Genomic DNA, 55971 nt, shown 5'->3' with positions numbered 1-55971 from the left:
GGTGATCGCCCGCATCGTCGACGGCAGCCGCTTCGACGAGTTCAAGGCGCTCTACGGCACGACCCTGGTCTGCGGCTTCGCCCGCATCTGGGGCTATCCAGTCGCGATCCTCGCCAACAACGGCGTGCTGTTCTCGGAAAGCGCATTGAAGGGCGCCCACTTCATCGAGTTGGCCTGCAAGCGGAAGATCCCGTTGGTGTTCCTGCAGAACATCTCGGGCTTCATGGTCGGCGGAAAGTACGAGGCCGGCGGCATCGCCAAGGACGGCGCCAAGCTGGTCACCGCCGTCGCCTCGGCCGAGGTCCCGAAGTTCACCGTCCTGATCGGCGGCTCGTTCGGCGCCGGCAACTACGGCATGTGCGGCCGGGCCTATTCCCCGCGCTTTCTCTGGACGTGGCCCAACAGCCGCATCAGCGTGATGGGCGGCGAACAGGCGGCCAGCGTCCTGGCCACCGTCCACCGCGACGCCGACAAGTGGACGAAGGACGAGGAGGAGGCCTTCAAGGCCCCGGTCCGCCAGCGTTACGAAGACGAGGGCAACCCCTACTACGCCACCGCCCGCCTGTGGGACGACGGCGTCATCGACCCGGCCCAGACCCGCGACGTCCTGGGCCTCTCCATCTCCGCGTCCCTGAACGCCCCCATCCCCGAGACGCGCTTCGGCGTGTTCCGGATGTGAGGCGCGAAATGGCGAGCCTCGTGGCGCGTCAGCGCCCTCAACTCCACCACGGACCATCACAGACCATCACGGACCAGGGGCCGGCGTTGTCCGTGTTGGTCCGTGATGGTCTGCGGTTCCAAAATGACTGCGCCTGCGGCGCGTGGGGCGTCTGATGTTCAAGTCCGTTCTGGTCGCCAACAGGGGCGAGATCGCCCGGCGCGTCTTCGCCACGGCCCGCCGGCTCGGGATCGAGACCGTGGCCGTCTATTCCGAGGCGGACACCCAGGCCGCACACGTCCGCGACGCCGACCGGGCGGTGCTGATCGGGCCGGCCGCGGCGCGCGAGAGCTACCTCGTCGGCGAGCGGATCATCGAGGCCGCCAGGGCCGCCGGCGCCGAGGCCATCCATCCCGGCTACGGTTTCCTCTCCGAGAACGCCGACTTCGCCGAGGCGGTGACCGCCGCCGGACTGGCCTGGATCGGCCCGCCGCCATCGGCCATCCGCGCCATGGGCCTGAAGGACGCCGCCAAGGACCTGATGCAGAAGGCCGGCGTGCCCGTGACGCCCGGCTACCTCGGCGAGGACCAGTCGGCGAAGCGGCTGAAGGCGGAAGCCGAGGCCATCGGCTTCCCCGTGCTGATCAAGGCCGTGGCGGGCGGGGGTGGCAAGGGCATGCGCCTGGTCGAGAGCGCCGAGACATTCGACGCCGCCCTCGCCTCGTGCCAGCGCGAGGCCGCGGCCAGCTTCGGCGACGACCGGGTGCTGCTGGAAACCTATGTCACCCGCCCGCGCCACATCGAGGTGCAGGTGTTCGGCGACAGCCATGGCGACGTCGTCCACCTCTTCGAGCGCGACTGCTCGCTGCAACGCCGACACCAGAAGGTGATCGAGGAGGCGCCAGCGCCCGGCATGTCCGAAGAGGCCCGCGCCGCCGTGACGGCCGCCGCGGTCAAAGCCGCCCAGGCCGTGGGCTACGTCGGCGCCGGCACCGTCGAGTTCATCGCCGACGCCAGCCAGGGCCTCAAGGGCGACCGCATCTGGTTCATGGAGATGAACACCCGGCTGCAGGTGGAGCATCCCGTCACCGAGATGGTCACCGGCCTGGACCTCGTGGAGTGGCAGTTCCGCGTCGCCGCCGGCGAGCCGCTGCCGCTCAAGCAGGACGAAATACGCCTCAACGGCCACGCGGTCGAGGCGCGCCTCTACGCCGAGAACCCGGCCACCGGCTTCCTGCCGTCGATCGGCCGGCTGGACAGCTTCAGCCTGCCCACCGGCGTGCGCGTCGACGCTGGCGTTGAGGAGGGCGACGCCGTGACCCCCTTCTACGACCCGATGATCGCCAAGCTGATCTCGCATGCCCCGACCCGGGACCAGGCCGTGGCCGAACTGGCCGAGGCCTGCGCCGAGGTCGAGGTCCATCCGCTGAAGACCAACGCCGGCTTCCTGGTCCGCTGCCTGGAGAGCCCCGACTTCATCGTCGGCAGTGTCGACACCGGGTTGATCGGCCGCGAGCTCGAGACCCTGGCGACGCCCGCGGAGCCGTCGCCTGAGGCCCTGGCCACCGCCGGCTGGGCCTTCCGGGAGATGGTCGAGCGGGAGATCGAGGGCCAGGCCGCCACGCCCTGGGTGGCGCTGACCGGCTTCCGCCTGAACGGCCCCGCGGCCGCGACCACCCGGCTCTTCGTCGACGGCCGCGCCATCGAGGTCGAGATGGGCGACCAGCCCTCGCGTTCGGTCCACGTGCTGGGCGACGAGGAGGTGGTGGTGTTCGAGGGCGGCGAATCCTTCGTGTTCCGCGACCACCCGCCTGCCGCCGACGCCGACGGCGCCGCCGGCGACGGCCAGGTCCGCGCGCCGATGCCCGGCAAGGTCACCCAGGTCCTGGTGAAGGTCGGCGATAGGGTGGCCAAGGGCCAGGCCCTGCTGACCCTGGAAGCCATGAAGATGGAGCACACCCTCACGGCGGCGTTCGACGGGGTGGTGGCCGAGCTCAGCGCCGAGCTTGGCGCGCAGGTGAGTGAGGGAACCCTGCTCGCGCGATTGGCGGAGGCCTGAGGCGGGCGTAAGCTCGCCCCATGTCCGAGACCCTTGCCAGCGACCCGCTCGCCGACGCGCTGATCGAGGCGCTGGGGCCCGAGGCCGTCTTCACCGGCGAGGCCGCGCTTGAAAAGGCGCAGGGCGCCTGGATGCGGCTTGGCTCGCCGCGCGCGGTGGTCTTTCCCCGGAGCACCGAGGAGGTCTCGGCGGTCCTCAAGGTGGCGCACCGCCTGGGCGTCCCGGTCGTGCCCTGGGGCGGCAAGACCGGCCTGGCGGGCGGCGCCACCGCCGACGCCGCAATCGCGCTGAGCCTCGAGAAGATGAACCGGATCGAGGAGATCGACGTCGCCTCCGCGACCATGACCGTCGAGGCCGGCTGCATCCTGCAGGTCGCCTGCGAGGCCGCGGAGGCGCAGGGCCTGCTGCTGCCCCTCGACCTCGGCGCGCGGGGCTCGGCGACGATCGGCGGCAACATCTCCACCAACGCCGGCGGCAACCGGGTGGTCCGCTACGGCATGATGCGCGACATGGTGCTGGGGCTGGAGGCGGTGCTCGCGGACGGGACCATCGTCTCGTCCATGAACCGGCTGATGAAGAACAACACCGGCTACGACCTGAAGCAGCTGTTCATCGGCGCCGAAGGCACGCTGGGGGTCATCACCCGTGCGGTGCTGCGCCTGCGCAGCGCACCGCTCAGCCAGAACACCGCCTACGTCGCCACCGAGGATTTCGACTCCATCCCCCGCCTGCTGCGAATGCTGGAGAGCGCCCTCGGCGGCGGCCTTTCGGCGTTCGAGGTGATGTGGCCGGCCTTCTACACGCTCGTGACCACGCCGCCGGCTAACGGCACGCCGCCGCTGCCGCACGGCCATCCCTACTATGTGCTGGTGGAAGCCCTGGGCGGCGACGAGGCGGCCGACGCCGAACGGTTCGAGCGGGTGCTGGGGAAGGCCCTGGAGGACGGCCTGATCGTCGACGCCGTCATCGCCAAGAGCCAGGCCGAGCGGGCGAAGATGTGGGCCTTGCGCGACGACGTGGGCCAGGTGAACCGCAAGGGGCCGGCGATCACCTTCGACGTCTCCCTGCGGATCGCCGACATGCCCGCCTATGTGGCCGAGATCGACGGCAAGCTGCGGGCCCGTTGGCCGGACGTGGACAACTACGTCTTCGGCCACCTCGGCGACGGCAATCTCCACGTCCTCGTCTGGACGGGCGAGACGGGGCCTGAGGTGAAGAAGGCCGTCGAGGCGATTGTCTACGGCCCGCTGGAGGCGATCGGCGGCTCGGTCAGCGCCGAGCACGGCATCGGCCTGCACAAGAAGGCGTACCTCCCGCTGTCCCGCAGCGAGGCCGAGATCGCGCTGATGCGGACGCTCAAGCGTGCACTGGACCCGAAGGGCATCCTCAACCCCGGGAAGATCCTGGACGTCGCCTGAGCGCCGGCCTCACGCAGGGCCGGCGACCACCTTGGCGTCGTGCAGGCGCGCGATCTCACCGCCCGACATCCCGAGCACCTCGGCCAGAACCTCGTCGGTGTGCTGGCCCAGGCGCGGTGCGGGAGCCACCGGCCGACGCACGTCCTGCGGGATGGTGCCCATGGCGCCGGGGGCCGGATACGACAGGCCGCTGGGGTGCTTCACGGTCTCGAACAGCGGGTTGTCCTTGAAGAGCCGCGTGTCGTTCAGCGCCGCGTCGAGCGTCTGGTAGCTGCCCCAGGTGACGCCGCCCGCGTCGAACGCCGGGGTCAGCTCGGCCGCCGTCTTGGCCGCGAAAGCGCGCTCGAACAGCGGATAGAGCCGCTCGCGGTGCGTGAACCGCAGGCCCTCGTCCTTGACGAACGAGACGCCCAGTTCGGCCTCCACGGCCGCCACGCCGGCGCCGATGCCCAGCACGTCCAGCGCCTTCTCCCACTGCTTGGGCGTGATGCAGAGCAACATCAGCTTCACGCCGTCCTTGGTCGTGAAGTCGCGGCCGAAGGCGCCGAAGACGTCGTTGCCCATCCGAGGCCGTTGGTGGCCGGTGAGCATGGTTTCGGCGGTGAAGCCCAGGTTGGCCATGGTCGCCGCGCCGATGTCGCTGAGCGGGGCGCGGATCTCGCGCCCGCCCTGGCCGCGCATCCGGGCGATCAGCGCCGACACCAGCGAGAAGGCGCAGTAGGCGCCGGTCAACAGGTCCCAGGCCGCCAGCACATGGTTCACCGGCCGCTCGTCGCCGACCGGGCCCGTCATCAGCGGCAGGCCCAGCGCCGAATTGATCGTGTAGTCCATGCCCTGGGAGCCGTCGGCCCACCCCATCACGCGGACGCAGATCAGGTCGTCGCGCAGCGCCTTCAGCTTGTCGTACGAGAGGAAGCCGTCGACCGGGAAGTTCGTGACGAAGAGGCCACCGTCCTCGCCGGGCGCCGCCGCCAGCCGCTGGGCGATCTCGCGCCCCTCGGGCCGGCCCAGGTCGAGGGCGACCGACTTCTTGGCCTTGTTCAGCCCCTCCCAGTAGAGGCTCATGCCATTCTCGGCGAGCGGCCACCGGCGGAAGTCCGGGCCGCCGCCGATGTTGTCGAACCGGATCACCTCGGCCCCGAACTGGGCGAGGTAGAGGCCGCATGTGGGCGCAGCCACGAAGGCCGAGCCTTCCACGACCCGCAGGCCCTTCAACAGATCGTACATGGGTCCTCCAACCGGCTCGGATGGCGCCTCATCGCAGGCTTACGCTCCGTCCGCCAAGGTCAGCGGACGAGAGCGGTCACCTCCGCCACCTCGTCAGCCGTCAGCACCCAGCTCGCCGTGGCGGCGTTGGCCCGAACCTGATCCGGCGTGGTGGCGCCCGCGATCACCGACGAGACGACGCGGTGGCCCAGCAGCCAGGCGAAGGCGAGGTCCAGGATCGTGTGGCCGCGCTCCCGCGCCCAGGCGTCCAGGGCCTCGACCCTGTCGAAGTTGGCGTCGTTCATGGCCGCCTGCCCCCGCGCGCCCCAGGCGGCGAGGCGGGAGTCGTTCGGCGGCGGCTCGCCCCGGCGGTACTTGCCCGACAGCAGGCCCGAAGCCAGCGGGAAGAACGGCAGGAAGCCGAGACCGAAGTGCTCGCAGGCCGGCAGGATCTCGCGCTCCACGTCGCGCTCCAGCAGCGAGTAAAGATTCTGCGCCGAGACGAACCGGCTCTGCCCCGCGGCGGTCCAGTCGGCATCGGCGATCTGCCAGCCCTCGTAGTTCGAGCAGCCGATGTAGCGGACCTTGCCCTGGGTCACGAGGTCGTCGAGGGCGCGCAGGGTCTCATCGACCGGCGTGTCCGGGTCTGGGCGGTGGTGCTGGTAGAGGTCGATGTAGTCGGTGCCCAGCCGGCGCAGGCTGTCCTCGACCGCCTGCATGATCCAGCGGCGGGAGCCGCCGCTCCGCTTCGGATCCTCCTGGACGCGCATGCCGAACTTGGTGGCCAGCACCACCTCGTGCCGACGCTTGCCCAGGGCCTTGCCGAGGAACACCTCCGACTGCGTTCCCCCATAGATGTCGGCAGTGTCGAACAGCGTGACGCCCGCATCGATGGCCGCGTTTACCACGGCGTCGGTCTGGCCCGCGTCGATCCGCATGCCGAAGTTGTTGCAGCCCAGGCCAACGACACTGACCTTCAGGCCCGAATTCCCCAGCCTGCGCACCTTCATCCGGCGATCTCCCACTTTGTGTTCTTGAGGCGGAAGCCTAACCGCACGACCTCGCGCCATGCCAGCACGTAACCGCGATCTTCAGAAAGGTTGGCGCGGCGTTCACCTCGTTCGTTCGGGATATCTCAAGCCGGCCATCGTTAACGTCGCCCGATAACAAGAGAACTGTTGGTCGGGTGACACCATGCGGCTCGTTACTATCGTCAGCCTGGCGGCCTCAGCCGTCCTCGGTCTCGGAGCGCTCTTCGTCGCCAAGATCGCGCTGCCGAACGCCGCCTCGGCGAAGGCCCCAGCGACGATCGAGGCCCAGGGCGAACCTCTCGTCGTGGCCTCCCGCGCCATCAAGTACGGCGAGAAGCTGAACGCCGGCATGCTGAAGGTGATCAAGGTTCCGAAGAGCGCGGTGCCGGCAGGCGCCTTCACGACCGTTCCGCAGGCCCTGGCCGCGGACGAGGGCGCGCCGCCCGTGGCGCTGACCCCGATCGCCCAGCACGAAGCCCTGCTGCCGACCAAGATCTCTGGTCCCGGCGCTCGCCCGACCGTCGCCGCCGAGATCGCAGAGGGCATGCGCGCCTACACCCTGAAGGTCGACGATGCGAGCGGCGTGGGCGGCCACGCCCTGCCGGGCGACCGTGTGGACGTGGTGCTCATGCGCGACCTCACGCCCGACGGGCCGCAGCGGAACTTCATCTCCTATGTCGTCGTCCAGAACGCGCGCGTGCTGGGTGTCGACCTCAACGCCGACCCCACGTCCGAGAAGCCGTCCAGCCCCAACACCGCCACCCTGGAGGTATCGGTGGAGGACGCTCAGAAGCTCTCGGTGGCCACGACCCTGGGCCAGGTCTCGCTCGCCCTTCGCCGGAACGGCCAGGCCGACATCGCCTCGGCCCCGCCGGTGCGGACGGGGGATTTCCTGTCCGGTGGCGGCGCTGCACGAGGCGGCCCGCGCGCCGTCTCGCGCGGCCCCGCCGCCAGCTCCGGCATCCTGATCATCGAGGGCGAATCCGTGAAGCGGGAACGTGCCTCCAGGGCCGCGAAGGTCACCGTTTCAAGCAAGCCCGCCGCGGACGCCGCGTGAGGCCCGTGCAAAGCATCTCCAGGCCCAGACCCATGACCATCATGTCCCGCACCCTGGTGAGCGCGCTCCTGTGCGCGTCCGTCGTCACCGCAGGCTTCGCGACCGCCGCTCCGGCGACGGCCCAGACCCTCGCCAGCGAACAGGCCCTTCGCCGGACCATCTACGTGCCGCGCGACAAGTCACTGTCGTACCGCCTTGGTCAGCAGGCCTCAAAGATCGTCGTCGCCCAGCCCGAGATCGCCAAGGTGACGGCCACCTCGGACTCCAGCTTCTACGTACAGGGGATCGAGTTCGGCTCCACAAACCTGCTGGTCTACGGCGCGGGCGGGCGGCTCCAGGAAGTGATCGACATCCGCGTGGGTTTCGACGCCGCCAGCCTGCAGCACGATCTCTCCAACGCCTATCCGGGCGAACCCATCGTCGTGCGGAACCTCGGGGAATCCCTGATGCTGAGCGGCGAGGTCTCCAACAGCGGGGTGCAGCGCCGCGCCGAGGAGATCGCCCAGCGCTATGCCCCCGACTCGGTGATCTCCCGCCTGTCGGTCCGCGACGCCCAGCAGGTCGTTCTGGAGGTGCGCGTTCTCGAGGCCACCCGCTCGGCGCTCCAGGACGTCGGGTTCTCCGCGATCATCGCGAACAACTCGTTCAGTTTCGCCACCGGTAACGGCCTCATCGGCGCCAGCCCGCCGAGCGGCCTGCTCCAGCTCTTCGGCGGCTCCGGCAACACGGCCATCGACACGGCCCTGGGCGCGCTGGAGGAAAAGGGCGTGATCCGCACCCTGGCGCGGCCGAACCTCGTGGCCATTTCCGGCCAGAAGGCCAACTTCCATGCCGGCGGCGAGTATCCCTATCCGGTGCCCCAGCGCGATGGCCTGGTCAGCCTGGAGTTCCGTAAGTACGGCGTCGAACTCATCTTCACGCCACTGGTGCTGGACAACGGCATGATCCGCCTGGAGGTGGAGCCGAAGGTCAGCCAGCTCGATTTCACCAACTCGCTGCGGGTCTCGGGTTTCACCGTTCCGGGCCTCATCATCCGCCAGACGAAAACGACGGTGGAGCTGCGGGGCGGCGAGTCGCTGTCGGTGGGCGGTCTGTTCCAGCGCGACTACTCCAACGCCCTCCGCCAGATCCCCGGCGCCGGCAGCGTGCCGATCCTGGGCGCCCTCTTCCGGTCCAGCCGCTGGAAGCAGGCGGAAACCGAACTGATCGTCGTCGTCACGCCGCGGTTCACGACGCCGGACGACAAGGTCAAGGCCGCGGCGACGGTATCGCCGCCGGGCAAGGAACCCTCGGCCGCCGCCCTGATCTTCAACGGCCAGTCGCTCGACCGCCCCCTGACCCGCGAGGATGGACGCTGATGGCCAGCTCTGAAGTTCTCCGCGGCCGCCGCATCCTGGCCCTCGGCGCGGACCTCGCGCCCCTGACCGACGGGCCGCTCGCCGGCGCGATCGTGCAACCCGGCTCGATCGACCAGCTCGGCGGACTCGCGCCCGGGGCGACCGATCTCGTCGTGATCGACGCCGACGCCTGGGACGCCTCAGCGCTGGCGGTCGCCGTCAAGGCGCTGTCGTCGCTGAAGGCCTGCCCGCCAGTGCTTCTGGTGGGAGAAACGCTCCCCGCTGGCCTCGTCAGGAACGTCCTGCGCCTTCCGGCCACGGACATCCTCGAGGCGCCTTACTCGCCCGAACAGCTGGCCGCCGCCCTGCTCACCCTGCTCGCCGAGGCGCAGCCTGCGCCAGCACAGGCCAGCGGTGATTCCCGCTGCTGGGGCGTCACCGGCGCCGTCGGCGGATCGGGCGCGACCACCATCGCCATCGAGATCGCCCACGCCCTGGCCGTCCGCTCCGGCAAGGACCGCGCGGTCTGCTTCGTGGACCTGAACCTCGCCGACGGCGCGGCCGCCGCCTACCTGGGCGCCCAGCCGACCGCCCGGCTCGCCGACCTCGGCCAGGCGGCCGATCGTATCGACGCGGCCATGCTGAACGCCTTCGTCACCCCGGTTTCCAAGGGGCTCGACCTGATCGCCGGCGTGCGCGATCCCACGGCGTTCGACGCCGTCAGCCGCGAAGCCGTCCTGCGGATGCTCGAGGTCGCCTGCGAGAGCTACGACTGGGTGATCCTCGACATTCCGCGGCATCGCCGGTCCTGGACGCTGGAAGCTCTGGCCGGCTGCGACGAGGTGCTTGTCATCTCCGAGCTCACCGTCCCCGCCCTCCTGGCCGCCCGCTCGCATGCCGACGAGATCGAGGACGCCCTGGGCGCCAGCCTCCGCCCGCGGATCGTGCTGAACCGGCTCGCCAGCCGGATGTTCGGCCCGGCGCCCTCGATGACCGAGGCCGAGAAGGCCCTGCAACGCAAGGCCGAGGCTGGCGTCAGCTCCGATTGGGAGGCCGCCGCAGCGTCGGCGAACCTGGGCGGCCCCATCGCCCAGCACCGTCCAAAGTCCAAGATCGTCAAGGACGTGCAAACCCTGGTCGAGCGGCTCGCCGCCCAGCCGGCGCGCCGAGACGCCCCGCCGAAGGCCGCCTGATGGCCCGGTTCAGTCTCGCGCGTTCGGCTCCCGCCCCGGCCCCGCAGCCAGCGCCTCAGCCCCAGGCCGCCGCACCCGCGCCTGCCGCCCCCGCACCGAAACCCGAGCCCAAGGCCAAGGGACCGCCGCGGGACGCGAACCTCGACCTGCGCCTGCGGCTCCACGCGCGGCTGATCGACGAACTCGACCTCTCCAAGCTCGACAAGCTGGAAGAGAGTGAGCTGCGCCGTCAGGTCCTGGGCCAGGTGACCCAGTTCGCCCAGGCCGAGCGCATGGCGCTCAACACCAAGGAGCTCGCCGAGCTCGGCGCCTCGATCTACGACGAAATGGTCGGCCTCGGCCCCATTGAGCCTCTCCTCAAGGACGAGTCGATCAACGACATCCTGATCAACGGCCCGTTCCAGGTCTATGTGGAGCGCCGCGGCGAACTCGAGCTGACGCCAATCCGTTTCCGCGACAACGACCACCTGCTGCGGATCGTCCAGCGGATCGTCGCCGGCGTCGGCCGCCGGATCGACGAGAGCCAGCCCATGGTCGACGCCCGCCTGCCGGACGGCAGCCGGGTGAACGCCGCGATCCCGCCGATCGCCATCGACGGCTGCTCGGTCTCCATCCGCAAGTTCTCCAAGAAGCCGCTGACGCTGGAGAAGCTGGTCGAGTTCGGCGCCATGACCCAGTCGATGGCCGATTTCCTGTGGGGCGCCTCTCGCGCCCGGGTGTCGACGGTGATCTCGGGCGGCACGGGCTCGGGCAAGACGACCCTTCTCAACGCGCTCTCCTCCGCCATCAGCGAGGGCGAGCGCCTGATCACCATCGAGGACGCCGCCGAGCTGCAGCTCCAGCAGCCCCACGTGGTGCGGATGGAGACCCGCCCGCCGAACATCGAGGGCAAGGGCGAAATCCGCCAGCGGGAGCTGGTGAAAAACGCCCTGCGGATGCGTCCCGACCGCGTGATCCTGGGCGAGGTCCGTTCGGAAGAAGCCTTCGACATGCTGCAGGCCATGAACACGGGCCACGAAGGCTCCATGGCCACCATCCACTCCAACAATCCGCGCGAAGCCATCAGCCGTCTGGAGCAGATGGTCGCCATGGGCGGCATGAACATCGGCCCTGAAGCGGTGCGCTACCAGATCGCGGCCGCCGTGGGCCTGGTCGTGCAGGTCAACCGCCTGTCTGACGGCAAGCGCAAGGTCACCCACGTGACCGAGATCGTCGGGATGGAAGGCAATGTCGTGCAGATGCAGGACATCTTCCTGTTCAACCGCACCCACACCGATCCCGACGGCACGGTGCACGGCGAGCATCGCGCGACGGGCCTTCGCCCGCGCTGCCTCGACGAGATGCTGCGGCGGGGCATCCCCTACGACACCTCCAACTTCGATCCGAACAAGGTGCTCTGACCATGGAGATCGACGCCAAGCTGATCGTCATGGTGATGATCGGGGCCGCCGTCTTCGCCGGCGTGCAGGGCCTGGTGGGCGTCTTGTCGGTCGCGACCCAGAAGCGGCAGGTAAATCGCCGCCTGAAGGTGGGCGAGAAGGTGGAAGGCATCTCCGCCCTGGTCGTCGAGCTGCGCAAACAGCGGGGGCTCACGGCCGCTGGCGGACGGTCGGAAAGGCTGCGCTGGCTGTCGGACATGATCGTGGCCTCAGGGCTGCCCTACGATCAGAGAAAGTGGCTCACCTACATCGGACTCGCCGCGGCGATCGGTGCGGTGGGCGTCTTCTTCCTCCTGAAGAATCCCCTCGGCCTTCTCGGCGGCGCCGTGCTGGGCGGCGTGATCGTTCCGCTGGGCGTGCTGAAGTGGAAGGCCAAGCAGCGCGCCACCGCGCTCGGCTTCCAGCTTCCCCAGGCGCTGGACATCATCGTCCGATCGCTGGAGGCCGGGCACCCGGTGCCGGCCGCGGTGGCCCTGGTGGGGCGTGAGATGTCCGACCCTATCGGCACCGAGTTCGGCATGTCGGCCGACGAGATCGCCTATGGCGCCACCCTGGAGCAGGCGGTCGAGCGCATGGCCGAACGCTGCCAGCATCCCGACGTGGACCTTTTCGCCGCTACGGTCCGCCTACAGGAGCGAACGGGCGGCAACCTGACGGGCCTGCTGAAGCTCAACGCCAACACCGTCCGCGAGCGGCACAAGATGCGGCTGAAGATCAAGGCCGCCTCGTCCGAGGGGCGCGCCTCGGCCATGATCCTGACCGCAGCGCCGTTCCTGGCGATCGGCATGATCGTGCTGATCTCTCCCAAATTCTACGGCGACGTCATCGACGAGCCGATGGTGAAGTACGGCCTTGCCGGCCTCGGCTTCTGGATTTTCCTCGGCAACATGATCATGCGGCGCATGATCGACATGCGGCTCTGACGCCATGCCCATCGAGACCATCATCTACATCGCGGGACTCGTCCTGACGCTCGGCGCCCTCGGAGGCCTTGCCTGGCTGGCCGTCGGCGAGCTACGCGTCCGCGCGCTGCGGCGCAGCCGCCTGGCCGGGGCCGGGATGGCGGGCGGTATCGGCGGGCGCTCCCCGGGCCTGGTCGACAAGCCGGGTGGGGCGCTGACCGACCAGGTGCTGTCCGCCGTGCGGCGGCTTGGCCAGCAGAGCGCCGTACGGGACCCGGCCAAGGTCTCTCTGCTTCGATCGCGGTTGATGCAGGCCGGCTTCTACAACCGCGAGGCGCCCGTCATCTTCCTGGGCGTCAAGGCCGCCGCCCTCGCTACGGCGACGTTGGCGATCATCCTCATCCTGCCGATGATGATCGGGCAGAAGGGCGGCAACCTCGGCGCGCTGGCGCTTGCGGTAGGCGTCTCGCTGGCCGCCCTCTACGGCCCCGACGTGGTGCTCAAGAACCGCAAGACCACTCGCGAGCGCGAGTACGCCGAAGGCTTTCCTGACCTCCTCGACCTGCTGGTTGCTTCGGTCGAGGCGGGCCTGTCGCTCGACGCCGCCGTCACGCGCGTCACCGAGGAGCTGGAGCGTCGCTACCCGAACCTGACGGTCCATCTGCGCTTCCTGGTGCTCGAGCTTCGCGCCGGCCGCGCGCGGAAAGACGCGTGGTCCGCCTTCGCCGACCGCCTGGGGATCGACGACGCCCGCGCCCTGGCCACGATGCTCCGCCAGGCGGAGGAAATGGGCACCAGCCTCGGGGAGACGCTCTCGGTCTTCTCCACGGACATGCGCGCCAAGCGGATGCTCCGCGCCGAGGAAAAGGCTCTGGGACTCTCGGCCAAGCTGACCGTGCCCCTGATCCTGTTCATCTTCCCCGCGCTGCTGGGCGCGCTGATGTTGCCCGCCGCCGCCCGCCTGGTGAAGGTGTTCGCCAACGGTACGCCGGGCGGGTGATCGCCGGCTTGCGCGCCGCCCCGTTCCGGCTCCACAAGGAAACGTCGACGTCGGGGGGCAGGAGAGCGATCGCATGACGGAAGGCGCGCCCGAGAGCGGCGAACTGGCGCGACCGAATCCGCTCGCCCTCGATCTGCAGCTCTGCTTCTCGCTCTATACCGCATCCAATCTGATGACCCGGCTGTACCGGCCGCTGCTGCAGCCACTCGGCCTGACCTATCTCCAGTACCTGGCGATGCTGGTCCTCTGGGAACAGTCGCCGCAGACGGTTGGCGATCTGGGCCATCGGCTCGGGCTCGACTCGGGCACCCTGACCCCGCTCTTCAAACGGATGGAGCAGGCCGGCTTGATCAGCCGCACCCGCGATCCGGCCGACGAGCGACGGGTGATCGTCGCCCTCACGGACGCTGGGCTCGCCTTGAAGGCCAGGGCGGCAGAGGTCCCAGGCGCAATCTTCTGCCAGCTGCCCGGCCCACTGGAAGATCTCGTGGATCTCAAGGCCGCCGTTGACCGCCTGGTCGGCGCGCTCCGGGCGGACATCCGCGACGGCTAGATGCCGGCGTACCACTGGTACCCGCGGTCCTCCCAGTAGCCGCCGCGGCCACGGCCCAGACCCTCGAAGCTGTCGATGAGCTCGATGCGCATGACGTACTTGGCCATCTTGTAGCCGAGCTGCCGCTCGAGCCTCAGTCGGATCGGGGCGCCGTGCGCCACCGGCAGGGGCGCGTCGTTCATGTCGTAGGCGAGGATCGTCTGCGGGTGATAAGCGTCCACCAGATCGATGGTCTCGTAGTAGTCGCCCGAGCCGTCCAGGGTCAGCTCCAGGGTGTCGGCGCAGAAGAAGGCGACGTAGCGCGCCTCCCGCTTCACCTTCGCCCGGTCGAGCAACGGCCCCAGCCTCGCCCCGCGCCACTTGGCGATACAGCTCCACCCTTCCACGCAGTCATGGCGGGTGATCTGGGTCCGGGTCGGCGCCGCCCGCAGATCCGCCAGAGAGAGCGACAGCGGCCGCTCGACCAGGCCCCCGATGTCGAGCCGCCAGTCCTGGAATCCGGTCGTGACGAGCGCCTGATACTCGTCGCTGTCCGGGGCCGTCGTGCCGTTCGGGCGGAAGTCCCGGGAGATGGCCTGGGGCGGATACTCCCGGGCCAAGGCCATGCGGTCGACGAGCAGCCGTTGGGCCCTGCGGGTCACGCCTTCGCCCACCGCCAGGGCGCGGTTCACCTGGGGCGAGGCGCTGATGCGCTCGCATCCGGCCAGACCGACGCCCAGCGCCCCGGTGGCCGCACCGCCGATGAGGCCCCGGCGGTTCAGGTCGTCCCGGCGCATCATGCCGACTCCTGCTTCTTCTCGATGCGATACCAGCCGGTGATGATCGCGCGCAGCTCGCGAACGGGTCCCGCGGCCAGCACCATGGCGAGATGGACCACCACGAAGCCGACCAGCGCCAGCATGGTGAGGAAGTGGACGGTGCGCGCCGACTGGCGGCCGCCGAACATGTCGCCAAGCCAGGGCGCAGCGGCATGGACTGTCGGCGACATGGCGAGGCCGGACGCCAGCATGATCGGAAGCGCGCCGGCGATGACGCCGAGGTAGGCCAACTTCTGCAGCCCGTTGTAGTGGCGCGCGGCCTCGCCGTGGGGAAACCGCAGGCGCAGATGCTCGACGATCGACCGTCCCAGGCCGCCCAGGTCCTCCCTGGTCGGAAGAAGCTGCGCACGCAATCGACCGCTGAGCATCCCGTGCGTAAGATAGACGGCCCCGTTCGCCACGAGCAGCCAGGCGAATGCGAAATGCCAGGCGCGCCCCGCGCCCAGGTCCGCGTAAGGCGGCAGAGTGAGCCAGGCCGGCATCGCGCGCGCCTCCCACGATCCGTCAGCCCCCCGCGAGGCGCCGAGGACGCCCGTGGTATCGAAGCTGCCCCCCAGCGCCTGAAGCCGGCCCGTCATCGTCCCATCGGCGTTCAGGTCCGAGCGGATGGCCGCCACCGGGCTCTCGAAGTGCGAGGTTTCCCCCCAGTACAGGGCGGGATGGGCGTTGAAGATCTGCAACCCGCTGGTCAGCAGGACCAGCAGGCACGCCGCGTTCAGGACGTGGGCGATGCGCACGACCCAGGGGTGGCGGTAGACTTCCAGCGCCCCCGCCCTTCGCCGTTCGGGCAAACCCGCCATCGGATCACATCGGGGGCTTGGAGCCGTTCACGCCCACGGCGACGCTGCCCGCGATCTGGCCGCCGGCCGGCTTCGGAAAGGCGACCAGGAAGACCGGCACGCCCTTCCGGACGAGGCCGCGCTCTCCGTTGTTGATCTGCACGACCGGGACCTTGGCGGGCACCACGATGCGCCGCGTGCCGGTCGAATAGCTGACCTGCAGTTCGCGTCCCTTGGCGCCGGCGGTCACCTTGCCGACCGTGCCGTTGGTCATCATCGAGCCCTTGCGGAGGTTCCAGGCGTAGTGGCCCTCGCCCACCTTCACGCCCGGGGGGAAGACGTGAACCTCCAGGGACCGTCCGGACCCATCCTCCTGCGGCATCTCGGCGGTGCCGATGAAGCTGCCCTCCCGGATCTCGGTCACGGCGATCGGCTTCGTCACCTGGACGGTCCAGTCCGGAGTGAGGTCCACGGCGCGTGGACCTGCCTTCGTCTTCACGACGATCTTGCGGGCGTCGATGCTGGTCACCGTCCCGCGGATCGGCTCGGGGGCCGGGGCGGCGGGCGGGGCCGCCTGTGCGGTGGTGGCGACAAACGTCGCGGCAAGCGCGATGGCGAAGACCTTCATGGCGGCTGAGCTCCTGTTCGCGAGCTAGATCGCGCAAAATTCTATTGTGCGCAATCTAATTGAGGCGCGAAACGCATGGCATCGACTGCCCCGGCGAGCCTCAGGCCTAGAGCCGGAAATATTCCTTGAGCAGGTCGTCTGGCCTGGGCTGGAAGGCTAGGTCCGAACCTCCAGCCCGGAAGGCGATCTTTCCCTCCGGCACCGTCTTGTTCACGGCGCTGACGCCCTGACTGAGCACCGCGTCGTTCCCGATCACCGAGCGGCCGATCACAGCCGTGTTGGGATAGAGGACCACCCGGTCGCCGATGACCGGGATCTGGTCCTTGTGCCGGCCCACCGTCGAGTTCTGGTAGAGCACCAGGTAGTTGCCGTAGGTGGCCTTGGCCAGGACGATCCCCACCGAGTGGCCGATGTAGAACACCGGCGGCATCTGGATCTCGTAGAACAGGTCGATGCCGTTGAAGGCCTTGTTCATCAGGAACAGGCGCGTGGCCGCCGCCGTGTCGCCCGAGCGGGCATAGATCGTGTTCGAGAGGTAGTAGAGGAAGATGCAGTGCTGCGAGGACTGCAGCACGTTGAACTGGTCGGGCCGCCAGGGCGCGCAGGCGTTGATGCAGACGTGCATCCGCTCCAGCGCCTCGTCGAGGTGGGCGTCGACGGCCTTGCGGAACGCGTCCTCGCGCCCATCGGGCACAATGTGCGCGCACTGGGCGGTGAGGTAGGCGACGAGGCTGTCGCGGGTGTGGTCCAGCAGCTTCACCGGGTCAGCCCCTCCAGATACACACGCACCACATCCTTCACCGGCCGGGCCCGGACGCCAAGCGCGGCCAGCCGCTCGACGCTGGCGTTCGGCGGCGGCGGCGGGTCGGCGGTCCCGGTGAAGCGGACGCTCCAGCCGGCGGCCTCGAAGACGCGCGCTATGTCGGCATTGGTGACCAGCTCGCCGCTGGCCACGTTGTAGGCCTGCGACCGTCCGTCGGCGATCGCGACTAGGGCCGTGACGGTGTCGTCGAGGTGGATGTAGTCGCGGGCGATGTTCGGGCTGGACTCCAGGGTCAGCTCGCGGCCGCCGCGCGCCGCGATCAGCCACTCCGACAGGAACCCCGGCGCGCTGTCGCTCCAATCGAAGACGTTGGAGAGCCGCGCCACCGCGCCGCGTCCGCCCGTGCGCGCCAGGGTCAGGTTCTCGCCGAGGGCCTTGGATAGGTCATAGACCCGTCGAGGATCCGCGGGATCGAACACCAGCGGCTCGGCCTCGTGGGCCTCGGCTTTCCGCTGCCCGTCGTAGAGCCGCGTTGAAGAGCAATAGACCAGCCGCTCGAAGCGCCCAGCGCGGATCACCTCGCTGACCAGGCTGGCGTGCGCCTCCACGGTGTCGAACGGCCGGCGGTCATAGTCGGCGGTGAGGCCCGCGCAGTAGAAGACCACGCCCAGATCCCGGGTCAGAAGCTCGGGATCCCCCTTGGCTGGCGCCCAGACGTCCCAGCCGGTCTCGCGCAGACGCGCCGCAAGGCGGGCGCCGACGAAGCCGGCAGCGCCGACGACGGTGGCCTTGCGCCCCAAGCCTCAGAGCCCCCCGACGGGATGATGCAGCTTCGGATCCTTGTGGCGAAGGTACTTGGGGCTGACGTCCCGGACGATGCTGTATCCGGGGCCGTCGAACACCGAAGGGTCCTTCACCGCCACCATGTTGAAGCCGTGCGGCGGCCCTTCGAGGTAGACGGCGTCCACCGGGATCAGCTCCACCGGCCTGCCCGCGAGATCGTAGTTCGAGTTGAAGTCGCGCAGGGCGAAGACGGTGTAGCCGCGGTCGGTCAGCAGCTTCACGATCTCGGTATTCTCAAGCCCGTTCGACCAGTCGACGTAGTGCCGATGCACTTCGAACAGGATCGCCGGCGCTTCGCCCTTCGGCGCCGATAGGAACGCCTCCGCACCCTTCAGAGCCCCCAGCTCGGCGCCCTCGATGTCGAGAACGATGAGGTCCAGGCGATCCACCCCCGCGGCCTTCAGATAGTCGGCGATCGTCACGGTCTTGAACGTGTCGTCGCCCGCTTCCGCCACCTCGGCGTTGGCGAAGCTGTCATAGCCGACCAGCTTCAGGTTCGTGGTGGAGTCGTGCCACAGCCCCTCCGGCCGCGGCTTGATGTTGGAGAGGCCGTTCAGCTCGGCGTTCCGCATCAGCATGCCGCGCTGCTGGGTGTTCGGCTCGAAGGCATGCACGACGCCGCCGTCGCCGGCGATCGCCCGCGCGATCAGGACGGCATGATCGCCGAAATAGGCGCCGCCGATGACGACGTTCTTCGCCCCCTTGGCGAGGTCCACCAGGATGCGGCTGGTCTGCGGCTCCCAGGCGTGGTCCGGCGCCTCGGGCGTCGACATCACGAAGTCGCGGGCGATCTTCGAGCGGTACAGGAACTCGAAGGTTACGCCGGTGGAGAGGGTCTTGCGGACCACCTGGTCGTCGTCGAACAGCGCGTCGACAAGCGGGCCCGTCAGGTCCTCCCGGACGTCCACGCCCGGCGCCTGGATCTGTCCCTCGAAGGAGACCAACTGACGGATGAACGCTGTCCGCCAGTCGTCCTTGCCACCGATACGCGAGAGCGCTTCGAGCGCCTTGTCCTGAGCCATGAAATCGAAGTCCGTCTGATTGGCCGGCATCTCTAGCAGAGAATGCCGGGGGGCCTCAGCCCCGGTAGTCGGGATAGCCCGCGTCACGGGGCGAGATGAGTTGCGGCGGCTCCGGCCAGGCGATGCCGAACGCCGGATCATCCCACCGCACGCCCGCATCGTGACCCGGACGGTAGCCGGGAGAAATCTGGTAGAGCACGTCGGTATCGGCCTCCAGGGTAAGGAAGCCGTGAGCCACGCCCTCGGGGATGTAGAGCGCCAGCAGGTTGTCGGCGCTCAGTTCCTCGGCGACCCACTGCCGGTGGGTGGGGCTCCCCGGCCGCAGATCCACCGCCACGTCGAAGATCCGGCCACGAGTCACCCGCACCAGCTTGGCTTCGGCGTGCGGCGCGGCCTGGTAGTGCATGCCACGCAGCGTCCCGACATGCGGATTGCACGAGATGCTGGTCTGGACCGGCGCGAAGGGAATGCCCGCCGCCGCGAACTCGTCCGGGCAGTGCAGCCTCGCAAACGCGCCACGCTCATCCTTGTGCGGTTCCGCGGCGACGCGAAACACGCCCGCGATCTTGGTCCTCTGGAAACGCATCAGCTCACCACCCTCGTCTCGGGCGAAGCCACCACGAAACGGCCGCCCCAGTCGGCGATATAGGCAAGCTGGGTCATGATCTCATCCTTCAGGTTCCAGGGCAGGATGAGGACGTAGTCGGGACGGGTCTCGGCCACCTTGTCGGGCGCGAAGACCGGGATATGGCTGCCGGGCAGGTAGCGGCCCTGCTTGGCCGGGTTGGCGTCGTAGGCGCAGACGATGTCGGCGGACGTCGTCCCGCAGTAGTTGAGGAAGGTGTTGCCCTTCGCCGCCGCCCCGTAGGCGGCGATCACCTTGGCCTCGTCCTTCGCCTCGGAGAGGAAGGCGCGGAAGCTGTCGCGCACGGCCTGCACCCGGGCCGTGAACCCGTCGTAGGTCATGGGATTGTGCAAGCCCGCGAGCTCCTCCTCGTGGCGCAGGGCGCGGAGCGCTTCGGTCTCATCATGTCCCGCCGCGCGATGGCAGCAGAAGAGCCGCAGCGAGCCGCCGTGGGTCGGCAGCTTCTCCACGTCGAACACGCGCAGGCCGTGGGCGGCCAGCACCTGCTCCACGCTCAGCAGCGACAGATAGGAATAGTGCTCGTGATAGATCGTATCGAACTGCACGAGCTGGATCAGGTTGAGAAGGTGCGGAAACTCGAAGGTCAGCACGCCTTCGGGCTTCAGCACATGGCGGAAGCCGCCGACGAAGGCGTTCAGGTCCGGCACATGGGCCAGCACGTTGTTGGCGGCCATCAGGTCGGCCCGATCACCCCGTTCGGCCAGCGCCTGGCCCGTCTCGGCGTTGAAGAACACCACGTCGGTCCGGACGCCCTTGGCGCGCGCGGCTTCGGCGGTGTTCGCGGTCGGCTCGATTCCCAGGACCGGCACGCCCCGCGCCAGGAAGTGCTGCAGAAGATAGCCGTCGTTGCTGGCCACCTCGACCACGAGCGAATCCGGGCCAAGGCCGAACCGCTCGATCATCGCATCTGCATAGCGCTTCGCGTGCGCCACCCAACCCGGCGAGAAGGAGGAGAAATAGGCGTACTCGGCGTCGAAGATCGCCTCGGCGGGGACCTCGTGGTCGGCCTGGACCAGGAAGCACTGGTCGCAGACGCGGGTGTGCAGCGGAAACACCGGCTCGTTCCCGGCGGCCAGCTGCTCCGGCGTCAGATAGCTGTTGGCCAGGGGCTGCAGCCCCAGGTCCAGGAAGGTGCGCGACAGCGGCGCGCGGCAGAAGCGGCAGTGGGGCGTCGAACTCATGGGCGCGCTTCGTAGCCTTCGATCTGCTCCAGGCACAAGGCGAGCGCGTCCTCGCCGGCGGCCTGGCGGCGGTACCAGTCCATGGTCAGGCCCACTGCCTCCGGCGCTTCGATGCGGCTTTCGAAGCCGAGCGCGGACTTGGCGAGACCGGCGTCGATGGCCAACGACTTCGCCTCCAGGGAGTTCGGGTCCGGCTCATGGCGCCACGGTTGGCCGCCGAGCGCCTCGACGCCGAGCGTGGCCAGTTCACCGACGGTGACCTCGGCGCCGCCGGGCTTCGGACCGAAATTGAGCGCGCGAGGGGCGTCGGGCCGGGTCGCCAGAGCCTCGAGATGGGCGAAGTAGCCGGCCAGGCAGTCAAGCACATGCTGCCAGGGCCGCGTGGCCTCGGGATGACGCAGGACAACGCTCTCGCCCGCGCGGACCGCACGCACGATGTCGGCCACCAGCCGGTCGCGGGAGAAGTCTCCGCCCCCTATGACGTTGCCGCCCCGCGACGTGCCGACCGGGACGGACGGGAAGAAGCTCCTGGCGAAGCTCTGCACCACGATCTCCGTGGCCGCCTTCGACGCCGAATACGGATCCTTGCCGCCCAGGTTGTCGCCCTCGGTGAAAGCGCGACCGCTGTCGTTGTTGGCGTAGACCTTGTCCGAGGTGATCGCGAGCACGGCCATCAGCGCCGGCTGGCGGCGCAGCGCCTGCAGCAGGTGGGCCGCGCCCATGACGTTGGTGGCGAAGGTCCCGATCGGATCCTCCACCGAGGTCCGGACGATCGGCTGCGCGGCCATGTGCAGGACGAGGTCGAACGCCGTGTCTCCCAGCGCCGCGTCCAGGGCCGCAGGATCGCGCAGGTCCACGAAATTCGACCGCGTGCGGTCGGCCACCTTCGCCAGGTCGAACAGCGCCGGCGTCTGGTCGGGCGCGAGCGCGACGCCTGTGACCTCGGCGTCCATGCGGGTCAGCCAGATTGCGGCCCATGAGCCCTTGAAGCCGGTGTGGCCGGTCAGCAGGACGCGCTTGCCGGCCCAGAAGCCGGGGTTCACCGCCGCCACGGCGCCTCGCCCGAGGCCCACAGCCCTTCCAGGATGTTCTTGTCGCGCAGGGTGTCCATGGCGGCCCAGAAGCCGTCGTGACGGTAGGCCATGAGCTCGCCATCGGCGGCGAGGCTCTCCAGCGGCTCACGCTCCCAGATCGTCGGATCGCCGTCGATCCGACCGATGACCGAGGGGTTCAGCACGAAGAAGCCCCCGTTGATCAGGCCTTGGTCGCCCGGCGGCTTCTCGACGAACCGGTCCACCCGACCGTCGTTGATCTCCAGCGCCCCGAACCGCCCCGGCGGCGCGACGGCGGTGATCGTCGCCTCCTTGCCGTGGGCCTTGTGGAAGTCGAGCAGCGCGCCGAGGTCGACATCGGAGACCCCGTCGCCATAGGTCATGAAGAACGGCTCGTTCGAATCGAGGTGCCCCGCCACCCGCTTCAGGCGCCCGCCGGTCATGGTGGCCTCGCCCGTCTCGACGAGGGTCACGCGCCACGGCTCATGGTTGCGGGCGTGGTACTCGATCTCGCCCTTCGCCAGGTCGACCGTGAAGTCCGCGTTGTGCAGCACGTAGTTGGCGAAATACTCCTTCACCACATAGCCGCGGTAGCCCAGGCAGACGACGAAGTCGTTGAATCCATAGTGCGAATACAGCCGCATGATGTGCCAGAGGATCGGCCGCCCACCGACCTCGATCATGGGCTTGGGCTTGAACTGGCTCTCCTCCGAGATGCGCGTGCCGAGGCCGCCCGCCAGGATCACTGTCTTCATTCGAAAACCTTCTCGGCGCGGGTCGCCCGCGCGTTGCGTCGTCTTAGCCGTTCGCCCGCTGATTCCGAAGCCTTGCGCGATGCGGCGCGGCGCGGGATGGGAAGCCATGGCCACCCCGCCCCGCGTCACCTTCCTCATCGCCGGCGTCCAGAAGGGCGGCACCACGGCCCTGTTCGACTATCTCCAGGACTATCCCGACCTGGCCCTGCCCGGGACGAAGGAACTGCACTTCTTCGATGACGAGGGCCAGGATTGGACGTGTCCGGACTATGACGTCTACCACGCCGCCTTCCCCGAGGTGGCGGGACGGCCGTGCGGTGAAGCTACGCCCATCTACACCTACTGGCCGAACAGCCTGGAGCGCATCCAGGCGTACAACCCCGCCATGAAGCTCATCGTCGTGCTGCGCGATCCTGTGCAGCGCGCGTGGTCGCACTGGCGGATGGAGTACGCCCGCGGCGTCGAGACCCGGCCCTTCGCCTGGTGCATCCGGGAGGGGCGCCAGCGCCTGTTCGAGGCCGACCCTTGGGGCCACCATCGCGAGTTCAGCTACGTCGAGCGCGGCTTCTACGGCGAGCAGATGGAACGCCTCTTGGGTCTGTTCGCGCGGGACCAGGTGCTGGTGCTCCGCTCGGACGAGCTGCGAGCAGATCCGGCGCCGGCCCTGGCGGGGGTTCGGGACTTCCTCGGCCTGCCGCCGGCCCCTCCGCCGCCCTCGCGCGAGGTGCATGTCGGACGCGAGATGGACTATCCCTCCGACCTCACGGCCGCCGACATCGATCACCTGCGGCGGATCTATGCCCACGACGCCGAGCGGCTCAAGGCGCTGACCGGTGTCTGCTTCACTTGAGGCCACAGTTTCGTCCCTGAACGCCGGGAGTCTGCCGCCCATGAAGGTCCCCCTCCTCGCCATTCCGGCGTTCCTGCTGGCCACGGCCCTGACCCCGGTCGCCGGCGCTCAGGTCCCGCCGCCTAGCCTCGGCCTGCCCATCGCCTGCGAGCCGGGCCGGACCTGCGAGGTGCAGCACCACATGGATCGCGACCCGGGCCCCGGCGCCCGGGACTATCGGTGCGGGTCCAAGACCTATGACGGCCACACCGGTCTCGACATCCGCGTGCCCGACATGGCGGCCCAGAGGCGCGGCGTCGCCGTGCTGGCGGCGGCGGCCGGGAAGGTGCTCCGCACGCGTGACGGCGTGCTCGACCGCGTCGTTGGCCAGGGCGGGCTCGACCCGAAGGATCCCCAGGGCTGCGGCAACGCGGTGGTGATCGACCATGGCGGGGGCTGGCTCACCAGCTACTGCCACATGGCGCAGGGCAGCGTGACGGTGAAGCCGGGCGACCCGGTGGCCGCCGGCCAGCCCCTGGGCAAGGTCGGACTCTCTGGCCTGACCGAGTTTCCCCACGTGCACGTGGAGGTGCGGCGAGGCGGCAAGGTCGTGGACCCCTTCGCGCCCGACATGAGCAACCCGGCCGCCTGCAGCGCCCAGGCCGGCCTGTGGAACGCCGCGACGGCCGCCAAGCTCGCCTACAAGGCCGGCGCGATCCTCAACGCCGGCTTTGCCGAGGCGCAGCCGACGATGGTCGACGTGGAGAACGGCGCCGTGAAGCCGTTCAGCGCCGCCTCGCCCTGGCTGATCGTCTACGTGCGCGCGATCACGCTCCTGCCAGGCGACGAGACGGAGCTGGTGCTGAAGGGCGCGGACGGGACCGTGCTGGCCCAGGTACGCCGGCCGCCCCTCGCCCGCTGGCGCGCGCAGGATCTACAGCTCGTCGGCAAGCGGCGGCCCCCGACCGGCTGGGCGCGAGGGACCTATACCGCGGACTACCGCGTCTGGCGTGATGGCAAGGTCGCGCTGAGCCGACGCCTGGAGGTGCGGCTCTGAGTTTTCAGGGACAATCGGAGATGAACGAGACGTGATCCCGGCCCGGCTTTCCGGCGACGCTTGATTGGGCTAGGGTCCCTTTGTCAGCCTAGCTCTCCAAGGCTGTGTCGCATTGGCCGGGCGGTGGATCGCCATACTCCACCGTTCGGCTTTTGCGTTTCCGGGCAATCGATGGCCCTCCCGAGGATCGCTCAGGCAGTCGCTGTGATGGTCAGGACGTCGTGCCGGGCCATCCAGATCAGCGCCCGTTCCATATAGTTCCGACGCGCCGCGGGCAGCAGTTCGAGCAGCCGGGCGACGGGTGTCGGGCCGTTCTCGAGCACGTGGGTGAACACCTGGTGCAGCTCCGGGCCCGTGGGGCGATTGAAGCGGCCGTACATCGCGAGCGGGCCATTCAGGCGGGCCTGCGCCCACGCCCAGTCCACGCCTGGGATCGGGCAGACCAGGTCGGATGGCTGCAGGTGACGCGTCGGGTAGCCGGCGAAGAGGGTGTAGGGATCGGGCCGCAGGGGATTGTCCTTGGGCGACGGGTCGGGCGCCGCCGCACGGCGGCGGGCGTTCTGCTCGGCCCAGAGCGCCTGGTACTGGGGGATGATCGCCGCCCAGTCGAAGACCGACCGCGCCTGCGCCTGAGCCTGGGCGCCGAGCGTCCGGCGGAGTTCCGGATCTTCGATGAGGCGCACGATGGCCGCCTCCGCCTCCGCGAGATCGATCGCCACGTTCTGGGCCGTGATGGCCGCATAGTTGTCGTAGGTGATCCACTCGTTGGCGAACCAGTAGGCGATGTCGCCGCCGTAGCCCGGCCGAGGAGCGAGGGTTGGGATGCGGAAGCCGTCCAGGCCATGCCGGACCGTATCCTTGTAGCCGTTCCAGTCTGAGACCACGCAGGGCAGGCCTGCGGCCATCGCCTCGATCGGCGTGAGGCCGAAGGTCTCCTGGATATTGTCCGGGAAGCTGATGAAGAAGTCCGCTGCGGACCAGATCGAGAAGCGGACATCCGCCGGGCGGCCATCGACCTGGCGATACTCGACGGACGGGCACAGCGCGCGGATGTCGGCGTGGAGTTGCTCGGCGGTCGATTGGGGCTCGGTCCAGCCTGAGCCGATCCAGTAGAGCGGCTTGCCCGTGGCGCGAGCGGCGCGTTCCAGCGCCATGGCCATCAGCGCAGGGTTCATCTTCGTCTTGACGCTGAAGCGTCCGACATAGAGGGCGACGACGGCGTCTTCCGGAATGTCCAGGCGCGCGCGCCAGGCCGCCCGGTGCGCCGCGGAGGGCGCGAAATCCTCGACGTTGACGCCGAGAGGGATAGTCGTGCGCTGGAGTTCGGGACGTCGGCGAGGGCCATACTCGCGGCCCATGTAGCTGCGGAACATGTCGAGCTGGGCTTCCACCGCCTGCCGGACGGCGGTGGAGGTGCAGATGAGGGCGTCGTAGTCCTCGACGGGCGCGATCAGGAGATTGGCGAGAATCTGCATGACCCGCGCCGTGGCCGTCGTGTGGGTGATGCCGCAGAGCGCGTAGCGGCGCGAGCCGAAGGGGCGGCGCTGCCAGGCTTCGGCGTCGATCGCCGGCGAGGGGACGTTCAGGACGCCAGGCTCGGCCAGTTGGCCCCTCCCAGCCTGGGGGATCCAGTTGATAGGCTGGCGCGGCGCTTCGATGCGCTGGACAAGGGCGTCGAGCTCCGCCTGGGGCCGTCCCGCGACGTTCCAGAAATGGAAGCGGTCGACGTCGGCGTGGCGGATCAGGCCGCGGAGGAAGCTCTCCCCCGCCGAGTGGCGGCCGAGCAGCGTCTGGCCCGAGGTGTCGAAGCCGTTGGGGTGAAGGAAGATCGCCGCGTTCGACATGCGCGTGGGCTCATAGCGCGGCGGCGCCGAAGTGCGCAAAAGAAAAGGGCCGCCCCGAAGGGCGGCCCTCAACCCATGGTCTAAGCCGAAGCTTAGGCGAGGAAGTTGCTCGTGCTGATGTCCGCGAGCGTACGGCCAACTAGCACGACGGCGTCCGTGGCATTGGTGTCGTTGTTGTTGACATCAACGAACACCACCACGTCGGTGCCGACCTGAACCACCACGTAGTCGACGACACCACCGTCGATCTGCGCGTCAGCCAGCGACTTCGCCGCATCGAAGCTCGAGGCGGTAAGCTCAAGATAGTTTGAGCCTTCCGTCGCGAGGCCGCGGTTGAAGTCGAGCTTGTCGCCAGCTTCCCAGTCCAGGATCTGGTCGAGAGCGCCAGCCGTCACGCCCGAGTCGCCATTGGCGAAGTTGAACGTGTCGTTGCCGTTGCCGCCGCGCATGAAGTCGGTGGCCGCGCCGCCGGTGATGGCGTCGTTGCCGTCGCCGCCGTTCAGCGTGTCGTTGCCGCCTTCGCCGAGAACGCTGTCATTGCCGCCGCCAGCATCGATGTTGTCGGTGCCCAGGCCGCCTTCCAGCGTGTCGTTACCTTCGCCACCGGTGATGGTGTCGTTGTCGTCTTCACCATCGATGGTGTCGTTGCCCGCGCCGCCCGAGAGGACGTCGTTCAGGGCGCCGCCGGTGGCCGAGTCGTCGCCATCGCCCAGCGTCACGCTGTCGTTGTTGGCACCGCCGGTGACCACGTCGTTGCCTGCACCGCCGTCAATGACGTCGTTACCGCCGCCGGGGTTCACGTTGGTGTCGGCGCCAGCGGCATTCGTAATGGTGTCGTTGCCATCACCGCCGCTGATAACGTCATTGCCATCATTGCTCACGATGCTGTCGTTGCCAGCTCCGCCGTTGATGGTGTCCGTACCTTTGGCGCCGTCGAGGGTGTCGTTACCATCCTCACCGAGCAGGTTGTCAGAACCCGCGCCGGCCACGATGTAGTCATTGCCGAGGTTGCCGTTCAGCACGTCGCCAGCCGGCGCGGCAATCGAGGTGGCCGTGATCGAGTCATTGCCCTGGCCACCCAGGATCGTATCCCTACCGTCATTGTCGGAGGTGATCGTGTCATCACCGCCATTGCCGGAGATGACGCCCGTACGACCTGCAACGGTGTTCGCGGTGACATCGACGGTAATCTGGTCGTTGCCGTCGCCGCCGACCAGCGAGGCGCTGGCGTCGGTGGTCGTGATCGAGTCGTTGCCCGCGCCGCCGTCGAGGCTGACGGTCTGGCCGTCGGCGCCCGTGGAGCCCAGGGTGTCGTTGCCGTCTTCGCCGAGCACGACGTCGTTGCCGGCGCCCGAGGCGATACGGTCATCACCCAGGTTGCCGTTCAGGAAGTCGGCCCCGGTGGCGCCGGAGATCGAGTCGCCACCTTGGCCGCCCAGCAGGGTCGACGCGCCGGCGCCCGTGGCTTCGATCGTGTCGTTGCCGAGGTTGCCTTGAGCGAAGTTGTTGCCGCCTTCCACGTTGATGCGGTCGTCGTCACGGCCACCATAGATGGTGTCGTTGCCGGCCCCGCCCATCAGGCTGTCGGCGCCCGTGTTGCCCTGCAGCAGGTCGGCGCCGCCAGCGCCGTTCAGCGTGTCCGCACCGGCGTTACCGTACAGGGCGTCACCCAGAGCGCTACCCGCGTCGCTGTCGTCGCCCGTCGTGCCGACGGCCAGCACCGAGCCGTCCGGGAAGATCGGGGTCTCGTCAAGGAACGCGACCGGGAAGGTCACGGTCTTGCCGGTCAGGCCCGAGATGACCGTCACGGTCGCAGCCGAGGTCGCCGTCGCCGGGTTGAAGATGACCGTCGTACGCTGGGCGGTCTCGCCCGCCGTGGTGAAGATCAGCTGGTCAGCGCCGGTGAACGCGGCGGCTTGCGCGTCCGTAATGGTCTCAAAAATGTAGTTCGCCATAGATCTCTCCAGTCAGTGTCACACGGACCCCTGGCACGCTTGACCCCCATCCCCGATGGAGCAGTCCCAGCGGTCCATTATCCCAAACGCCATAGCAGGGCTGCGGCGCAGGTTAGACGAGCCCAAGGGCAGACGTATCGGAAGCCCGTCAAATACGCAACTCCAAAAAGCCCGCCGGAACAGTGCATTCCGGGGTGTTGCAAAGGCGCCTCTACTCCTCGCGGAAGGCGTCCTGCAACGTCTCTGTGATGGGCGAAATCAGGAAGCCCATCACGGTCCGCTCGCCGGTCACGATCAGCGCGCTGGCGGGCATGCCCGGGGTGAGCTGGACGCCCTTCTTCAGCTTCGTCAGCTCTGTCGGCGCGATCTTGAGATCGACCCGATAGGACGCCGTGCCAGCCTTCTCGTTGACGATCCGGTCCTTGGAAACGACCGCCACCTTCGCATCGAGAGCGTCGTTGAACCGCTGATTCAGCCCCGTGAGGCGGACTTTCGCGGGCATCCCCTCGTGAACCGAATCCACGTCCTCGGGCTTGATCGAGGCCGTCAGCGTAAGGGGAACACCCGCGGGCACCACGTCCATCATGACCTCGCCGGCGCCGACCACGCCGCCCACGGTGAACTGGGTGAGATTGAAGACGTAGCCGTCGACCGGCGAGCGCACGACGGTGGCGGCGAGGTTCTGCCGGGCCGTGGTGAGCCGGGGTATCACATCGGAAAGCTTGGCCTGGCTGTCGCGCAGTCCTTCGGCCGCCTGACTCTGCCGCTCGTTGCGGAGCGAGCTGAGCTGCAGGCGGGTCTCGCCCATCTGCTGGCGGATGCGCGCCATCTCGGCGGCGAGCTGGCCGCGGCGCCCCCCCAGTTCGGCCAGCGTGCGCTCGTATCGCAGGATCAGCGTCTTGGGCGCGAAGCCCTGCTCGTTCAGCTTCCGGTAGCCGTCGAGCTCCTCCTGGGTGAGGCGCACCTGCTCGCTGACAGAATCGAGCTGGGCCTGGAGCCCCTGGACCTGGCTCTGCTGCTGGTCGACGCGCTGCATCAGCACCGCAGACTGGCTCTGGAACAGCTGCTGGCGCGAGGTGAACAGGAACTGCTGGTCGCGGATCAGGGCCGCCACCGCGGGCTCCGACATCCGCGCCGTCAGCTCCGCGGGGAACTCCAGCGCGGTCCGTCCCATCGCTTCGGCGGTGAAGCGGGCGTTCTGGGCCAGCAGGGTGTCGTACTGGTTCTGCATGACATCGACGGCGGCGCGCGCCTCGACGTCGTTGAACAGCAGCAGCGGCTGCTGCGCGCGGACGAACTGACCTTCCTTGGCCAGGATCTGCTTCACGACCCCCACGTCCTTGTGGCGCAGGGTCTTGCGCATCGCGTCCGCCCGGACCTCGGCCTGGGCGGTGATCCCGGTGGCGACGGGCGTGACGGAGGCCCAGAGTCCGAGCCCGACCACGCAGGCGCCGATCACGCCAGCGCCGACGATCATGGGACGCCGGAGACGAGTCTCCAGCTCCGGCGGCAGCGGCGCCTCATCGCCGCCGAAGGTCGGCGCGACATAGTTCGTGCGGACAGGTCCGAGATCCAGCTTCATCGACCGCCCTCCACGGCGCGCGGCTCGTCCGAAGGCGGAGCCTGGACGGGCGGCTGAGCCGGCTTGACCAGCCGCGCCATCACCTGGTCCCGCGGCCCGAACAGTTCGATCCGCCCATCCCGCAGCACCAGCATCTTGTCGGCCGCCCGGAACACGCCAGGCTTATGCGAAATGATCACCACCGTCGCGCCGTTCGCCTTCATGGCGTCGATGGCCCGCATCAGGGCGTCCTCACCCTCGGCGTCGAGATTGGCGTTGGGCTCGTCGAGCACGACGAAGGCGGGATTCCCCAGCAGCGTGCGCGCCAGGCCGACCCGCTGCCGCTGGCCGGCCGACAGGACGACGCCGCCCTCGCCGACATCGGTGTCGTAGCCCTTGGGCATGCGCAGGATCAGTTCGTGGACGCCTGCGAGCTGGGCCGCCGCGACCACCTCCTCGTCCGTCACGCCTTCGCGGAAGCGGGCGATGTTGTTGCGGACCGTCCCGGCGAAGAGCTCGGTGTCCTGCGGCAGGTATCCGACATGGCGGCCGAAGTCCGCCCTGTCCCAGCTGAAGACGTCGGCGCCGTCCAGCCGGACCACGCCGTTCATCGGCTTCCAGATGCCCACCAGAAGCCGGGCGAGCGTCGACTTGCCGGCCCCGGACGGACCGATGACGCCGAGCACCTCGTTCGGCTCGACGGCGAAGTTCACGTTCGTCAGCACCAGGCGCTGGGCGCCGGGGGGGCGCGAAGTTCACACCCTCGACCGAGAGCTTGCCCAGCGGCCGCGGCAAGGTCGTCACCGCTGTCGGCGGCTCGGTAACGGACAGCAGCTTGTTCAGCCGCTCATAGGCGCGGAACATGTTGTTCAGCGGCTCCCACGAGCCCACGATCTTCTCGATGGGCTGCAGGGCCCGGCTGGCCAGGATCATGTTGGCGAACAGCATCCCGGAATGGATGTTGCCCTTCAGGATCAGATAGGCGCCGATCGCGATGATCAGCACCTGGATCCCCATGCGCACCGCCTTGATCATGTCGGTGTACATGTTCGAGGCCTCGGCCGCCGCCGCGCCGCGCTCGATCGTGATCCGACGGTAGTGCGCCCACGCCTTGCCCAGGGTGGGCAGCATCCCCATCGCCCGCACGACCTCGCCGTTGCGCAGGGCCGCGTCGGTGAAGCCATAGCTCTTCAGCGCCGCCTCGTTGGCGTCCTTCAGCGCCGCCTGGGTCGCTTTTGTCTGCGCGATCGCCAGGAAGACCAGGAGGGCCGCGCCCGCCAGCGTCACCGCGCCCACCAGCGGGTCGATGATGAACAGGGTCACCAGGAAGACGGGAATCCACGGCACGTCGAAGAACGCCGCCGCGGCGATGCCCGTGAGGGACTGGCGGAACTGGTCGAGGTCGCGCAGCGCCTGCGCCCGGGCGCCGGGCTCGCCCCGCACGGCGGCGTCGAACAGGCTCGTGAACACCCGGCCCGACAACCGCTGATCGAGCACGACGCCGTAGTTGATGAGGATCCGCGCCCGGAAGTCGTCGATCGCGCTGGAGATGGCGAAGACGAACAGGGTGACCAGGGTCAGCATCAGAAGCGTCGCCTGGCTCTGGCTGACCATCACCCGCCCGTACACCTGGTAGGTGTAGAGCGGCAGGGCCATGTAGAGCAGGTTCGACACCAGGCTGAAGGCGAAGGCCACCCCAGCCGGCTTGTAGCCCTCCCGCAACGCCCGCCCGAGCACGTTGTCGGGCAGGTTCGAGAGGAACGTCAGGAATTTCATCTTGCCTAAGCCGTCCCTACAGACCTTGCGGCCTGATACACTAGTCCGCGGCGAAAATGGTGAACATCGCCGAACATAGGACGTTCTCGCGGGAGGCGAGCCCTATGTGCGGAAAGCGCGCGTAGATGCGCAGGGGCCCCGATCGTGTCAATGGCGCAACCGAAGGGCTCCCCGCATGGTACGATTCGCAGGCCTCACGTTCGGACGCCAGGAGCGTTGATGTCGCGGATCGCGATTCTCGGCAGCTGCATTACCCGGGACCTGTGGCCGATCCGTGGCGGCGGCGCGGAGCGGCTGCTCTACGTCTGCCGAACGAGCTTCCCCAGCCTGCTGTCGCAGCCGGTGAGAGGGTTCGCCCCCGACGACCGGCTGCCGGGCGACCTGCACCAGCATGAGCACAACGCGCTGATCGCGGATCTGCGGAAGACTGCGCTTACCCGACTGCTCGCCTTCCGGCCGACCCACGTGATCTTCGACTTCATCGACGATCGGTTCGACCTGCTCGCCGTCGGCGACTCCATCGCCACCCGCAGCGGGGAACTGATCCGCAGCGGCTACCTTCTGCGGCCCGAGCTGCGCGCGCACCGGACGATCCCGCGGCTCTCAAGCGCCTGCGAGCGGCTGTGGATCTCTGCCGCGGCCGAATTCTCCGAGCTCGTGCGGTCCACCCCGCTGGCGGACGCCCAGCTCATCCTGCACTCCGCGCGCTGGGCGAGCGATCATCGGGATCGCGAGGGGCGCATCGCCCCCATTCGCAATGTCGAAATCCTGGGGGGCGATCCCGTCGACATCGCCGACTACAATGCGTTGCTGGAACGCCAGGAGGCCGCGTTCATGGCCCTGATGCCGGCCATGACGGTGATCGACGCGAGCGCTTTCCGCCTGGCCGAGACGGAGCACCGGTGGGGCCTCAGCCCCTTCCATTACGTTCCCGAATACTATGACGAGGTGCGCCGCCAGCTGGCGGACGCCGGTCTCGACGACGCCTTCACCGCCCCTGACGCCTGGCCCAGTGCTCCAGCGGCGTGACGCCTGACCTGGCCGCGTCCGGCCGGGCGGCGAGATAGGCGACGGTGGGGAATCCCGGCCGCGCCTCGGCCACCGCCCAGGCGCCGCCCAGCAGGTAGTCCGTCAGCGGATTGACGCCGGGCGGCAGAGCCTCGCCCCGGGCGTCCCGGTAGTGGGCGGTGCTGAACCACGGGCTCGGATCACGCCCCTCGAAGCCGCCGAACGCCAGGAAATGCGTGAGGGGCTCGATGTCCGCTTCGGCCACTTCGGGGTACTGCTGGCGGTACCAGGCCGGATCGACCAGGGGGTGCGGAGACAGCCCCCGCCGCCATCCCTCGTCGAGGTAGTGCAGCAGCGCCGGCCGGCCCGACAGGTCGCCGGCCCGCGTGCCGTAGAAATCCGGATCGAACGCCGGATGCGGGCTGAGCCACAGATGCCCGCCTTCCCGCAGGTAGTGGGACAGCGGATCGTCGCCGGCGGCCAGGACCGGCGCCTGGGCCAGGTAGTATCCGACGTCGAACAGCGGATGGGGGCTGGCGCCGCGCACGGCGCCGACCCGCAGATAGTGCTCCAGGCCGCTCAGGCCGGTGGCGGCGATGTCGCTCGCGTTCTGCTGGCGATACCAGGCTTCGTCAAAGAGTGGGCTGGGCGAGCGCCCCTCGGCATGGCCCACCGCCAGGTAGTGGACCAGCGGCGCCTGCCGGGCGCTGGCCACGTCCGGATGGGCGGCGAGGTACCAGGCCTGGTCGAACGGCGCCAAAGGCGTGACGTCGGCACGGGCGCCGCGACGTGCGTAGGCGGCCATATGTCTGAGATCGTGGGCCGCCTGCCCTGAGCCGCGCCAGACCCCGCTGCGCGCGATCACCAGCGCCTGCCCCAGCGAGCCCAGCCGCATCAGCATGCGGTCGATGCGCCGACTGATCCGGTTGCGGCGACGCAGCGGCGCCTCGCCGCGCGTCTGGAATGCGGCAAGGGCCTGGCGGCGGAGCTTCGCCTGCACATCCGCCTGAGCCGTCAGGGCCGCGTGGAGCGCCAGGCCGAGCTCGTTACGGGCCAGCGCTTCCCGGACCTGGGCGTCATGCGCCAGGCGGTGGGCGCCCGCGAAGTCGCGCTTGAGGGCGCGCATCCGCGTCGCGACGGTCCGGGCTTTTTCGAGCATGGCGAGGTCCGGAGCCGCCTCAGCCGCGGGCGTCACGCCCCTTCGTGTTCGAGCCATTCTTGGAAGCTGCCGCGCCCGGAGGCGTAGGGGTTGGGGAAGGCCTGCTGCAGGTCGGTGCGCTCCCGATAGAGCACCCGCTCGGCCTTGGCGATGGGCTTGCCGTCGTCATAGGCGCCGTAGGCCCACCAGCGCTCGGGAATGGCCGGGTCGGTCGCGGCGGCGATCTGGCGCTTGTACCAGGCCCAGATCTCATAGACCTGATAGTTGCGGCCGGCGTACCGCTTGGTCATGGCGTCGCCGACAGCGCCCAGCTTGGTGAAGTGCCAGAAGCGGAGCGGCGCGCCGTTGACGGTGATCGCCCCGTCCTTGCCGATGTCGATCTTGCGGGTCGACAGGTTCCAGCTCGCGACGTTGTACCCGGGGTCACGGATCACCTTCAGCCTGTCGAACAGGGCCGGCGCGTGGTCGCACCACCGCTGATCCACGAACAGCCCGTTCGGGATGTCGTCGTAGCAGTACGATAGCAGGCGGTCGTTCCACCACTTGGCGAAGCGGGCGCCCTCGCCGGTGGTCCTGATCGCCACGAAGCCCAAGTTGAAAATGCCGGTCTTCGACGCCGAGATGTCGTTGTCGAGGATGGCCGCCGGTTCGTCGTTGGGGTCGATCAGGTGCGGCGTCAGGAGGATGTCGTGATCCTCCAGCCACCGCTCCAGGGGCTCCAGCGACGCGAGGGCGGCGGTGTCGGGATCCATGTAGATCACCGCGTCGAAGCCCCAGCCGCAGGCCTGATGCAGGAAGGGCCCTTTCACCGCCGTGCAGATCTCGACGATGTCGTGCTTGAAGAGCCAACTCCTGAAGTTCGGGACGCCCAGGTCCTCGGCCCAGACCAGCCGGTCGAACGGCTCATTGGCGGGGTCGAAGGCGAATCCCTCCGGCGGCCTGTCGGTGATCAGCGCCGCCAGTTCCCAGTCCGGGTGATGCCGGCGCAAGGTCTGGAACAGCACGCGGGCGCGGTTCAGGTACGAGAAGGTGAAGCTGGAATAGCAGAGGATCTTCATGCGTCCGCCACGGCTGGCAGGTCGAGGGTAAGCGCGCTGTAGGCGAGGTCATAGAGCATCGGCCGCCGGCGCGCGCGGCCGAGTTCGAGGATAGTCCCGGTCTCGAACGCCGCCATCAGCGCCGCTTCGTCCAGCACCAGGCCGTGACCTGTCTCCCGCACGAAAGCCTGGACGTTGCCGCTGTCGGGTCCGGTGACCACCGCGGATCCGGCCGAGACGGCCTCATGGGCGACGAAGGAGAAGGTCTCCCGGCAGAGCGGCCAGACCAGCGTGATGTCGATCTCGGCGGCGTGCAGCGCATCCCGCATGGCGAGCGGATTGGCGGCCCCCGCGCTCACGGGGGTGAAGGTCGCCGGCAGTGTGGCGTCCCCCCGGGCGCCGAGATGGTGGAACTGATAGCGGGCGTCCTCCCCGAATCGGGAAGCGAGCCTGGCGAAGAGCGGCCAGCCCTTGTGCGTGACCGGCAGCCCAGCATAGGCGATGCGAAGGGGGCGATCCTCCGGGACAGCCGCCGCCGGCTCGCGGGGCGCCAGGGTGGCGTGCGGCAGGACGACTGTTCCGCGCGCCGGCAGGTGTGTCGACCTGACCCAGAAGTCGAGTGTGACCCGAGAGGGCGCGGCCACGGTGAGCCCCAACCGCTCGAACAGGCGCGCATGCTCGGCGAGATGGCGCTGCCGCCAGGGGCCATAGACGCAGACATCGCAGGCGGCGCTGTCCGGCGGCGGCGCGCCGCAATCCTCGACGTCGTTCCTCAGGAGGTGGAAGCCGGCGCAGAGACTTGCGAAGTCGTGCAGCCAGAACACGCCCTGGTTCAGGCCCACGGCGGCCAGGATGTCCGCCGTCTCGTCCGCGGAATGGCCGAGCAGGCTGTGGATGGCGAAGGTCCGCGCGCCACCTTCGGTCCCGGCCACATCGCCCAGAACCCGGGCGATGGTGGCCGCCTCGAAGCAGCCGACGTGCTGGCCATTCCAGACCACGCCCAGCACGCCCGGCTCGCCCGCCGTCCGGACGACCGGCCACGGGTGGGATGGAAACAGATGCAGATGGTCGCGGCCGAGCTGCGCCTGCCGGGCCGCCTCGCGCCCGATGGCGAACTGGAGACCGCCGACGTTGGCCGAGTAGTCGTCGTGGCTGAACGTGACGTGGAGGTGCGCCAGGCGGCCGCGCGACTGCAGCAGCGCCGCCGCCAGTTCCGCGTCAGGGTCGACGGGATCCGGCTCGCGGCGGATGCGGTCGTCGACGGGCTTCAGCCGCTCGATGACGTCGTAGCGAAAGCCGTAGGGGGATTCCCGGCGCGCCGCCGTGGGCCGGCCGGAGGTGAGGTAGTGCACGAACGGGTTGACGCCCGAACTGGCCACCTCCGGGAAGGCGTCGAGATAGGCCGCGACCGAAAAGTCCGGCGACGGATCGCGCCCCTCCCGCCAACCGTACGTCATGAAGTGGTCGAGGGGATCGACACCGACCTCGGCGACGTCGGGATAGGTCCGCAGGTAGAAGGCCGCGTCGAACGCGCCCGCCGCGATGGCGTGGTCCCCGTGCAGGCGCCGGAGGCGTCCGCGCAGGCGCAGAGGCACGACAGCGGCCAGGAGCTTCTTCATCCTGCGGTTTCCCTGACGAGGTCACCGGTCATTCCGCTGTAGGCCAGATCGAACAGGCGGGCCCGCCGGACATTGCGCGAGAGAGTGAGTATCCGCCCCGACAGGAAAGCCTCCATCAGCGCCCCCTCGTCCGCCAGCACCTGGCCGATTTCCGGGTCCGAGGCGAACGCCGCCACATTGCCGCTGTCGGGGCCTGTGATGACCGCCGCCCCCGCCGCCGCCGCCTCGTAGGCGGTGAACGAGAAGGTTTCGCGGCAGAGCGGCCAGATCAGCGCGGCGTCTATCTCCAGCGCCTCGATCGCCTGCTGCATCGCGAGGGGCCGCTCGGCGGTGACGACGACGGGATGGAACGCCGCCGGCGCCGTGGGGTCCGATCGGCCACCCAGGTGCAGGAACTCGTACCGGGGATCCCCGGCCAGGGCCTGGGCGAGATCCCGGAAGACCGGCCAGCCCTTGAGCGGCGCCGGCATGCCCACGAACGCCAGACGGAAGGGACGTCCGTCGGGGACCGCCGGAGCGGGACCACGGAGACGCAGGTGGGCATGGGGAAGCACCTTGGTGTCGCGGGCCGGCAGGTCGCTGCTCCGCCGCCAGAAGTCGAGGGTGGTCTGCGAGGGCGCGACGACGGTGATCGCCAGGCGTTCGAACAGGCGTCGGTGGGCCTGCGTGTGTCGCGACCGCTCCGGACTGTAGGCGCAGATCCCGCAGGCAGCACTTTCAGCAGGGGGCGCGGCGCAGTCTTCGACGTCGTTCCGAAGCAGGTGGAAACCCACGCAGACGCTGGCGAAGTCGTGGAGCCAGAAGTAGCCCTCGCTCATCCCGCCGGCCGCCAGGATGTCGGCGCTCTGCTCCGGGCAATGTCCAAGCAGGCTGTGGATCGCGAAGCTTCGCTGGGCTCCTCTCGTCGCGGCGTTCGCCAGCGCCGTCCGCACCGCCTCGGGCGCATAGGTTCCCAGCCGGCGCCCGTTCAGCAGCACGCCAAGCGGGCCGGGTTCTTCGGCCTTTCGCACGGCCGGCCATGGAGAGGCCGGGAACAGGTGCAGGTGTTCGACGCCCATGGCCGCGAATGCCGCGCCCTCCCGGCGCAGGCAGAGTTGAAGCCCGCCGAAATGGGCGACGTAGTCGTCGTGGCTGAAGGTCACATGCAGCCGCCTCGGCTTGCCCAGGGCGGTCGACAGCAGCTCAGGCGGATCCGTCTTCAGCTTCGCCGAGGCCGTCACCGCCGCGGCAATGCGGTCTTCGACGGGCTGCAGGCGCGAAACAAGGTCAAACCGGAAGCCGAGATCGTTCTTCGCCGCGCGTCCCTCGGCCCGGCCCGCCATCACGTAGTGGACGAAGGGATTGAGGCCCGCCGCAGCCACATCGGGGTGCAGGTCCTGGTAATCCCGGACCGAGAACGTCGGCGTCGGATCGCGGCCTTCCAGCCAGCCGGTGACCAGGAAGTGACGCAGCAGGTCCATCCCCGCCGCGGCGACGTCGGGGTTCACCACGGCGTAGAATTCGGCGTCGAAGGCCTCGCCGACGATGGCGACCTGGTCCTCGATCGGCATCGCCGGCGGCGCGGCGACGGCGGGAGGCGCGCTGTCCGTCGGGGCGGCGCCGAACGCCTCGAAACTCCAGGTCTCCCCCCAGTCCCGCTGCCCCAGGAAGTCTGCGGCGTGGAGGGACGGCCTGACCGTGCGCCCCTCGTAGGCGCCATGCAGCAGGTAATGGCTGAAGGGCTCGGCGCCCGCTCCTGCCAGGTCCGGGTTGTCCGCCAGATAGGCCTCGGTCGAGAACCAGGGCGCCGGGTCCCTCCCCTCGCGCCAGCCTTGCATGCGGTAGTGCCACAGAGGGCTCATCCCGGACGGCACGTCGGCGTAGGTGGTCCGGTAGAAGTCGGCGTCGAACGCCGCCGAGATCACCCGGCCCGCCTCGTTCGGATCATATTCGGAGTGGGCTGTGGCCCGGGCCGGCATGGCGGTACGGTGTTCCTGCGGAGGCGCCGGCGGCTGGTGTGCAACAGTTGCCCCCGACGATCAACCGCTTGCGGCCGCGGGCCGACGCCCGTACCACCCCGAGCAGAGATGAGCCTGAGATCCACGTCCGCGCCGAAGACCGGCCGAACCCGCAAGGCCGCCGCCAAGGGCGGCCGCACGGCCTACCTCGTGCTGGGCATGCACCGTTCGGGCACCTCGGCGGTGACGCAGCTCCTGGCCCTGGCCGGCGCCCAGCTTCCGACCAACGTCATGCCGGGGGACGAACACAACCAGAAGGGCTACTTCGAACCCTGGAAGATCGCGATCTTCAACGACGAGCGGCTACGCGCGGCGGGTTCGGCCTGGGACGATCCCTTCGCGTACCCGTTCCGGCCGCTGTCGCCCGACGAGGAGCGCGGCTGGCTCGACCGTGCGCTGGCCCTGTTCGACGAGGAGTTCCCGGACGCGAACTGGCCGCTGATGAAGGATCCCCGAGCCACCGTGCTGCTGCCGTTCTGGCGGGCCGTGCTGGCGGAGCGTGGGGTTGCGGCGCGCTGCGTGATCCCCGTGCGGCACCCGTTGGCGGTGGCCGGCTCCCTGAAGCGCCGTGACGGCTTTGCCGAGCAGAAGTCGGTGCTGGTCTGGAGCGCCTACATGCTGGCGGCCGAGGCCTATACGCGGGACCTGCCGCGGGCTTTCGTCGGCTACGACGCGCTGCTGTCGGACTGGCGGGGCGAGGTGGCGCGGATCGAGGCGGCGCATGGCGCGCCGCTGCCTGGCCTGACCGACTCGGCGGCGCGTGAAATCGACACCTTCCTGACGCCCGAGCTTCGCCACAACGCCGGCGACGACGGCCTCTCAGCCCTGGGGTGGGCCGGCGAGATCGCCGCCGGGGTCTATGGCTGGTTCTCGGCGCGAGCGGCCGGTGGGGAGCCCGATCCGGCGGCGCTGGAGCTGGCCGCTGGCAAGCTGGCGGCGCGGGCGGCCGATGTGACGCCCCTGGCGCTCGTCCGCGATCTCGCCACGGCGCGGGCCGAGGCGCTGGACCTGCGCGAACGGTTGACCGCCGCCGAGGCCTTCCAGGCCGAGCTGCGCGAGGAGATGGCCCGTCAGCGGCAGATCCTGGAGGACGGCTGGCGCGCCGACCTGCGACGGCTGGAGACGGCCCAGGGCCTGCTGGCCCAGATCAACGTCGAGCTCGACGCCGCTCTGGCCGACGACTGATCCGCGGATCGACCGCCAGGTACAGCAGGCCGGTCAGGGCCGCGACGTCGAGCACATACAGGTAGCGGTAGTCGCAGGCGATCGAGATCGCCAGGAAGCTCGCCGCGAACGCCAGCGCGCCCCCCAGCATCGCCGCGATCGCAAGATCGGCCGGATCGCGGCGAACGAGCAGGACGCCGAGCAGCGCCAGGGCGAGCGCCGCATAGGCGAGGTGCGACATGGCCGGCGTGTCCAGGAACCAGGTGACGTAGTTGTAGAGCCGCCCGTCGGCGGCGGTCCGGCGAGGGGACATCTCCAGCGCCTGCAGCGTGCCGGCCGGCCCCTCGACGCCCAGGGTCACCGGCAGGCACCGGTCGATCACTGGCGTGCCGGCGACCTGGTGGAAGGCCAGCATCCGGGCGCGGAGCCACAGGCCGGGATCGTTCGTGATGAGGTCCAGCCACTCAGCCCGGATCACCCGCCTGGGGACGCGCTTCAGCCCCAGGGCCAGGGTCCGGTCGGCGGTCAGCACGTCCACGCGCTCGGGCGCATAGAGACGCTGGGCGTTGGCCCGGAGGTAGGCGCCGACGTCAGGGGCGACAGCGTCGATCCGCGGGGTGGGCCGGCCTGGCTGCAGTGCGGCCGCCGCGGCGATGTCGTAGGTCGCCAGCAGGCGCAGGCCCTTTTCTCCCGCCCCGTCCGGCGCGCCGGCGCCCTGCGGCTTGGCGGTGGCGCTGAGCAGCAGCGTCAGGGCCGCCACCGCGACGATCCAGCCGGCGGCGAGGGAGAGGCTTCGCAACCATCCCCGGCCGGACCGCGCCCAGGCGATGGCGAGCGCGGCAGGGAACACCATGATAAGGCCGTTCTGACGCAACAGGCCCGCCACTGCGAACAGCAGCGCCGCAAAGGCTAGGTGGGGCCAGGGCGCCCGCTGGTCCGATCGGCGCAGACCCAGCGCGAGGACCACGAATCCGGCGATCGCCGCCTCCGCGAACCATACGTCCTTCCAGACGATGGCCGGATAGATCAGCGCCTGCGGCAGGGCGATGAGCCCCAGGGCTGCGGCGGGCGCAAGCCAGCTCGTCCGCGCCCGCACGACGGGCAGTAGGGCCCAGCTTCCGAACAGCAACGCCCCGCTGGCCGCCACCGCCACGGCGGTCCCGGTATGGATGCGGTCGAACACCCCCAGCAGCCAGCCGAAGATCGCCGGGTTCCACGTGGTCCGCACGCCGAACCGGCCTTCGTGCAGGGCCAGAACGGAGTCCACCGACAGATGCCCCGGCAGGTTGAGGCGCAGCATCAGCACATAGCCGCCCAGCAGGACGAGCCACAGCGTCCAGCGCGCCGCCGATCCCGCGGACGCCGAACCCCTCATGCGGGGCGCACGATGAGGAAGAGCCCCGCCACCATCAGCGCGTATCCGGCGATCATGGTCCAGGAGGCCTGTTCCTTGAACACCAGCCAGCCGGCCAGCGGCACCAGGCACGAGCCGACCAGCGAGAAGGCGTAGGCGAGCGACAGGGGGACGCGCGTCAGGACGTAGAACCACAGGAGCGCCGTCAGCCCGTACCAGGCGAAGGCGCCGATCAGCGGATAGTTGACGACGACCCGGGCGAGAAAGGGCCCCGACAGCCGCTCGTTGTAGACCGCGCCCCACTTGAACAGCATCTGCCCCAGGGGCAGGGCCACGGCGAAGACGCTGCAGAGCGCGATGTCCTTGGGGCTCACGCCGGCGCCTCCTCGCTCTCCAGCTCGCGGAGGACGGCCAGGTAGGGGTGGATCGGCCGGCTCGGCACGTTCAGCACGTCGAAGTTCACGGCCTGGAGCAGGAACTGCACGCCCAGGATCACCGGCAACGCCGCCAGCATGACGATGCCCGCCGAGGCCGCCTGGCCCGGGACGCGGTTCGCCAGGTAGCTCAGGGCGTAGGCGACGCCGAACAGCGAGAAGCAGGCGCCGAAGACCAGCTCCAGACTGGCCGCATTGAAATCGCGAACGAAATACTGGCCCACGATCCGCTGGGCGAAGTTCCGGACATGCCTGAGGGCAAAGGGCCCCACGATAGCGCCGATGCGGATGTTGGAGACTTCGTCCGCGTACCGGGCCGGCATCGGGACATCGCGGACCACGGCCCGAAGGGTGCCGAGATGGTAGAGCAGGTCGGTCTCGAAGAAGAACCGGCGCGACACCCGCTTCTGCATCACCAGCTTCGCCACATTGGCCTCGATGGCCGTGTACCCGTTGGTCGGATCGAAGATGTTCCAGTAGCCGGTCGAGAGCTTGGCCAGGAAGCTCAGCATCGCGTTTCCGAGCACCCGGACGGTAGGCATCGTCGTCAGATGGCTGATCGAGGTGAACCGGTTGCCCTTGGCGTAGTCGGCCTCGCCCAGCAGGATCGGGGCGACCAGTTGCGCCGCATAGCCGAGGTCCATCTGATCGTCGCCGTCGACCTTGACCATGACGCGGGCGCCGCGCCGCGCCGCCTCGGCGTAGCCGGCGAGGGTCGCGCCGCCCACGCCCTGATTCTTCGGCAGGCGTACCACCACCACCCGAGGGTCGGTGTTCTCGGCCTCGATGAAGTCCCCGGAGCCATCGGGACAGGCGTCGTCCACGCAGACGATCCCCTCGAACCACGCGGGGGTGCGACGGATAACCTGCAGGATGTGAGCCCTGACCTTGTAGCAGGGCACCACCAGCCAGACGCCGGCGCCCTCGAGCGATACGGCCGGCACGCCCGGCGCCGGACGGGCGGGGCGGTCAGGGGAAGGAACGGTCGCGGGTCGGGCCACGGCCTCGGCTAGCATGGAACTCGAGGAACAATCAAAGCGCGACCGGCGCCGTCCTTGCGCGCGGGTACCCCGGCTGATACCTCGCTCGCCTTCTGCCGGGAGAGGCCATGGACACCGCCACCCACATGCTGCGGACCGGACGGCGCGGCGCGCTGTTCCAACTGCAGATGGCGTTCCGGGACCTGACGAACTCTTTCCAGCGCCTCGGCCTGGCCTGGTCGCTCGCGACGCATGACGTGGGTTCCCGATACCGCGGCTCGATCCTCGGGCCGTTCTGGATCACCTTGTCCATGGGCCTGATGGTTCTGGGCATCGGCGTGCTCTACGCCAGCCTCTTCAATCTGCCGCTCAACGAGTTCCTGCCTTACGTGGCGCTGGGCATCGTCTTTTTCGGCGTCATGACCGGCACGATCAACGAGGGATGCGATACCTTCGTCCAGGCGGCAGGCATGCTGTCCCAGACTAGCCTGCCGATGTTCACCTTTGTCTGGCGCACGATCTTCCGGAACCTGATCAACCTGCTGCACCACCTGGTCATCGTGGTGGGCATGCTGGTCTATTTCGACGCCTGGCGAGACGCCAACCCGCTTCAGGCCGCCGCCGGCGTCCTGCTGATGCTGCTGAACGCCGGCTGGGCTTCGCTGCTGGCGGGCATCGCCTCGGCGCGGTACCGCGACATCCCGCCGATCGTGGTTTCTGTCATGCAGTTCGCCATCTTCATGACGCCGGTGTTCTGGTTGCCCGACCGGTTCGGCAAGCACCAGGTCTTTCTCGACTGGAACCCGTTCTACCACCTGCTCCAGGCGGTTCGGGCGCCGCTGCTCGGCCAGGCCGTCGCGCCCCAGACCTATGTGGTGCTGGTGCTGATGGCGATCTTCGGCTGGCTCGTCACCTTCACCATCTTCGCCCGCACCCGCCGCCGGATCGTCCACTACCTATGACCACGGCCTCGATCACCTGCACCGACCTGACGATCCGGTTCCCGGTCTATGGCGCCGACGCCAAGTCGCTGAAGAAGGCGCTGGCGCGCGCCGTGTCCGTCGGGGGCGTCCTCGGCCGCCACGCCGGCGTCACCGACGTGACCGCGCTCTCGCACGTCAACCTGCAACTCAAGGCCGGCGACCGCCTAGGTCTGATCGGCCACAACGGGTCCGGCAAGACCACCCTGCTGCGCGCCCTTTCAGGCGCCTACGAGCCTGACGAAGGCACGATCGAGGTTCAGGGCCGGATCGCCGCCCTTCTCGACCTCAGCCTGGGGATCGATCCCTCGGCGACGGGCTATGAGAACATCCGCCTGCGCGGTCGTATCGCTGGCCTCTCCTCCCGCGAGATCGAGGAGCGGATGGACGAGATCGCCGACTTCACCGGCCTCGGCCCGTTTCTCGCCATGCCGGTGAAGACCTATTCGGCCGGCATGCAGGGCCGCCTCGCCTTCGCCGCCGCCACCGCCGTCGAGGCCGACGTCCTGCTGATGGACGAATGGATCGCGGTGGGCGACCAGGACTTCCAGAAGCTGGCTCACAAGCGCCTGCTCAAGCTGGTCGAGCGCGCGGGCATCCTGGTCCTGGCGACCCACGAGGTCCCGCTGCTGAAGCTCTACTGCAACAAGGTCATGCGGATGGAGGGCGGCGTGGCGTCTGAGGTAGTGGACATCCGCAAGCTGGACCAGTTGCTCGCGGACTGATCCCTCGGGTCAGGTCAGCCAGTCGACGAAGCCCATCTTCGCCATCCAGGCCAAGCCAAGCTCCACGGCCCGCCTTTGAGGCGCGGGAAAGGCGGCCAGCACCTCTCGGACCGTCGCGCCGCCGCTCGCTTCCAGCCTCAGGAAGGCCTGGGCGCAAATCTCCGGCGCCGCCCGGAAGCCGGAAAAAGCCGCGTCGAGAGCCACCATCGCCGCGCCGCGCACCGAATCCGGCGACACGCCTTTGACCGGCCACAGGCGGCTTTCCAACGCCAGCCCGCTCGTGGCGAAGCCGGCGAAGTCGCGGAACGGATCGCCCTTCACGGGATCAGCCGCGAGGCTGACCAGGGGGTCGGCGCTGGACGCCCGGATCGCGGCGAGTTCGTCGGTCAGGGCGTGGATCTGCCGCGCGACCACGGTCCAGTCGAAGGCCGCCGCCACCCGCGCCCGCCCGGCCGCGCCCATGCGCCGACGCAGGTCTCGATTGCCGATGAGTTCGGCCAGCCCGCCGGCCGCCCGCCCGATATGAACGGCCGTGTGCTGTGCGACCGAGCCGACGTAGGATTGATACGAAGCGCTGTCGATCGTGTGCCGTTCGACCATGGCCGCGCCCATGCCGCCGCCCGCGGGCCCCATCAGCGTCGGGACCAGGAACCCCTCGACCCCGTCGCGGACCGTGGACCGGTAGCCGTCCCAGTCGCTGACCACCACGGGAAGCCCGCAAGCCATCGCCTCCAGCGGCGTTATTCCGAACGTCTCCTGGATGTTGTCCACCAGCGAAAGGAAGATGTCCGACGCGGCCCAGAGGTCGCCCAGCAATTCGCGGTCGTTGCCGTCCTCGAACCGCACATCGACCGACGGCGCGTGCGCCCGAGCCGCTTCCTCGTAGTAGCCGCGATCGTTGGCCCCCGGAAACCATCCCGCCAGGGCGAACGTCACACGTACGCCGGTATCCTCGGCGGCCCGCTGCAGCGCCTTGAACATCGGTTGCGGAAACGCCTTCTCGTAGTAGGACAGCCGCCCAACCCAAAGCACCAGCACGTCGTCCTCGGAGAGCCCGTATCGGACCCTCAGGCGAGCGCGCGCATCGGAACGGTCCGCCAGCTCGGCAAAGGCGGCGCCCTCCACGCCGAGCGGGATGACGGGCAAGGCGGGCCGGGGCGGCGGAACGCCGCCGGTGCGCTCGGCGAGGTGTCGCCCCCACCCGTCGAACATGGCTTCGAGGTTTTCGCGCACGCTCGGCGACGTACAGATCAGGGCGTCCCAGGGATGCATGGGCGCCACGGCGGTCTCGGCGATGATCTGGCGCATCGCGGGCGGCGCCAAGGTGTGAATCAGGCCAGCGAGGCTGAACGCCCGGTCGCTCCAGCGCCGACGTCGCCACCAGGCGAGGTCGCGCAGGTCCGGCTGCCCCCGCAAAAGTATGCCGGCGTCGCGCGGCGCCGTCGAAAATGACGCCAGGTCGGATCCGATCTCCGTTGGTCGCGGCCCGTCGCCGAACAGGTCCGACGCGATTTCGGCGGCGTCCACCGGCCGGGTCGCGAGGACATCGATCCTGGCATAGCCCCCATGGCGCGCCAGCGCCTGCCAGAGCTGGAGATTGGCCACGTCCTTTCCGAACGGGTTGCGCTCCAGGCTCATTCGGCCGGGCGGGTGCAGGATGGCGAGACGGCCGCGAGGACTTTGTGCGTCGGGGGTCATGTCCTCTTTCTAGAGGGCAATTCGCACGGGAGGACACCCGTTCCGCACGACTGAGTTCAAACAACGGAACCGGCTCGTAGCGACCGAGCCCGCCGGGCCGGAGGATCGCTCCTTACCTGGGATCCAGGGCGTTCGAGACCTCGGCCAGCAGATCGAACAGGGCGACGGAATCGATCGGCTTGCGCAGGATGCCGTCCGCGCCCGCGTCATGGTAGGCGGCCACGTCCTCGTCGGAGACGTTGGCGGTGAGCATCCAGATCGGCGGACGCCCCGTGCCGCCGGATTCCGCCCGGATCGTCCGCACGGCGTCCACGCCGCTCATAACCGGCATGTTGGCGTCCATCAGGATGAGGTCGAAGCAACCGCCGCGCCACACGGACACCGCCTGCGCGCCATCCTCGGCAAAGACCAGGTCCACGGGCAGATGGCCCAGCAGCGCCTCGAGCACCCGGCGGTTCGCCGCATTGTCCTCCGCCGCCAGCACGCGGAGGCGGCGCGCGACGGTCGGGTGAAGCGAGGATGGCGCCATATGGGCAGGAGCGTTGAAGGCGAACCAGAAGACGGCGCCGGTCCCCTCAGGCGGGGTCTCTACGCCCATCTCACCGTCCATAAGCACGACGTTCGCGGAGGAGCGGGCCAGGGCCAGGCCGCTGTCGCCGGACTGTCGGCCACGCTCGGTCTCGCCGAAGGCCTCGAAGGCGCGCGCGCGATCGAGAAACGACATCGCCGGACCGGTGTCGGCCACTTCCAGGAGCACGCCGAGCCGCCCGCCCCGCGCGAGCCCCGCCAGGCGGATCCGCACCCGCCCGCCCGACGGCGTGACCTTGAGCGCGCCGGCGACCAGGGTGACCAGAGCCAGCTCGATCTTCGCGCCATCGGCGACGATGTCGAAAGACACCTCAGGCGTGTCATCGACCAGCAGAAGCTCTACGCCCATTGCGGCCGCGGCCTCCCGCCAGATCCGCGCCACGCCCTGCACTCGCTGCCGCAGGTCGAAAGGCGCCAGATCCAGCCGGGCAGCGCCCTTCTCGCCCTCGGCGGCCGCGAGGATGCCATCGAGCAGTCGGCTCAGCTGTTCCCCGCCGTCCACGATGCCGCGGGCGAGGTCGTCCTGGGTTGGCGCGAGAGGCTGGCGGCGCAGCGCCTGGGCGAACCCGAGGACGGCGTTCAGCGGCGTTCGCACCTCATGGCTTGTCGCCGCCAGCAGCCGCGACCTCGCGCCGATGGCCTCGCGCGCCTCATCCGCCGCATGGGTCAGCGCCAGGGTCTTGCGCCGCAGGTCCTGCGCCACGCGCCCGAGCGCGGTGTCCGACGCCTGCTGGCGCCAGGTGACGACCAGGACCGCGCCGACGAAAAGGCACATGGCCAGCGCGTCCACACCCAGCGTGGCGACCCCGCTCTCCTCGAGGGCGAGCCAGATCAGGGTCGCCGCGGGCGGCGCCACGCCGACCACGTAGCTGAGCCGTCCCTGGTGGGCGCGGAGGGCGGCGAACAACAGGACGCAGATCGCGAGCAGCGCTGCTTCCACACGCAGCCGACCACCGTCGTGGAGGCTGATGGCGGCGGCGAGGGCGCAGGCGTTCGCCACCAGCAGCACCATCAGCGCATCCGCCTGCCGGCGCAGCCGGCGCACCGCGGCGGGCCCGTCCTGGCTGCGCCGGGCGAGCTCGCTGGCCGCCAGAAGCGCCAGGTACAGGACGAACTCCACGAGCCCCAGCGCGGCGATCCGCGGGGTGGTGTAGAACGCCAGCAATCCCACGAGCCCGCCCACGAGGACGAGCCGCGTCACCGCTACGGTGCGCGAATACCGGATGTAACCCTGGGGGTGGGTCACATCCGCCGCAATTTCGACCATCTCCCCGCCGTTGTCCCGTTCCCGCAGAATCACCCAAGCATAGGTTGAGATTCGGCGCACGCCGGATCGCCCGGCGCGCGAGTGCGCGTCGAGGTCAGCCAGGCGGACGGGAGAGGCGGGAACACACGGCGCCAGCGCGGATCGACTTGACCACCGTCAGCCTCGTCCCAAACGCCGCCTTAGAAATTGCTGAGGCGCGGCTGCGGCGTCCTCGACTTCTGTTCCTGAAGCCAACGCTGCACACACTTGCACTTGGCGACCAAGTTCGGAATCGCCGTCTTTGAGACAGGGGCGTCGAAGAGCGCCAACGCCTCGTCAAGTTCGCCCAACCGGTACAGTGTAACGGCCAAAGGCGGGATATTGGGATTTCGCCAAGATCGTCCGAAGACGGTTCCCCAGACGGTGAAAGCGCAATGTCTTCAACGGTGGGGAGGAAATGGCGCGCCCGGAACGATTCGAACGTCCGACCCTCAGATTCGTAGTTTGGGAGGAAACGCTTAAGTTTCAAAGGCAATTGCGCGGAGCGCTGTAAACTGCCCCGCTCAGGCAGGGTTTTGGCAGGTGTGTTTTACAGCGCTTAGGTCGAGATATCCCAACTGCCCCCGCTGGCGTTCTCGATCAGCTTGATGGCTCCGGTGCGCGCAAACGTGGCCACGAACGTGTGGTGCACGCTCAGAACGTCCTCCTGGACAGCTTGATCTGCCTCGATGTCCACGATCTTGAGACCCATCTGCTTGCAGACACCCGCGACGTAGTGCTGGCCGTGGCCGGATTGGCCAGCGTAGTTCATCAGTTCGTCGACGATAGCGTCAGCCTGCTTCCCCGGATCAGCTTCGCCCGAAACCATGTTCTCGCGCAGCCATTGCGTGACCATAGCCTTCGCGCCAAGGACCTGACGCTCGCAGTCCGTGATGAAGCCGGGCGGGTACTTTGCGAAGACCTGTTGCCAAACGATCTGTTTGAGCGGTTCCTTCTTGATCTCCTGCACCGCACGCTCGGCCTCAGCCAACACCCCCATAGCTGGATAGCCTCGGACTTGAGGATCTGTGGGTCCCAGGCAGGAATGCTTCCCCATCATGATCTCGCGCGCGGCACACGCGATCATCGTTCCCGCGGACATCGCCATATGGGGAACAATCACACGGATGTCCTTGCCGAACATCTGGTAGAGGTATTCAACCATTGCCCGCGCCGCCTCGATGCCTCCGCCGGGCGTATGGAGAATGAATTCCAGTCCCTTGGAACGGTCGAGGCCATGAACGACCGCCATGAGGCCGTTCATGTCGAGATCGCTGATCGCGGTCTCGGGATGTTGTTGTTTTTGAAGGAAGCCTGAGTAGTACGCGATCACTGGCCGCCCGAGCCGGGCCTCCAGGTTCTTCAGGTACTTCTGACGGGTACTGTCACACGCTTGAGGCGTCCCGCCCAGTCCGTCGATCTCTTTATTGATTTCGTTCCAGGTGGGCATGTTCCGGCATCGAATACGACCTCACCGTGATCGGTGTGTATTCGCCGTACCCGGAAAGCGTGTGATTTGCCAAGTTTTCCAGCACTCGGTTCGCCGAGCCGATGTCGCCGCCGACGCCGCCCAGGGCGACGCCCATGTCACGGAGCAGGGACTCATGGTCGGCCATAGTAGGTGCTCGCTGGCTGGTTGAAGGCTTGCTTCGCCGTATCATGATCGCGACTCGCCGGTCAAACGTTGCGGGGCTGCAAAACTCCGCCACCGTGGTCCGGTTCCCCTGGCCCAACCTAAGGCGAGGGACTCACGATCAGCTAAATCTTAGGTTAACGCCGATCGGGAGAAGGCCAAGGCTTCCACCTGCAAGATCATAACCCGGAACCTTCGGGATACGAAATTTTTGGGCCCATTTTCTTAGGCTCGCGAAGTGGCCCTTCGACTGGCCGTCGGCTGGCTCGGCGGTCGTCAGAGCACGACTGAGCCCCAGACTACGCTGTAAACTGCCTGTAAACCGCGGACCAATTTTCAGGCTATAGGCCCGGCGGTAAAGGAAAAAATTCAGCGTAATCAATAGGAAGAAATGGCGCGCCCGGAACGATTCGAACGTCCGACCCTCAGATTCGTAGTTCGGTTCTGATGAAACAAGCAGAAACCGGGTGAAACGACAAATCACAATATAACCAATGACTTGTGACTTGATCTCGGGTTCGAGCGGGTTCAGATTTTCCCATGGAAATGCTCCATTTTGTGACCCCAGTGTGACCCGGAACCCGGGGTCACAAAACGAGCGGGGTAGGAAAAGTGCCCAGGCGTTCGGACCGAAACCTCACCTCAGCCTTCTGCCGCAGCGCCAAGCCGGGCGTGAGGACCACGCCCGATGGCGCCGAGGCTCAGCGCGTGGCCTACCCGGACGGCGACGTGCGCGGGCTGGAGCTGCGGGTCTCGGCCGCAGGCGAGAAATCCTGGTCGTTCCGTTACCGCGACAGACGCACCGACAAGCAGTGCCGGGTCACGATCGGCGTCTTCGACCCCACCATCGACGACACGGCTGACGCCGAGGGCGAGGTCCGACGGCTGACGCTGCAGGGCGCCCGTGTGGCCGCTCGCCTCCTTCGCGCCAAGGTCGACCACGGCGAAAGCCCGGCCGTCGCAAAGAAGGTGGCCCGCCGCGCCGCCAAAGCCCAGCCGCTCAAGACGATGTCCGACTTGGCGAGCGCCTACTTCAGCGCCTGCGAGCTCGGCACACACCGCAGCGGACGCGGGCGCAGGAAGGCGGACAGCACCATCTCGGCCGAACGGTGGCTCTGGACCAAGCATGTCGCGCCGAAGTTGGGCGCCGACGGCGTGGACGAGGTCACGCGCGGCCGTGTGCGGGACGTCGTGAAGGAGATCTATGAAGCCTCCGGCGGACAGGCCAACCGTGTTCGGGGCCTGCTCTCGCAGCTCTTCAACTATGCGATCGCCGAGGAGCGCGTCGCGGTGAATCCGGTCACGCACGTGGCTCGTGTCTCGCAGGTCGAGGCGCGTACACGCACCCTGACCGACGACGAGCTGAAACGCCTCTGGAGCGGACTGCAGGACAGCGAAGGGTTGGTGATCAGGGACAGGAAGGCCGGGGAGAAGGTGCTGATCAGCCGGCCCGTGCGCATCGCGATCGAGCTTGCGATGTTCACCCTGCAGCGTCGCGGGGAGATTTCGGGCATGCGCCGCAACGAAGTGGATCTGGTCCGCAAGACCTGGCTTGTCCCGGCCGAGCGCGCCAAGGGTCGCGTGGAACACTTGGCGCCGCTCTGCGATCGCTCCGTGGCCTTGATCGAGGCAGCGATCGGGCTTCAGGACAAGCGGCGGAAGGGGGCGAGCCCATTCGTTTTCCCATCTCCGCAGTCAAACGACGCGCCCATCGAACCCGCCGCACTCAGCCATGCAATGGCGGACATGACGACCGCGCTCGGGCTCGACGACGTTCGCCTCCACGATCTGCGTCGCACCGGGGCGACGGGGATCGCGGCGATCGGCGTTGCGCCCCATGTCGTTTCCAAGATCCTCGCGCACAAGGATGGCGGGGGCGGCGCAGCGATCACCGCGCGCCATTACAACCTCTACGCCTATGTGGCTGAAAAGCGCGATGCGATCGACCGCTGGAGCGCGCACCTGTGTGCGCTTCTCGAAATGCGTGACCAGGCGCCCGGCCCCAAACAGAGCGACGCCGCGCCGCGGCCGCCCGCCACCGCGCTCGGCCCCGAGCGGTTGTGGACGGACTTGGTCGAAGGCGAATACGACCCGCGCTCGCCAGCGGAACCCGCAGATCGCCTTTGGACCGACTTGGTCGGGTCCTAGACGTTTGCAGGCCGGGCTTCCCCGAACCCCGCCTCGCGCGGGTAGACGCCTGGTCAGAGGCTAACGGCTCGAGCCTCTTTCTCGAAGGGTCGCAGACACCCCTTCAGCAGCGCAATCTGCGCGTCAGGCGCGAGACCATCCCGAAGCGCCATCATCGCGACGCCGGTGACGCCGGCCGTAACCAGACCCGAGACGGCGTCGGCGTCCCGCACGTCCTCACGCGTTGTCGCGCTCGTCACCAACCGTGTGAGCCGTGCTCGCCACGCCCGACTTCGACGATCGACGAACCGACCGACCTCGCGATCGCGCGAAGCGAGGGTCCAACAGCTTGTCCACACGCGCCAATGCTCCCGGCCCGCCTCGGAGATCGGCAGCGCACAGGAGAGGACAGCCTCCAACGCGTCGCGCGCCGGCAGCCTACGCTCGATCTCATCCATCTCCTCGAGTATGGCGCCGCCCGTCTCTTGGATCGCATCCAGGAGAAGCTCCTGCTTCGTGGGATAGTAATGGACGATGCGACCAAGGCTGCATCGCGACGCGGCGGCGACAGCTCGAAACGTGAATCCCTCGAGTCCACTTTGCGCGAGCACATGGAATGCCGACGTGGCCACTGAAGCCTTGCGACCCTGGAAGTGCGAATTCAGGCTCACCGACAAGTGCCCCTTGGTGGAGTGCCATCAACCACCCAGCTCATAAGCCGTAGCGACCCATTCGAGGACTTGGTCATCGACGTCCGCCAAGTCTTGTATGAGGAGTTCATTGTGCCACCGGTTCGCCGAGACACGCTCCACTTTACGAATGCGGTTGCTCTCGATCGGAGTGGCCGTTCGGATCACGAGGAGCAAACCGCCTTGACGGGGATGAACGCCTGCGAAGGCCGAGCGGCGGACGAGGTGGATGGAATTCGCCTCGACCAGCTCCTCAACCGGCCCCAAGCGCGCAATGCGGCCACGTAGCGCTTCGTAGATTCGAAGCGACGGAGGGATAGCGCCAAGCACGCTAGAAGGTCCCGGCATGACGGAACGAGGCCGGAACATTTACAGGCTGTTGGGTCAACAGTAGCTCCCTAATCTGGAACGTTGTGCGACCAGGGCCTGATCTAGACCCGCGCTGGGCGCGGGGTCGATCAACACTCGCTTCCCCTCGTGCTTCAGCCAATCCATCCCCGTTCCCGCGTCAACAGGCACGTCCGCCATGCCACATCTGGAAGGTCGGCGGCGACGCAGGCCGCCACGGCTCAATGTCGAACCCCCTCGTGGGCGAGGATCGAGCAGGCCAAGGTTGCCCGGTCCGTCGAGTCGCAGCCATTCCAGGCCCTGCTCGAGGTCGAGGAGTCGGGCCTGCCGCCGCGCCAACGGCCCTGGTCTGTCGCCGACCGCAAATTCTTTCGCGGGTTGGCCCACGACGATGGCAAAGCTGGTGAGGTCGCCCTCGTCCCCCGGAAGCGTGGTGGTCTCCCAGATCGCCGGGAAGAACCGCAGGGTGTCGGTTGGGCCGGTCGGTCGCCACTTGACCGCCCAGCCCTGTGTTGGCGTGCGCCGGCCGCCCTCCGCGCCGGGCCCGTAGACGATGAAGCTGGTGAACGGGGCCAAGGCGCGCCGCCACCGGTAGGCGTCAAGGTAGGCGTGCCGGGACTCCAAGGATTCCAGGCGCGCGAGCGCGCTTACGACCCGCCATTCGGAGAGCGCCCCATGATGAAAGGAAGGGACCAGCCACCAGCGGGCGATGAGCAGCCGCAGACCCGCCTCTGGCGCGGCCGGATCGCGCGGGACGAGGAGTGGCGCGGGATCGCCGTGTCGCACCGCGATCTCACCACCGGCCAGAAGGCTCTGCTCGGCCGGTCCGAGACCCGCCGACTGGGGACCCAGGGCGAGCCGCATGTCCGCGTTCAGCCGATACTCGTCGCACATGCCCCTTCGCTCCCCCAAGCCTGTCCGCTCGACACCTCATGGCGAGGCGCGCCAATCGGCGGCTGTCGCGACATGGAGTTCGACGAGATCCAGGTACCTCTGGCCCTGGATCTGGATCATGGCCCGCCGGGCCCGGCTCAGCGTCCGCTGCGCCCGCGCGACGTCGATCGAGGGCCCGCCGCCAAGCCGGTACGCCGTCTCGGCGTCGCGCAGCCCAGATTCCCCGGCCGCGATCGCCCGTTGCAGGCTCTCGATGCCGCCCTCGTCGCTCGCAAGCGCAGCTAGCGCGTCTGAGACCTGGACGAACGCGCGCAGCACCGTCTGTTGATAGCGGCTCTCGGCGATCCGCAGGTCCGCCTCCGCGGCGTGGCGGCGGGCCTTCAGAACGCCGCCGTCGAAGAGCGGCGCGGCAAGGGAAGGACTGAGGCTCCAGCCCGAAGCCGATGAGGCGAAGAGGTCGCCCTGACGGATGGCGGTCTGGGTGAAGTCGGCGCTGAGCACGACGTTCGGGAACTGGTTGGCCCGGGCGACCCCCACGGCTGCGGTGGCTGCGTGAAGATCTGCCCCGGCGGCCAAGATGTCCGGCCGCGAGGCCGCAAAGGAAGGTTGCAGCGTCGCCAGGTCCTGAGCCGAGATGTCCCGGCAGCACTCCGCCTGCAAGGCGTCGGCCGCGGCCAACATCGTCGGCAAAAGGCGCGCGCGCGGCGCCCGTCGGGGCGCGCGCGCCACCTGCGTCGATCGGCCGGATCGGGTGGCAGCGCGGCCGGGCCGCTAAGCGCCGGGCAGTCCACCGCCTTCCAAAGCGCGAGAGGGCTGATTTTGAGCCTGCGCGGAAGCTCGATTTGGGTCTGGTCGTCCTGCTGCCTAGGCACGACACCACCCGTCGCGTCGAGCCCGTCAGCCGCAAAGGGCGTATTCGCGCGTCGAAGAGCTCGCGAATGAGAAGGGTCATTTCGACGAACAGCAAGCCTGTGTCGAAGCGCCGGACCGCCGCCTCGGCGTCGCGCTCGCTGCGTCGCCAGTACGCATTTGCGTCCTTATCCCCGTATCGGAAATGGCCATTACGACAGAGCCGGCGTCAATTCATCCTAGACTGCGTCATGCTGCCGCGCGGCGTCGCAGGCCCAAAAAGAGAAGGACGCGCCGGAGCGCGTCCAGGTGCTCAAGCAGAATCTCTGCTGAGGGGAGACGCGAATGAAGCTGTATTAGACGTTACTAGTCAAGGGGCGCTGCCCCGTTGGCCGACGACACGATGCGGGTTGGCTTCCGCCGGGGCGCCGGGAAAGGATGCGGATATCCCGGATGAGGAGCGCATGTTGACGACACCGGCCCAACCCGACTTACCCGACGCCGCGTACCTGCAAGCGGCGGTCGCCGCCGCACCGTTCCACCGCTGGCTGAGCCTGAAGGTCGTGCGCATCGATGCGGATGGCATCGAACTCGCCATGCCGTGGCGCGAGGAGCTCATCTCGAACCCTAAGCGCCGGACCGCCCACGGCGGGATACTAGCTTCTCTCGTTGATCTTTCAGGCTTTTATGCGCTCCTCGCCGCCGGCTTGGTGGTGCGAGCCACGGCGGACCTGCGGGTCGACTACCATCGCCCCGCGGCGCCTGGAAACCTCCGCGCACGGAGCTGGATCGTCAAGACCGGCTCCCGTATCAGCGTGGCGGACACTGAGGTCCTTGATGAAGATCGCGTCCTGCTCGCGAGCGGTCGCGGCGCCTACCTGATGGACTGACGACTCCAAGGTTCCGTCGCGGGAATAAGCCCGTCGCGGCCTGGAGACATCCTCTCCACGCTGTGGGGCCACGCTCAGGCCGAACGCTCTCTCGGCCGAGCTGCTGACCTATCGCCACGGCCCGCCTTATGTAACTCTCATCACTGTTTTTGTGGAAACGGAGCGCACCATGGTCAAACCGGTGACCGTCACCTTCCGCGGCGATGAGGGCCTTACGCTTGAGGCCGACACCTATGGTGATCCTGTTCGCGGTACAGTGCTCCTGGCGCACGGCGGCGGCCAGACCCGGCATGCTTGGGCCAGGGCCTGTGCGAGCCTCTCCGCATCCGGCTGGCGCGCGGTCGCGATGGACCTTCGAGGGCATGGGCAAAGTCAGTGGTCGCCCTCGGGCGACTATCGCATCCAGCGTTTTGCGGGAGACCTCGTCCAAGTCGCCGAACAGCTGGGGGGCCGCCCGGCTTTGGTGGGCGCATCGCTGGGCGGCATCGCGGGGATGGTTGTGGAAGCCATGGCTGCACCCGGAACCTTCTCGTCGCTGACACTCGTCGATGTCACTCCGCAGATGGAGCCGGCAGGGATAGCCAAGGTTATGGGCTTCATGGGCGAGCGCGCGAGTATCGGATTTTCCGATCTCGAAGACGCCGCTGATTTCATCGCCAACTACCTGCCTCATCGGCCTCGCCCGAGAGATCTATCCGGCCTTGCCAAGAACCTTCGACTGCATCCCGACGGCCGCTATCGCTGGCATTGGGATCCTCGGTTCGTCACGAGCGTGGCGGAGAGTCGAGCCTCGTACGCTACCGGCTCCTTCCAGGAACAGCTCGGCGCTATCGACACTCCGATCCATTTGATACGCGGGAGCATCAGCGAGCTTGTCTCGCGCGAGGCGGCCGACGCCTTCCTGGCGGCCGTTCCACACGCTCACTTCACCGATGTCGAAAACGCAGGCCACATGCTGGTGGGCGATCGCAACGACATCTTCGTCGATGCGGTCCTCGATTTCCTGAAAGACATTGATGTCCACTGACGTGACCCCCGTTTCTCATCCAGTCGTAACGAGAGTCCTGGGTTGATCTGAGCCGTGCTCGGCGGGGGTTGCAAGAGGCCGGCGCGCGGAGACATCAGGTATCGCAGCGTGCCGGCCGGACTCT

Annotated in this window: 50 protein-coding genes and 2 pseudogenes (1 of these 52 only partly in view); 19 read left to right on the top strand and 33 right to left on the bottom strand. The window is 68.6% G+C overall.

From position 1 onward, the window contains the following. The 3 genes from DJ019_RS12145 to DJ019_RS12135 form a co-directional block, all read left to right on the top strand. On the top strand, window positions 1-679 hold the end of the coding sequence (locus tag DJ019_RS12145) for a carboxyl transferase domain-containing protein (protein ID WP_111276310.1). The gene continues 914 nt to the left of window position 1, outside the view; the window shows 679 of its 1593 coding nt (coding positions 915-1593); its start codon lies off the left edge, out of view; its stop codon occupies window positions 677-679. Window positions 680-833: 154 nt separating this feature from the next. Continuing rightward, window positions 834-2717 carry an acetyl/propionyl/methylcrotonyl-CoA carboxylase subunit alpha gene (locus tag DJ019_RS12140; RefSeq protein ID WP_111276309.1) on the top strand — a complete coding sequence of 628 codons (1884 nt, stop codon included), beginning with the start codon at window positions 834-836 and terminating at the stop codon, window positions 2715-2717. Window positions 2718-2737: 20 nt separating this feature from the next. Then, entirely contained in the window at window positions 2738-4135 is a 1398-nt protein-coding gene (locus DJ019_RS12135) for an FAD-binding oxidoreductase (RefSeq protein WP_111276308.1), read from the top strand. Window positions 4136-4144: 9 nt separating this feature from the next. On the opposite strand, the gene DJ019_RS12130 is transcribed toward DJ019_RS12135, so the two are convergent. Both DJ019_RS12130 and DJ019_RS12125 read right to left on the bottom strand, forming a co-directional pair. Next, window positions 4145-5362, bottom strand: coding sequence for a CoA transferase (locus DJ019_RS12130; protein WP_111276307.1), 1218 nt, complete (start codon window positions 5360-5362; stop codon window positions 4145-4147). 59 nt (window positions 5363-5421) lie between these two features. Next, window positions 5422-6351 carry an aldo/keto reductase gene (locus tag DJ019_RS12125; protein ID WP_111276306.1) on the bottom strand — a complete coding sequence of 310 codons (930 nt, stop codon included), beginning with the start codon at window positions 6349-6351 and terminating at the stop codon, window positions 5422-5424. A 184-nt stretch (window positions 6352-6535) separates the two neighbouring features. On the opposite strand from DJ019_RS12125, the gene cpaB reads away from it, so the two are divergent. The 7 genes from cpaB to DJ019_RS12090 all read left to right on the top strand — a co-directional run bounded on the left by cpaB (window position 6536) and on the right by DJ019_RS12090 (window position 13853). Then, window positions 6536-7429 (top strand): Flp pilus assembly protein CpaB, encoded by an 894-nt coding sequence (gene cpaB, locus DJ019_RS12120; protein WP_111276305.1) that lies wholly within the window; start codon window positions 6536-6538, stop codon window positions 7427-7429. Window positions 7430-7461: 32 nt separating this feature from the next. Beyond that, window positions 7462-8787, top strand: coding sequence for a type II and III secretion system protein family protein (locus tag DJ019_RS12115; protein WP_111276304.1), 1326 nt, complete (start codon window positions 7462-7464; stop codon window positions 8785-8787). Continuing rightward, the gene (locus DJ019_RS12110) at window positions 8787-9959 is read left to right on the top strand and encodes a CpaE/TadZ family protein (RefSeq protein ID WP_111276303.1); all 1173 of its coding nucleotides are present in this window, start codon (window positions 8787-8789) and stop codon (window positions 9957-9959) included. The genes DJ019_RS12115 and DJ019_RS12110 overlap by 1 nt, the downstream gene beginning before the upstream one ends. Continuing rightward, window positions 9959-11359 carry a TadA family conjugal transfer-associated ATPase gene (locus DJ019_RS12105; protein WP_111276302.1) on the top strand — a complete coding sequence of 467 codons (1401 nt, stop codon included), beginning with the start codon at window positions 9959-9961 and terminating at the stop codon, window positions 11357-11359. Before DJ019_RS12110 ends, DJ019_RS12105 begins: the two co-directional genes overlap by 1 nt. A 2-nt stretch (window positions 11360-11361) precedes the next feature. Further along, window positions 11362-12321, top strand: a complete 960-nt coding sequence (locus DJ019_RS12100) for a type II secretion system F family protein (protein WP_111276301.1) — start codon at window positions 11362-11364, stop codon at window positions 12319-12321. Between the two features lie 4 nt (window positions 12322-12325). Continuing rightward, entirely contained in the window at window positions 12326-13300 is a 975-nt protein-coding gene (locus tag DJ019_RS12095) for a type II secretion system F family protein (protein WP_240606463.1), read from the top strand. A gap of 73 nt (window positions 13301-13373) precedes the next feature. Then, on the top strand, window positions 13374-13853 hold the full coding sequence (locus DJ019_RS12090) for a MarR family winged helix-turn-helix transcriptional regulator (RefSeq protein WP_111276300.1): 480 nt from the start codon (window positions 13374-13376) through the stop codon (window positions 13851-13853). On the opposite strand, the gene DJ019_RS12085 is transcribed toward DJ019_RS12090, so the two are convergent. From DJ019_RS12085 to rfbF, 10 genes are all read right to left on the bottom strand, one after another. Beyond that, complete coding sequence (locus tag DJ019_RS12085; protein ID WP_111276299.1) at window positions 13850-14632, bottom strand: molybdopterin-binding protein; 783 nt, start codon at window positions 14630-14632, stop codon at window positions 13850-13852. The genes DJ019_RS12090 and DJ019_RS12085 overlap by 4 nt on opposite strands. Next, window positions 14629-15471 carry a cytochrome b/b6 domain-containing protein gene (locus DJ019_RS12080; protein WP_111276298.1) on the bottom strand — a complete coding sequence of 281 codons (843 nt, stop codon included), beginning with the start codon at window positions 15469-15471 and terminating at the stop codon, window positions 14629-14631. The genes DJ019_RS12085 and DJ019_RS12080 overlap by 4 nt, the downstream gene beginning before the upstream one ends. A 4-nt stretch (window positions 15472-15475) precedes the next feature. Beyond that, window positions 15476-16078, bottom strand: coding sequence for a hypothetical protein (locus DJ019_RS12075; RefSeq protein ID WP_111276297.1), 603 nt, complete (start codon window positions 16076-16078; stop codon window positions 15476-15478). A gap of 106 nt (window positions 16079-16184) precedes the next feature. Continuing rightward, window positions 16185-16838, bottom strand: a complete 654-nt coding sequence (locus DJ019_RS12070) for an LbetaH domain-containing protein (RefSeq protein WP_111276296.1) — start codon at window positions 16836-16838, stop codon at window positions 16185-16187. Then, on the bottom strand, window positions 16835-17641 hold the full coding sequence (locus tag DJ019_RS12065; protein ID WP_111276295.1) for an NAD-dependent epimerase/dehydratase family protein: 807 nt from the start codon (window positions 17639-17641) through the stop codon (window positions 16835-16837). Before DJ019_RS12065 ends, DJ019_RS12070 begins: the two co-directional genes overlap by 4 nt. Window positions 17642-17644: 3 nt before the next feature. After that, on the bottom strand, window positions 17645-18706 hold the full coding sequence (locus tag DJ019_RS12060) for an FkbM family methyltransferase (RefSeq protein ID WP_111276558.1): 1062 nt from the start codon (window positions 18704-18706) through the stop codon (window positions 17645-17647). 55 nt (window positions 18707-18761) lie between these two features. Next, window positions 18762-19292, bottom strand: a complete 531-nt coding sequence (locus DJ019_RS12055) for a dTDP-4-dehydrorhamnose 3,5-epimerase family protein (protein WP_111276294.1) — start codon at window positions 19290-19292, stop codon at window positions 18762-18764. Beyond that, window positions 19292-20533 (bottom strand): class I SAM-dependent methyltransferase, encoded by a 1242-nt coding sequence (locus tag DJ019_RS12050; RefSeq protein ID WP_111276293.1) that lies wholly within the window; start codon window positions 20531-20533, stop codon window positions 19292-19294. Before DJ019_RS12050 ends, DJ019_RS12055 begins: the two co-directional genes overlap by 1 nt. After that, window positions 20530-21585, bottom strand: a complete 1056-nt coding sequence (gene rfbG, locus DJ019_RS12045) for a CDP-glucose 4,6-dehydratase (RefSeq protein ID WP_111276557.1) — start codon at window positions 21583-21585, stop codon at window positions 20530-20532. Before rfbG ends, DJ019_RS12050 begins: the two co-directional genes overlap by 4 nt. Further along, window positions 21573-22340, bottom strand: a complete 768-nt coding sequence (gene rfbF, locus DJ019_RS12040) for a glucose-1-phosphate cytidylyltransferase (RefSeq protein ID WP_111276292.1) — start codon at window positions 22338-22340, stop codon at window positions 21573-21575. Before rfbF ends, rfbG begins: the two co-directional genes overlap by 13 nt. Before the next feature lie 106 nt (window positions 22341-22446). Between rfbF and DJ019_RS12035 the strand changes: the two genes are divergently transcribed. Beyond that, window positions 22447-23190, top strand: a complete 744-nt coding sequence (locus tag DJ019_RS12035) for a sulfotransferase domain-containing protein (RefSeq protein ID WP_111276556.1) — start codon at window positions 22447-22449, stop codon at window positions 23188-23190. A 40-nt stretch (window positions 23191-23230) separates the two neighbouring features. After that, window positions 23231-24226 carry a M23 family metallopeptidase gene (locus DJ019_RS12030; RefSeq protein ID WP_111276291.1) on the top strand — a complete coding sequence of 332 codons (996 nt, stop codon included), beginning with the start codon at window positions 23231-23233 and terminating at the stop codon, window positions 24224-24226. A gap of 191 nt (window positions 24227-24417) precedes the next feature. Here DJ019_RS12030 and DJ019_RS12025 read toward each other — a convergent pair whose 3' ends face one another. From DJ019_RS12025 to DJ019_RS21380, 6 genes and pseudogenes are all read right to left on the bottom strand, one after another. After that, on the bottom strand, window positions 24418-26070 hold the full coding sequence (locus DJ019_RS12025; protein ID WP_111276290.1) for a glycosyltransferase family 4 protein: 1653 nt from the start codon (window positions 26068-26070) through the stop codon (window positions 24418-24420). Between the two features lie 92 nt (window positions 26071-26162). After that, complete coding sequence (locus DJ019_RS12020; protein ID WP_111276289.1) at window positions 26163-28025, bottom strand: calcium-binding protein; 1863 nt, start codon at window positions 28023-28025, stop codon at window positions 26163-26165. Between the two features lie 211 nt (window positions 28026-28236). Then, window positions 28237-29607 carry an HlyD family type I secretion periplasmic adaptor subunit gene (locus tag DJ019_RS12015; RefSeq protein WP_240606462.1) on the bottom strand — a complete coding sequence of 457 codons (1371 nt, stop codon included), beginning with the start codon at window positions 29605-29607 and terminating at the stop codon, window positions 28237-28239. Beyond that, window positions 29604-29879 (bottom strand): hypothetical protein, encoded by a 276-nt coding sequence (locus DJ019_RS21200; RefSeq protein ID WP_205854154.1) that lies wholly within the window; start codon window positions 29877-29879, stop codon window positions 29604-29606. Before DJ019_RS21200 ends, DJ019_RS12015 begins: the two co-directional genes overlap by 4 nt. A 42-nt stretch (window positions 29880-29921) precedes the next feature. Beyond that, window positions 29922-30272: pseudogene (locus DJ019_RS21385) on the bottom strand (ATP-binding cassette domain-containing protein); the annotation flags it as partial. Window positions 30273-30567: 295 nt separating this feature from the next. Beyond that, window positions 30568-31242, bottom strand: a pseudogene (locus DJ019_RS21380) (ABC transporter transmembrane domain-containing protein); the annotation flags it as partial. A 339-nt stretch (window positions 31243-31581) separates the two neighbouring features. Between DJ019_RS21380 and DJ019_RS12005 the strand changes: the two are divergent. Further along, complete coding sequence (locus DJ019_RS12005; RefSeq protein WP_111276288.1) at window positions 31582-32391, top strand: DUF6270 domain-containing protein; 810 nt, start codon at window positions 31582-31584, stop codon at window positions 32389-32391. Here the strand turns inward: DJ019_RS12005 and DJ019_RS12000 are convergent. From DJ019_RS12000 to DJ019_RS11985, 4 genes are read right to left on the bottom strand one after another with little or no spacing between them, the layout of a single operon-like run. Further along, complete coding sequence (locus tag DJ019_RS12000) at window positions 32351-33529, bottom strand: hypothetical protein (protein ID WP_133255297.1); 1179 nt, start codon at window positions 33527-33529, stop codon at window positions 32351-32353. The genes DJ019_RS12005 and DJ019_RS12000 overlap by 41 nt on opposite strands. A gap of 32 nt (window positions 33530-33561) precedes the next feature. Further along, complete coding sequence (locus DJ019_RS11995) at window positions 33562-34587, bottom strand: hypothetical protein (protein WP_111276286.1); 1026 nt, start codon at window positions 34585-34587, stop codon at window positions 33562-33564. Then, window positions 34584-36185 (bottom strand): glycosyltransferase family protein, encoded by a 1602-nt coding sequence (locus tag DJ019_RS11990; protein ID WP_111276285.1) that lies wholly within the window; start codon window positions 36183-36185, stop codon window positions 34584-34586. Before DJ019_RS11990 ends, DJ019_RS11995 begins: the two co-directional genes overlap by 4 nt. Beyond that, window positions 36182-38143: a hypothetical protein gene (locus DJ019_RS11985; protein ID WP_111276284.1), complete on the bottom strand. Its 1962-nt coding sequence runs from the start codon at window positions 38141-38143 to the stop codon at window positions 36182-36184. Before DJ019_RS11985 ends, DJ019_RS11990 begins: the two co-directional genes overlap by 4 nt. 108 nt (window positions 38144-38251) lie before the next feature. Here DJ019_RS11985 and DJ019_RS11980 point away from each other — a divergent pair, with 108 nt between their 5' ends. Next, window positions 38252-39367: a sulfotransferase family protein gene (locus DJ019_RS11980; RefSeq protein WP_111276283.1), complete on the top strand. Its 1116-nt coding sequence runs from the start codon at window positions 38252-38254 to the stop codon at window positions 39365-39367. Here the strand turns inward: DJ019_RS11980 and DJ019_RS11975 are convergent. The 3 genes from DJ019_RS11975 to DJ019_RS11965 are packed head-to-tail and all read right to left on the bottom strand — an operon-like array spanning window position 39330 to window position 42078. After that, window positions 39330-40721 carry a hypothetical protein gene (locus DJ019_RS11975; protein ID WP_111276282.1) on the bottom strand — a complete coding sequence of 464 codons (1392 nt, stop codon included), beginning with the start codon at window positions 40719-40721 and terminating at the stop codon, window positions 39330-39332. The two genes, DJ019_RS11980 and DJ019_RS11975, sit on opposite strands and share 38 nt — an antisense overlap. After that, on the bottom strand, window positions 40718-41074 hold the full coding sequence (locus tag DJ019_RS11970) for a DMT family transporter (RefSeq protein WP_111276281.1): 357 nt from the start codon (window positions 41072-41074) through the stop codon (window positions 40718-40720). Before DJ019_RS11970 ends, DJ019_RS11975 begins: the two co-directional genes overlap by 4 nt. Next, window positions 41071-42078: a glycosyltransferase family 2 protein gene (locus tag DJ019_RS11965; RefSeq protein WP_240606461.1), complete on the bottom strand. Its 1008-nt coding sequence runs from the start codon at window positions 42076-42078 to the stop codon at window positions 41071-41073. Before DJ019_RS11965 ends, DJ019_RS11970 begins: the two co-directional genes overlap by 4 nt. Before the next feature lie 164 nt (window positions 42079-42242). On the opposite strand from DJ019_RS11965, the gene DJ019_RS11960 reads away from it, so the two are divergent. Both DJ019_RS11960 and DJ019_RS11955 read left to right on the top strand, forming a co-directional pair. Continuing rightward, window positions 42243-43076, top strand: coding sequence for an ABC transporter permease (locus tag DJ019_RS11960; protein WP_111276279.1), 834 nt, complete (start codon window positions 42243-42245; stop codon window positions 43074-43076). Next, on the top strand, window positions 43073-43819 hold the full coding sequence (locus tag DJ019_RS11955) for an ABC transporter ATP-binding protein (protein WP_111276278.1): 747 nt from the start codon (window positions 43073-43075) through the stop codon (window positions 43817-43819). Before DJ019_RS11960 ends, DJ019_RS11955 begins: the two co-directional genes overlap by 4 nt. A 9-nt stretch (window positions 43820-43828) precedes the next feature. Here DJ019_RS11955 and DJ019_RS11950 read toward each other — a convergent pair whose 3' ends face one another. From DJ019_RS11950 to DJ019_RS20965, 4 genes are all read right to left on the bottom strand, one after another. Continuing rightward, window positions 43829-45517 carry a glycosyltransferase family 4 protein gene (locus DJ019_RS11950; protein WP_111276277.1) on the bottom strand — a complete coding sequence of 563 codons (1689 nt, stop codon included), beginning with the start codon at window positions 45515-45517 and terminating at the stop codon, window positions 43829-43831. A 112-nt stretch (window positions 45518-45629) separates the two neighbouring features. Beyond that, a complete protein-coding gene (locus DJ019_RS11945; protein ID WP_111276276.1) occupies window positions 45630-47372 on the bottom strand; it encodes a response regulator in 1743 nt (580 codons plus the stop codon). 577 nt (window positions 47373-47949) lie between these two features. Continuing rightward, entirely contained in the window at window positions 47950-48840 is an 891-nt protein-coding gene (locus DJ019_RS11940) for an SDH family Clp fold serine proteinase (protein WP_205854152.1), read from the bottom strand. Beyond that, complete coding sequence (locus DJ019_RS20965) at window positions 48815-49006, bottom strand: hypothetical protein (protein WP_165843993.1); 192 nt, start codon at window positions 49004-49006, stop codon at window positions 48815-48817. Before DJ019_RS20965 ends, DJ019_RS11940 begins: the two co-directional genes overlap by 26 nt. A gap of 629 nt (window positions 49007-49635) precedes the next feature. Here DJ019_RS20965 and DJ019_RS11935 point away from each other — a divergent pair. Beyond that, window positions 49636-51171, top strand: coding sequence for a tyrosine-type recombinase/integrase (locus DJ019_RS11935; protein ID WP_111276275.1), 1536 nt, complete (start codon window positions 49636-49638; stop codon window positions 51169-51171). Window positions 51172-51224: 53 nt separating this feature from the next. Here DJ019_RS11935 and DJ019_RS11930 read toward each other — a convergent pair whose 3' ends face one another. The 4 genes from DJ019_RS11930 to DJ019_RS11915 all read right to left on the bottom strand — a co-directional run bounded on the left by DJ019_RS11930 (window position 51225) and on the right by DJ019_RS11915 (window position 53762). Further along, window positions 51225-51821, bottom strand: coding sequence for a TetR/AcrR family transcriptional regulator (locus DJ019_RS11930; protein ID WP_165843991.1), 597 nt, complete (start codon window positions 51819-51821; stop codon window positions 51225-51227). Window positions 51822-51848: 27 nt separating this feature from the next. Then, the gene (locus DJ019_RS21680; protein ID WP_363083030.1) at window positions 51849-52187 is read right to left on the bottom strand and encodes a DUF5655 domain-containing protein; all 339 of its coding nucleotides are present in this window, start codon (window positions 52185-52187) and stop codon (window positions 51849-51851) included. Window positions 52188-52223: 36 nt separating this feature from the next. Then, the gene (locus DJ019_RS11920) at window positions 52224-53051 is read right to left on the bottom strand and encodes an SOS response-associated peptidase family protein (protein ID WP_165843990.1); all 828 of its coding nucleotides are present in this window, start codon (window positions 53049-53051) and stop codon (window positions 52224-52226) included. Window positions 53052-53117: 66 nt separating this feature from the next. After that, window positions 53118-53762 carry a TolC family protein gene (locus tag DJ019_RS11915; RefSeq protein ID WP_111276271.1) on the bottom strand — a complete coding sequence of 215 codons (645 nt, stop codon included), beginning with the start codon at window positions 53760-53762 and terminating at the stop codon, window positions 53118-53120. A gap of 632 nt (window positions 53763-54394) precedes the next feature. On the opposite strand from DJ019_RS11915, the gene DJ019_RS11910 reads away from it, so the two are divergent. Together DJ019_RS11910 and DJ019_RS11905 are read left to right on the top strand one after the other, a co-directional pair. Next, window positions 54395-54820, top strand: coding sequence for a PaaI family thioesterase (locus tag DJ019_RS11910; protein WP_111276270.1), 426 nt, complete (start codon window positions 54395-54397; stop codon window positions 54818-54820). A 169-nt stretch (window positions 54821-54989) separates the two neighbouring features. Further along, window positions 54990-55847, top strand: a complete 858-nt coding sequence (locus DJ019_RS11905; RefSeq protein WP_111276269.1) for an alpha/beta fold hydrolase — start codon at window positions 54990-54992, stop codon at window positions 55845-55847. The last annotated feature ends 124 nt before the right edge of the window (window positions 55848-55971 follow it).

Source organism: Phenylobacterium kunshanense (assembly GCF_003254525.1).
GTDB classification, from domain to species: domain Bacteria; phylum Pseudomonadota; class Alphaproteobacteria; order Caulobacterales; family Caulobacteraceae; genus Phenylobacterium; species Phenylobacterium kunshanense.
The sequence above is the reverse complement of the archived record's forward strand: the minus strand, read 5'-3'. Positions and strand labels throughout refer to the sequence as shown.

Excerpts from the sequence above, each read along its gene's own strand:
- DJ019_RS12140 (WP_111276309.1), top strand. The coding sequence starts at position 834 with ATGTTCAAGTCCGTTCTGGTCGCCAACAGGGGCGAGATCGCCCGGCGC.
- DJ019_RS12135 (WP_111276308.1), top strand. The coding sequence starts at position 2,738 with ATGTCCGAGACCCTTGCCAGCGACCCGCTCGCCGACGCGCTGATCGAG.
- DJ019_RS12130 (WP_111276307.1), bottom strand. The coding sequence starts at position 5,362 with ATGTACGATCTGTTGAAGGGCCTGCGGGTCGTGGAAGGCTCGGCCTTC.
- DJ019_RS12125 (WP_111276306.1), bottom strand. The coding sequence starts at position 6,351 with ATGAAGGTGCGCAGGCTGGGGAATTCGGGCCTGAAGGTCAGTGTCGTT.
- cpaB (WP_111276305.1), top strand. The coding sequence starts at position 6,536 with ATGCGGCTCGTTACTATCGTCAGCCTGGCGGCCTCAGCCGTCCTCGGT.
- DJ019_RS12115 (WP_111276304.1), top strand. The coding sequence starts at position 7,462 with ATGACCATCATGTCCCGCACCCTGGTGAGCGCGCTCCTGTGCGCGTCC.
- DJ019_RS12110 (WP_111276303.1), top strand. The coding sequence starts at position 8,787 with ATGGCCAGCTCTGAAGTTCTCCGCGGCCGCCGCATCCTGGCCCTCGGC.
- DJ019_RS12105 (WP_111276302.1), top strand. The coding sequence starts at position 9,959 with ATGGCCCGGTTCAGTCTCGCGCGTTCGGCTCCCGCCCCGGCCCCGCAG.
- DJ019_RS12100 (WP_111276301.1), top strand. The coding sequence starts at position 11,362 with ATGGAGATCGACGCCAAGCTGATCGTCATGGTGATGATCGGGGCCGCC.
- DJ019_RS12095 (WP_240606463.1), top strand. The coding sequence starts at position 12,326 with ATGCCCATCGAGACCATCATCTACATCGCGGGACTCGTCCTGACGCTC.
- DJ019_RS12090 (WP_111276300.1), top strand. The coding sequence starts at position 13,374 with ATGACGGAAGGCGCGCCCGAGAGCGGCGAACTGGCGCGACCGAATCCG.
- DJ019_RS12085 (WP_111276299.1), bottom strand. The coding sequence starts at position 14,632 with ATGATGCGCCGGGACGACCTGAACCGCCGGGGCCTCATCGGCGGTGCG.
- DJ019_RS12080 (WP_111276298.1), bottom strand. The coding sequence starts at position 15,471 with ATGGCGGGTTTGCCCGAACGGCGAAGGGCGGGGGCGCTGGAAGTCTAC.
- DJ019_RS12075 (WP_111276297.1), bottom strand. The coding sequence starts at position 16,078 with ATGAAGGTCTTCGCCATCGCGCTTGCCGCGACGTTTGTCGCCACCACC.
- DJ019_RS12060 (WP_111276558.1), bottom strand. The coding sequence starts at position 18,706 with ATGGCTCAGGACAAGGCGCTCGAAGCGCTCTCGCGTATCGGTGGCAAG.
- DJ019_RS12055 (WP_111276294.1), bottom strand. The coding sequence starts at position 19,292 with ATGCGTTTCCAGAGGACCAAGATCGCGGGCGTGTTTCGCGTCGCCGCG.
- DJ019_RS12050 (WP_111276293.1), bottom strand. The coding sequence starts at position 20,533 with ATGAGTTCGACGCCCCACTGCCGCTTCTGCCGCGCGCCGCTGTCGCGC.
- rfbF (WP_111276292.1), bottom strand. The coding sequence starts at position 22,340 with ATGAAGACAGTGATCCTGGCGGGCGGCCTCGGCACGCGCATCTCGGAG.
- DJ019_RS12035 (WP_111276556.1), top strand. The coding sequence starts at position 22,447 with ATGGCCACCCCGCCCCGCGTCACCTTCCTCATCGCCGGCGTCCAGAAG.
- DJ019_RS12030 (WP_111276291.1), top strand. The coding sequence starts at position 23,231 with ATGAAGGTCCCCCTCCTCGCCATTCCGGCGTTCCTGCTGGCCACGGCC.
- DJ019_RS12025 (WP_111276290.1), bottom strand. The coding sequence starts at position 26,070 with ATGTCGAACGCGGCGATCTTCCTTCACCCCAACGGCTTCGACACCTCG.
- DJ019_RS12020 (WP_111276289.1), bottom strand. The coding sequence starts at position 28,025 with ATGGCGAACTACATTTTTGAGACCATTACGGACGCGCAAGCCGCCGCG.
- DJ019_RS12015 (WP_240606462.1), bottom strand. The coding sequence starts at position 29,607 with ATGAAGCTGGATCTCGGACCTGTCCGCACGAACTATGTCGCGCCGACC.
- DJ019_RS12005 (WP_111276288.1), top strand. The coding sequence starts at position 31,582 with ATGTCGCGGATCGCGATTCTCGGCAGCTGCATTACCCGGGACCTGTGG.
- DJ019_RS12000 (WP_133255297.1), bottom strand. The coding sequence starts at position 33,529 with ATGCTCGAAAAAGCCCGGACCGTCGCGACGCGGATGCGCGCCCTCAAG.
- DJ019_RS11995 (WP_111276286.1), bottom strand. The coding sequence starts at position 34,587 with ATGAAGATCCTCTGCTATTCCAGCTTCACCTTCTCGTACCTGAACCGC.
- DJ019_RS11990 (WP_111276285.1), bottom strand. The coding sequence starts at position 36,185 with ATGAAGAAGCTCCTGGCCGCTGTCGTGCCTCTGCGCCTGCGCGGACGC.
- DJ019_RS11985 (WP_111276284.1), bottom strand. The coding sequence starts at position 38,143 with ATGCCGGCCCGGGCCACAGCCCACTCCGAATATGATCCGAACGAGGCG.
- DJ019_RS11980 (WP_111276283.1), top strand. The coding sequence starts at position 38,252 with ATGAGCCTGAGATCCACGTCCGCGCCGAAGACCGGCCGAACCCGCAAG.
- DJ019_RS11975 (WP_111276282.1), bottom strand. The coding sequence starts at position 40,721 with ATGAGGGGTTCGGCGTCCGCGGGATCGGCGGCGCGCTGGACGCTGTGG.
- DJ019_RS11960 (WP_111276279.1), top strand. The coding sequence starts at position 42,243 with ATGGACACCGCCACCCACATGCTGCGGACCGGACGGCGCGGCGCGCTG.
- DJ019_RS11955 (WP_111276278.1), top strand. The coding sequence starts at position 43,073 with ATGACCACGGCCTCGATCACCTGCACCGACCTGACGATCCGGTTCCCG.
- DJ019_RS11950 (WP_111276277.1), bottom strand. The coding sequence starts at position 45,517 with ATGACCCCCGACGCACAAAGTCCTCGCGGCCGTCTCGCCATCCTGCAC.
- DJ019_RS11945 (WP_111276276.1), bottom strand. The coding sequence starts at position 47,372 with ATGGTCGAAATTGCGGCGGATGTGACCCACCCCCAGGGTTACATCCGG.
- DJ019_RS11940 (WP_205854152.1), bottom strand. The coding sequence starts at position 48,840 with ATGCCCACCTGGAACGAAATCAATAAAGAGATCGACGGACTGGGCGGG.
- DJ019_RS20965 (WP_165843993.1), bottom strand. The coding sequence starts at position 49,006 with ATGGCCGACCATGAGTCCCTGCTCCGTGACATGGGCGTCGCCCTGGGC.
- DJ019_RS21680 (WP_363083030.1), bottom strand. The coding sequence starts at position 52,187 with ATGCCGGGACCTTCTAGCGTGCTTGGCGCTATCCCTCCGTCGCTTCGA.
- DJ019_RS11920 (WP_165843990.1), bottom strand. The coding sequence starts at position 53,051 with ATGCGGCTCGCCCTGGGTCCCCAGTCGGCGGGTCTCGGACCGGCCGAG.
- DJ019_RS11915 (WP_111276271.1), bottom strand. The coding sequence starts at position 53,762 with ATGTTGGCCGCGGCCGACGCCTTGCAGGCGGAGTGCTGCCGGGACATC.
- DJ019_RS11910 (WP_111276270.1), top strand. The coding sequence starts at position 54,395 with ATGTTGACGACACCGGCCCAACCCGACTTACCCGACGCCGCGTACCTG.
- DJ019_RS11905 (WP_111276269.1), top strand. The coding sequence starts at position 54,990 with ATGGTCAAACCGGTGACCGTCACCTTCCGCGGCGATGAGGGCCTTACG.